Origin of the sequence: Micromonospora sp. AKA38 (assembly GCF_027925725.1) — a bacterium.
In the GTDB taxonomy this organism is placed as follows: Bacteria; Actinomycetota; Actinomycetes; order Mycobacteriales; family Micromonosporaceae; genus Micromonospora.
This window is the reverse complement of record NZ_BNEI01000002.1, coordinates 230,072-286,989: the sequence shown is the minus strand read 5'-3', so window position 1 is coordinate 286,989 and position 56,918 is coordinate 230,072. Positions and strand designations below refer to the sequence as shown.

At 71.4% G+C, this 56,918-nt stretch carries 52 protein-coding genes (2 of these 52 running past the window's edge); 25 read left to right on the top strand and 27 right to left on the bottom strand.

Features of this window, described 5'->3' with window-relative positions; genetic code table 11:
* The 6 genes from TPA0908_RS04815 to TPA0908_RS04790 form a co-directional block, all read left to right on the top strand.
* On the top strand, positions 1 to 779 hold the 3' portion of the coding sequence (locus TPA0908_RS04815) for a lysine N(6)-hydroxylase/L-ornithine N(5)-oxygenase family protein (RefSeq protein WP_281935038.1). It extends 481 nt beyond the left edge of the window; 779 of the gene's 1,260 nt are visible here — the last part of the coding sequence; the start codon falls outside the window, past its left edge; the stop codon is at positions 777 to 779.
* Between the two features lie 4 nt (positions 780 to 783).
* Positions 784 to 1,182, top strand: coding sequence for a hypothetical protein (locus TPA0908_RS04810; protein ID WP_281935036.1), 399 nt, complete (start codon positions 784 to 786; stop codon positions 1,180 to 1,182).
* Positions 1,175 to 1,864 (top strand): LysE family translocator, encoded by a 690-nt coding sequence (locus TPA0908_RS04805; RefSeq protein ID WP_281935034.1) that lies wholly within the window; start codon positions 1,175 to 1,177, stop codon positions 1,862 to 1,864. Before TPA0908_RS04810 ends, TPA0908_RS04805 begins: the two co-directional genes overlap by 8 nt.
* A 592-nt stretch (positions 1,865 to 2,456) precedes the next feature.
* A complete protein-coding gene (locus tag TPA0908_RS04800) occupies positions 2,457 to 3,713 on the top strand; it encodes an ABC transporter substrate-binding protein (RefSeq protein WP_281935032.1) in 1,257 nt (418 codons plus the stop codon).
* 71 nt (positions 3,714 to 3,784) lie between these two features.
* A complete protein-coding gene (locus TPA0908_RS04795) occupies positions 3,785 to 4,738 on the top strand; it encodes a carbohydrate ABC transporter permease (RefSeq protein WP_281936241.1) in 954 nt (317 codons plus the stop codon).
* Positions 4,735 to 5,604, top strand: a complete 870-nt coding sequence (locus tag TPA0908_RS04790; protein WP_281935030.1) for a carbohydrate ABC transporter permease — start codon at positions 4,735 to 4,737, stop codon at positions 5,602 to 5,604. Before TPA0908_RS04795 ends, TPA0908_RS04790 begins: the two co-directional genes overlap by 4 nt.
* A gap of 14 nt (positions 5,605 to 5,618) precedes the next feature.
* On the opposite strand, the gene TPA0908_RS04785 is transcribed toward TPA0908_RS04790, so the two are convergent.
* Positions 5,619 to 7,148, bottom strand: a complete 1,530-nt coding sequence (locus tag TPA0908_RS04785; RefSeq protein WP_281935028.1) for a glycoside hydrolase family 43 protein — start codon at positions 7,146 to 7,148, stop codon at positions 5,619 to 5,621.
* A gap of 77 nt (positions 7,149 to 7,225) precedes the next feature.
* Between TPA0908_RS04785 and TPA0908_RS04780 the strand changes: the two genes are divergently transcribed.
* A complete protein-coding gene (locus tag TPA0908_RS04780; RefSeq protein WP_281935027.1) occupies positions 7,226 to 8,893 on the top strand; it encodes a CocE/NonD family hydrolase in 1,668 nt (555 codons plus the stop codon).
* 53 nt (positions 8,894 to 8,946) lie between these two features.
* Positions 8,947 to 10,911, top strand: coding sequence for a right-handed parallel beta-helix repeat-containing protein (locus tag TPA0908_RS04775; RefSeq protein WP_281935026.1), 1,965 nt, complete (start codon positions 8,947 to 8,949; stop codon positions 10,909 to 10,911).
* Positions 10,912 to 10,997: 86 nt separating this feature from the next.
* Here the strand turns inward: TPA0908_RS04775 and TPA0908_RS04770 are convergent, their stop codons facing one another.
* The gene (locus TPA0908_RS04770) at positions 10,998 to 11,912 is read right to left on the bottom strand and encodes an AEC family transporter (protein WP_281935024.1); all 915 of its coding nucleotides are present in this window, start codon (positions 11,910 to 11,912) and stop codon (positions 10,998 to 11,000) included.
* 309 nt (positions 11,913 to 12,221) lie between these two features.
* Here TPA0908_RS04770 and TPA0908_RS04765 point away from each other — a divergent pair, with 309 nt between their 5' ends.
* Positions 12,222 to 12,455, top strand: a complete 234-nt coding sequence (locus TPA0908_RS04765; RefSeq protein ID WP_281935022.1) for a hypothetical protein — start codon at positions 12,222 to 12,224, stop codon at positions 12,453 to 12,455.
* A 150-nt stretch (positions 12,456 to 12,605) separates the two neighbouring features.
* Here TPA0908_RS04765 and TPA0908_RS04760 read toward each other — a convergent pair whose 3' ends face one another.
* Together TPA0908_RS04760 and TPA0908_RS04755 are read right to left on the bottom strand one after the other, a co-directional pair.
* The gene (locus TPA0908_RS04760; RefSeq protein WP_281935019.1) at positions 12,606 to 14,339 is read right to left on the bottom strand and encodes a PQQ-dependent sugar dehydrogenase; all 1,734 of its coding nucleotides are present in this window, start codon (positions 14,337 to 14,339) and stop codon (positions 12,606 to 12,608) included.
* 34 nt (positions 14,340 to 14,373) lie between these two features.
* Positions 14,374 to 15,435, bottom strand: coding sequence for an SMP-30/gluconolactonase/LRE family protein (locus TPA0908_RS04755; RefSeq protein WP_281935017.1), 1,062 nt, complete (start codon positions 15,433 to 15,435; stop codon positions 14,374 to 14,376).
* 320 nt (positions 15,436 to 15,755) lie between these two features.
* Between TPA0908_RS04755 and TPA0908_RS04750 the strand changes: the two genes are divergently transcribed.
* Positions 15,756 to 16,196, top strand: coding sequence for a hypothetical protein (locus TPA0908_RS04750; RefSeq protein WP_281935015.1), 441 nt, complete (start codon positions 15,756 to 15,758; stop codon positions 16,194 to 16,196).
* A complete protein-coding gene (locus tag TPA0908_RS04745; RefSeq protein ID WP_281935013.1) occupies positions 16,193 to 19,489 on the top strand; it encodes a hypothetical protein in 3,297 nt (1,098 codons plus the stop codon). The genes TPA0908_RS04750 and TPA0908_RS04745 overlap by 4 nt, the downstream gene beginning before the upstream one ends.
* A gap of 52 nt (positions 19,490 to 19,541) precedes the next feature.
* Here the strand turns inward: TPA0908_RS04745 and TPA0908_RS04740 are convergent, their stop codons facing one another.
* From TPA0908_RS04740 to TPA0908_RS31755, 5 genes are all read right to left on the bottom strand, one after another.
* Entirely contained in the window at positions 19,542 to 20,591 is a 1,050-nt protein-coding gene (locus tag TPA0908_RS04740; RefSeq protein WP_281935011.1) for a trypsin-like serine peptidase, read from the bottom strand.
* 488 nt (positions 20,592 to 21,079) lie between these two features.
* Positions 21,080 to 21,802 (bottom strand): DUF305 domain-containing protein, encoded by a 723-nt coding sequence (locus TPA0908_RS04735; protein WP_281935009.1) that lies wholly within the window; start codon positions 21,800 to 21,802, stop codon positions 21,080 to 21,082.
* An 85-nt stretch (positions 21,803 to 21,887) separates the two neighbouring features.
* Entirely contained in the window at positions 21,888 to 22,364 is a 477-nt protein-coding gene (locus TPA0908_RS04730; RefSeq protein ID WP_281935007.1) for a hypothetical protein, read from the bottom strand.
* A gap of 16 nt (positions 22,365 to 22,380) precedes the next feature.
* A complete protein-coding gene (locus TPA0908_RS04725) occupies positions 22,381 to 24,462 on the bottom strand; it encodes a tetratricopeptide repeat protein (protein WP_281935005.1) in 2,082 nt (693 codons plus the stop codon).
* Positions 24,411 to 24,818 (bottom strand): helix-turn-helix domain-containing protein, encoded by a 408-nt coding sequence (locus TPA0908_RS31755; RefSeq protein ID WP_374709182.1) that lies wholly within the window; start codon positions 24,816 to 24,818, stop codon positions 24,411 to 24,413. The genes TPA0908_RS04725 and TPA0908_RS31755 overlap by 52 nt, the downstream gene beginning before the upstream one ends.
* 247 nt (positions 24,819 to 25,065) lie before the next feature.
* On the opposite strand from TPA0908_RS31755, the gene TPA0908_RS04720 reads away from it, so the two are divergent.
* A complete protein-coding gene (locus TPA0908_RS04720) occupies positions 25,066 to 26,907 on the top strand; it encodes a DUF4440 domain-containing protein (protein ID WP_281935003.1) in 1,842 nt (613 codons plus the stop codon).
* A 119-nt stretch (positions 26,908 to 27,026) separates the two neighbouring features.
* Here TPA0908_RS04720 and TPA0908_RS04715 read toward each other — a convergent pair whose 3' ends face one another.
* Positions 27,027 to 27,770, bottom strand: a complete 744-nt coding sequence (locus TPA0908_RS04715) for an alpha/beta fold hydrolase (protein WP_281935001.1) — start codon at positions 27,768 to 27,770, stop codon at positions 27,027 to 27,029.
* Positions 27,771 to 27,827: 57 nt separating this feature from the next.
* On the opposite strand from TPA0908_RS04715, the gene TPA0908_RS04710 reads away from it, so the two are divergent.
* A complete protein-coding gene (locus TPA0908_RS04710; RefSeq protein ID WP_281934999.1) occupies positions 27,828 to 28,790 on the top strand; it encodes a helix-turn-helix transcriptional regulator in 963 nt (320 codons plus the stop codon).
* Between the two features lie 77 nt (positions 28,791 to 28,867).
* Here TPA0908_RS04710 and TPA0908_RS04705 read toward each other — a convergent pair whose 3' ends face one another.
* The 4 genes from TPA0908_RS04705 to TPA0908_RS04690 all read right to left on the bottom strand — a co-directional run bounded on the left by TPA0908_RS04705 (position 28,868) and on the right by TPA0908_RS04690 (position 32,115).
* Positions 28,868 to 29,020, bottom strand: coding sequence for a hypothetical protein (locus TPA0908_RS04705; protein ID WP_281934998.1), 153 nt, complete (start codon positions 29,018 to 29,020; stop codon positions 28,868 to 28,870).
* A gap of 45 nt (positions 29,021 to 29,065) precedes the next feature.
* A complete protein-coding gene (locus TPA0908_RS04700) occupies positions 29,066 to 29,635 on the bottom strand; it encodes an AAA family ATPase (RefSeq protein ID WP_281934996.1) in 570 nt (189 codons plus the stop codon).
* Positions 29,636 to 29,648: 13 nt separating this feature from the next.
* Positions 29,649 to 30,560: a class I SAM-dependent methyltransferase gene (locus TPA0908_RS04695; protein ID WP_281934994.1), complete on the bottom strand. Its 912-nt coding sequence runs from the start codon at positions 30,558 to 30,560 to the stop codon at positions 29,649 to 29,651.
* A gap of 142 nt (positions 30,561 to 30,702) precedes the next feature.
* Positions 30,703 to 32,115 carry a hypothetical protein gene (locus tag TPA0908_RS04690; RefSeq protein ID WP_281934992.1) on the bottom strand — a complete coding sequence of 471 codons (1,413 nt, stop codon included), beginning with the start codon at positions 32,113 to 32,115 and terminating at the stop codon, positions 30,703 to 30,705.
* A gap of 533 nt (positions 32,116 to 32,648) precedes the next feature.
* Between TPA0908_RS04690 and TPA0908_RS04685 the strand changes: the two genes are divergently transcribed.
* The 3 genes from TPA0908_RS04685 to TPA0908_RS04675 all read left to right on the top strand — a co-directional run bounded on the left by TPA0908_RS04685 (position 32,649) and on the right by TPA0908_RS04675 (position 34,174).
* A complete protein-coding gene (locus TPA0908_RS04685) occupies positions 32,649 to 32,963 on the top strand; it encodes a hypothetical protein (RefSeq protein WP_281934990.1) in 315 nt (104 codons plus the stop codon).
* Between the two features lie 165 nt (positions 32,964 to 33,128).
* Entirely contained in the window at positions 33,129 to 33,479 is a 351-nt protein-coding gene (locus TPA0908_RS04680) for a hypothetical protein (protein ID WP_281934989.1), read from the top strand.
* Positions 33,480 to 33,604: 125 nt separating this feature from the next.
* Complete coding sequence (locus TPA0908_RS04675; RefSeq protein WP_281934988.1) at positions 33,605 to 34,174, top strand: GNAT family N-acetyltransferase; 570 nt, start codon at positions 33,605 to 33,607, stop codon at positions 34,172 to 34,174.
* Positions 34,175 to 34,363: 189 nt separating this feature from the next.
* Here TPA0908_RS04675 and TPA0908_RS04670 read toward each other — a convergent pair whose 3' ends face one another.
* Complete coding sequence (locus TPA0908_RS04670; protein ID WP_281934987.1) at positions 34,364 to 35,011, bottom strand: XRE family transcriptional regulator; 648 nt, start codon at positions 35,009 to 35,011, stop codon at positions 34,364 to 34,366.
* Between the two features lie 190 nt (positions 35,012 to 35,201).
* Between TPA0908_RS04670 and TPA0908_RS04665 the strand changes: the two genes are divergently transcribed.
* The 3 genes from TPA0908_RS04665 (at position 35,202) to TPA0908_RS04655 (ending at position 37,865) form a co-directional block, all read left to right on the top strand.
* Positions 35,202 to 36,413, top strand: a complete 1,212-nt coding sequence (locus tag TPA0908_RS04665) for a helix-turn-helix domain-containing protein (protein WP_281934986.1) — start codon at positions 35,202 to 35,204, stop codon at positions 36,411 to 36,413.
* Between the two features lie 107 nt (positions 36,414 to 36,520).
* Complete coding sequence (locus TPA0908_RS04660) at positions 36,521 to 36,664, top strand: hypothetical protein (RefSeq protein ID WP_281934984.1); 144 nt, start codon at positions 36,521 to 36,523, stop codon at positions 36,662 to 36,664.
* Positions 36,651 to 37,865, top strand: coding sequence for a helix-turn-helix domain-containing protein (locus TPA0908_RS04655; RefSeq protein ID WP_281934982.1), 1,215 nt, complete (start codon positions 36,651 to 36,653; stop codon positions 37,863 to 37,865). The genes TPA0908_RS04660 and TPA0908_RS04655 overlap by 14 nt, the downstream gene beginning before the upstream one ends.
* On the opposite strand, the gene TPA0908_RS04650 is transcribed toward TPA0908_RS04655, so the two are convergent.
* Positions 37,834 to 38,673, bottom strand: a complete 840-nt coding sequence (locus TPA0908_RS04650) for an SDR family NAD(P)-dependent oxidoreductase (protein ID WP_281934979.1) — start codon at positions 38,671 to 38,673, stop codon at positions 37,834 to 37,836. The two genes, TPA0908_RS04655 and TPA0908_RS04650, sit on opposite strands and share 32 nt — an antisense overlap.
* Before the next feature lie 129 nt (positions 38,674 to 38,802).
* On the opposite strand from TPA0908_RS04650, the gene TPA0908_RS04645 reads away from it, so the two are divergent.
* The 4 genes from TPA0908_RS04645 to TPA0908_RS04630 all read left to right on the top strand — a co-directional run bounded on the left by TPA0908_RS04645 (position 38,803) and on the right by TPA0908_RS04630 (position 42,223).
* Positions 38,803 to 39,279 (top strand): winged helix-turn-helix transcriptional regulator, encoded by a 477-nt coding sequence (locus TPA0908_RS04645; protein WP_281934977.1) that lies wholly within the window; start codon positions 38,803 to 38,805, stop codon positions 39,277 to 39,279.
* Positions 39,280 to 39,395: 116 nt separating this feature from the next.
* On the top strand, positions 39,396 to 40,652 hold the full coding sequence (locus TPA0908_RS04640; protein ID WP_281934975.1) for a COG1361 family protein: 1,257 nt from the start codon (positions 39,396 to 39,398) through the stop codon (positions 40,650 to 40,652).
* A 100-nt stretch (positions 40,653 to 40,752) separates the two neighbouring features.
* Complete coding sequence (locus TPA0908_RS04635; RefSeq protein ID WP_281934973.1) at positions 40,753 to 41,463, top strand: hypothetical protein; 711 nt, start codon at positions 40,753 to 40,755, stop codon at positions 41,461 to 41,463.
* Between the two features lie 157 nt (positions 41,464 to 41,620).
* Entirely contained in the window at positions 41,621 to 42,223 is a 603-nt protein-coding gene (locus TPA0908_RS04630) for a hypothetical protein (protein ID WP_281934971.1), read from the top strand.
* Between the two features lie 15 nt (positions 42,224 to 42,238).
* Here TPA0908_RS04630 and TPA0908_RS04625 read toward each other — a convergent pair whose 3' ends face one another.
* From TPA0908_RS04625 to TPA0908_RS04610, 4 genes are all read right to left on the bottom strand, one after another.
* Positions 42,239 to 43,270, bottom strand: coding sequence for a methyltransferase (locus TPA0908_RS04625; RefSeq protein WP_281934970.1), 1,032 nt, complete (start codon positions 43,268 to 43,270; stop codon positions 42,239 to 42,241).
* The gene (locus TPA0908_RS04620) at positions 43,267 to 44,442 is read right to left on the bottom strand and encodes an aminotransferase class V-fold PLP-dependent enzyme (protein ID WP_281934968.1); all 1,176 of its coding nucleotides are present in this window, start codon (positions 44,440 to 44,442) and stop codon (positions 43,267 to 43,269) included. The genes TPA0908_RS04625 and TPA0908_RS04620 overlap by 4 nt, the downstream gene beginning before the upstream one ends.
* Positions 44,439 to 45,707: a tryptophan 2,3-dioxygenase family protein gene (locus TPA0908_RS04615; RefSeq protein ID WP_308447811.1), complete on the bottom strand. Its 1,269-nt coding sequence runs from the start codon at positions 45,705 to 45,707 to the stop codon at positions 44,439 to 44,441. Before TPA0908_RS04615 ends, TPA0908_RS04620 begins: the two co-directional genes overlap by 4 nt.
* Positions 45,708 to 45,776: 69 nt before the next feature.
* On the bottom strand, positions 45,777 to 46,481 hold the full coding sequence (locus TPA0908_RS04610) for a tryptophan 2,3-dioxygenase family protein (RefSeq protein WP_281934964.1): 705 nt from the start codon (positions 46,479 to 46,481) through the stop codon (positions 45,777 to 45,779).
* 409 nt (positions 46,482 to 46,890) lie between these two features.
* On the opposite strand from TPA0908_RS04610, the gene zwf reads away from it, so the two are divergent.
* The gene (gene zwf, locus TPA0908_RS04605; RefSeq protein WP_281934962.1) at positions 46,891 to 48,384 is read left to right on the top strand and encodes a glucose-6-phosphate dehydrogenase; all 1,494 of its coding nucleotides are present in this window, start codon (positions 46,891 to 46,893) and stop codon (positions 48,382 to 48,384) included.
* A gap of 109 nt (positions 48,385 to 48,493) precedes the next feature.
* On the opposite strand, the gene TPA0908_RS04600 is transcribed toward zwf, so the two are convergent.
* The 4 genes from TPA0908_RS04600 to TPA0908_RS04585 all read right to left on the bottom strand — a co-directional run bounded on the left by TPA0908_RS04600 (position 48,494) and on the right by TPA0908_RS04585 (position 53,614).
* Positions 48,494 to 51,037 carry a tetratricopeptide repeat protein gene (locus tag TPA0908_RS04600; RefSeq protein ID WP_281934960.1) on the bottom strand — a complete coding sequence of 848 codons (2,544 nt, stop codon included), beginning with the start codon at positions 51,035 to 51,037 and terminating at the stop codon, positions 48,494 to 48,496.
* Between the two features lie 106 nt (positions 51,038 to 51,143).
* Positions 51,144 to 51,974, bottom strand: coding sequence for a M23 family metallopeptidase (locus TPA0908_RS04595; RefSeq protein ID WP_281934959.1), 831 nt, complete (start codon positions 51,972 to 51,974; stop codon positions 51,144 to 51,146).
* A gap of 78 nt (positions 51,975 to 52,052) precedes the next feature.
* Positions 52,053 to 52,421: a hypothetical protein gene (locus TPA0908_RS04590; protein WP_281934958.1), complete on the bottom strand. Its 369-nt coding sequence runs from the start codon at positions 52,419 to 52,421 to the stop codon at positions 52,053 to 52,055.
* Positions 52,406 to 53,614 carry a cellulose binding domain-containing protein gene (locus tag TPA0908_RS04585; RefSeq protein WP_281934957.1) on the bottom strand — a complete coding sequence of 403 codons (1,209 nt, stop codon included), beginning with the start codon at positions 53,612 to 53,614 and terminating at the stop codon, positions 52,406 to 52,408. The genes TPA0908_RS04590 and TPA0908_RS04585 overlap by 16 nt, the downstream gene beginning before the upstream one ends.
* Before the next feature lie 578 nt (positions 53,615 to 54,192).
* On the opposite strand from TPA0908_RS04585, the gene TPA0908_RS04580 reads away from it, so the two are divergent.
* Complete coding sequence (locus TPA0908_RS04580; RefSeq protein ID WP_281934956.1) at positions 54,193 to 54,474, top strand: effector-associated domain 2-containing protein; 282 nt, start codon at positions 54,193 to 54,195, stop codon at positions 54,472 to 54,474.
* A gap of 202 nt (positions 54,475 to 54,676) precedes the next feature.
* On the opposite strand, the gene TPA0908_RS04575 is transcribed toward TPA0908_RS04580, so the two are convergent.
* The 3 genes from TPA0908_RS04575 to TPA0908_RS04565 form a co-directional block, all read right to left on the bottom strand.
* Positions 54,677 to 55,207, bottom strand: coding sequence for a hypothetical protein (locus TPA0908_RS04575; protein ID WP_281934954.1), 531 nt, complete (start codon positions 55,205 to 55,207; stop codon positions 54,677 to 54,679).
* Between the two features lie 156 nt (positions 55,208 to 55,363).
* Positions 55,364 to 56,029, bottom strand: a complete 666-nt coding sequence (locus TPA0908_RS04570) for a response regulator (protein ID WP_281934952.1) — start codon at positions 56,027 to 56,029, stop codon at positions 55,364 to 55,366.
* 13 nt (positions 56,030 to 56,042) lie between these two features.
* Positions 56,043 to 56,918 carry the 3' portion of a sensor histidine kinase gene (locus TPA0908_RS04565; protein ID WP_281934951.1) on the bottom strand. It continues 357 nt past the right edge of the window, so only the last 876 of its 1,233 coding nucleotides appear in the window; its start codon lies off the right edge, out of view; its stop codon occupies positions 56,043 to 56,045.

Sequence of the window (56,918 nt, the reverse complement as noted above, 5' to 3'; positions counted from 1 at the left end):
ATCCCCGGCACGTCTTCGTCGCCGACGAGTTGCACCACCGCCTGTCGACCGTGGCCGACGAGCCGGACGTGCCGTGGATCGTGATGGGCAGCGGGCAGACCAGCGCGGAGTGCGTGGCGGCGCTGTTGGCCCGCGGGGTCCGGGACATCCGCTGGATCGGCCGGCGGTCGTGGTTCGCGCCGCTGGAGGACTCTCCCTCGGCCAACGACCTGTACCGGCCGGCCTACCAGGAGGCGTTCCTCAACCTCTCCCGGGACGTGCGGGAACGCCTGGTCTCCGGGCAGATCCTCACCAGCGACGGCATCTCCCCGGGCACGTTGCGCGGTATCTACCAGCACAACTACGAGGAGCGGCTTCGGACGGGCCGGTTCCCGGTGACCATCATGCCGAGCCGCACCGTCACCGCGGCCCGGCAGCTCGACGGGGAGATCGAGCTGGAGTGCCTCACCGCCGGCAGCGGCGAGGAGCGGCACCGGGCGGTGCACCTGGTGGTCGCCGCGGGGCGGCAGCAGGCCCCGCTGCCCTTCGACGAGGAGTTGACCGCGCTGGTCGACGTCGACGAGCGGGGTCAGCCCGTCATCGAGTCGGACTACTCGATCCGGTGGAAGCACGCCGACCAGCACAAGATCTTCGTGCTGAACCGGGGGCGTTACGTGCAGGGACTTGTCGACTCCAACCTGAGCATCCTGCCGGTGCGCAGCGCCATGGTGCTCAACTCGATCGCCGGCCGGGTGGTCTGCCCGTTCCGCGACGAGTTCCTCAGCACCCGGTGGGCGTGACCCGATGGCCTCCTTCGACTACGACGGCCGGGTCTTCGTCGCCGCCGACCAGGCCGGCACCGACCACGGCACGACCGGCGACGCCGGGCCGCTGACCGGGCACTACCACCAGCGCGGCGACCTGGTCTGGGCCGAGATCACCGGCGGCGCGGTGCGGCACGGCTCGCTGGCCGGGACCTGCGACGCCGAGGGGGTGGTGCGCTTCGCCTACCTGGAGGTGCTCACCGACGGCACCATCGTCGTCGGCGAGTGCGTCTCCCGTCCCGAGCGGCTGCCGGACGGGCGGATCCGCCTGCGCGAGCAGTGGCGCCGGCACGGGCCGCGCCGGGACAGCGGCGTGTCGGTCATCGAGGAGGCCGTCCCGGCCCTCGTCGCACAGGAAGAGATCCACCAACATGTCTGACATCCAGCTCGTCAGCTTCGTCGCCGCGAGCATCCTGATCATCGTCGTGCCCGGGGTGGACTTCGCCCTGGTCACCCGGCAGACCGTGCGGTACGGGCGGCGAGCCGGGTTCGTGGTGCTGGCCGGGCTCTTCGTGGCCGCCCTGGTGCACGCCACGCTCGCCACGGCCGGGCTCTCGGCGCTGCTGGTGTCCTCGCCGCGGCTGTACACCGTGCTGCGCATCGCCGGTGCCCTCTACCTGCTCTACCTGGGGGGCAGCATTCTCTGGGCCACCCGGCCCCGACGCCCCGTGCCGGCCGCGCAGCCGGTCCCGGTGGGCGCCGGCGGGGGCGGCGAGACCCCGAGCGCGCCGCCCGAGCCGGCCCCGGCGGCCGACGAGCCGCACGTGGCCCGTCGCTCGTTCGTCATGGGCATCACCAGCCAGCTGCTGAACGTCAAGGTGGTCATCTTCTACGTCTCGTTCGTCCCGCAGTTCGTCACGTCCGGCGACGGCGCGGCGGCCCGCACGGCGGTGCTCGCCGCGACGTTCATCGGCCTCGCGGTGCTCTGGTGGGCGTGCTACATCCTGCTCATCGACCGGTTGCACGCCTGGTTGACCCGCCCGGCGGTGCTCCTGGTCATCGAGCGGCTGACCGGAGTGATCCTGATCGTCCTCGCCGTGCGGATCGCGCTGACCCGGTGAGCACGGCGGTGGCCGGCACCCCGCCTCCGGGGTGCCGGCCACCGCCGCCTGCCCCGCCCGGGGAGCGCGTCGGCGCCGGCGGGGTTCCAGCCGCCGTGGGCCACGGCGATGCGCTCGGCCCCGGCGACCGACCGCTGTTCCCGGCACCGGCCCAGGGCCTGCGACAAGCGACTGCGCGCCTGCCCAGCGTCTGGTGCAGCCGCCCCATCCGCTCCGGGACCCTGACGGCGCAGCGGCGTCTTCCAGGTCGAGCAGGAGGGGCGGCGGCTCCTCGTGGTGACTTTCTTCGCGCCGAGTCGCGTTACCTCCTCCGAAACTTTCGGCGCTGTGCCGGTCGGGATGCTGGCCTGCCGTCCGGCGCTCCTGCTGGCAGCGAGGTCATTGACGGATGACCGGGGCACTGAGTAGCCTCAGCGAACGAATCATCAGATGTAAATATCTCGATAATTTTCCGAGGCGACGACATGGCCACGGCTGACCGTCGGTGAGCCGTCCGTCGGCTTCCGCCCGCGTGCCCGCTGGTGGGAACCCGTCGCCCTGACCCGCCGCGGTCACCCGACCACCGCCGCTCACGATCACCGATGGAGGGCCGTTGAAACGCGTCCGGAGCACCGCAGCCGTCATCGCCACCCTCGCGCTCCTCCTCGCCGGCTGTGGGGGATCAGACGGCACGTCCGACTCGAAGACCTTCGAGTTCTGGTCGTTCGCCAACATCAACCAGAAGGCCGACGTCGACGTCTACACCAAGGCGCACCCGGACGTGCGGGTCAAGCTCACCGAGGTGGGCAGCACGACCGAGACCGCGCAGGCGCTGACCGCCGCGCTGGCCGGTGGCAAGGTGCCCGACCTGGTGCTGATCCAGGCCGACGACCTGCCGAAGTTCATGCAGTCCCCGGACAACTTCGTCGACCTCACCACGCTGGGCGCGGGCGACATCAAGGGCAACTACCTCGACTGGGTGATGGCGCAGTCGACGACCAAGGACGGCAAGATCATCGGTGTGCCGACCGACGTCGGCGGCCTGGCGGTCGCCTACCGGACCGACCTGTTCAAGGCAGCCGGCCTGCCCACCGACCGGGACGAGGTCGCCAAGCTCTGGCCGACGTGGGACAAGTTCATCGACGTCGGCAGGAAGTACGTCCAGCAGACCGGGAAGCCGTTCGTGGACAACACGCCGACAAGCGTCTTCTTCCAGGCGGTCAACCAGGGCAGCCAGCGCTACTACAGCGCCGACCGCAAGCTGGACTACGACAACGAGCAGGTCAAGTCGGCGTTCGACGTGACGCTGAAGGCCTTCGGCGCGGGCATCTCCGCCAAGCAGGGGTCGTTCTCGTCCGGCTGGACCGCGGCCATGAAGAAGGGCGACTACGCGGTGGTGTGCTCACCGTCCTGGATGCTCAGCCAGATGAAGACGAACGCCCCCGAGACGAACGGCAAGTGGGACATCGCCACCATTCCCGGTGGCTCGGGGAACTGGGGTGGCAGCTTCCTCGCCATCCCCAAGCGCGCCAAGAACGCGAAGGCGGCCTGGAACTACATCTCCGAGATGCAGTCGCCGAAGGGGCAACTGGACCACTTCCTGATGCAGGGGTCGCTGCCCACCACGCCGTCGGTCTACACGGACCCGCAGTTGGTCGGCAAGACCGACCCGTTCTTCAGCAACGCGCCGATCGGCAAGATCTACACCCAGTCGGTGGTGGGGATCAAGCCCTTCTACTTCGGTCCGCAGGACGGCCCCGTCGGCACCGAGTTCCTCAACACGCTCACCAGCGTCGAGCAGGGCAAGGTGAACCCGGCCAACGCCTGGAACACCGCGCTGACAAACGTCAAGAACGCCGTACGCGAATGACGGAGGACTGACGCGCGGCGGCCGGGTACCGCCCGGCTGCCGCCCATCGGGAAGGTGACGCCTTGACCACCATGCTCACCCCGGCCACGGCCGTACCGGACGTCCGGCGGCCCGGTCGCAAGCGGCGGATCCGGCAGGGCGTACGGGAGTCCCTGGCGCCGTACGCGTACATCTCGCCGTTCTTCGTGCTCTTCCTGATCTTTGGCCTCTTCCCGTTGCTGTTCACCTTCTACATCTCCCTGTTCGACTGGGACCCCATCGGCGAGCACCGTTTCGTGGGGTTGGACAACTTCTCCGAACTCCTGCACGACCCGCGCTTCTGGGGGGCGCTGCGGAACACGTTCAGCATCTGGGTGCTGTCGACGGTGCCGCAGTTGCTCCTGGCGCTCGGCCTGGCCCACCTGCTCAACCACGCACGGCTGCGGCTGGCCGCGTTGTTCCGGATGTCGGTGCTCGTTCCCTACGTCACCTCGGTGGCGGCCACGACCATCGTCTTCGCCCAGATGTTCGACCGCGACTACGGCATGATCAACTGGTTCCTCGGGTTGCTGGGCTTCGACCACATCGACTTCACGGCGTCGCTGTGGGGCAGCCACATCATGATCGCCACGATGATCGCCTGGCGCTGGACCGGTTACAACACGCTGCTGTACCTCGCCGCGCTCCAGGCGGTCCCCCGGGAACTGTACGAGGCCGCCGCCGCCGACGGTGCGAACGGCTGGAAACAGTTCCTGCACATCAGCATCCCCTCGTTGCGGCCGATCATCGCGTTCACCGTCGTGACGTCGACCATCGGCGGGTTGCAGGTCTTCACCGAGCCGCTGCTGGCCAACCCGGTGGGCGGACTCACGTGCGGAGCGGCACGGCAGTGCCAGACCGTCACCCTCTACCTCTACGAGCAGTCCTTCGGGCAGTTCCACTTCGGCTACGGCGCGGCGGTCGGCGTCGCGCTCTTCGTCATCGTGGTGGCCTTCTCCGGACTCAACTATCTGTTGGCCACCCGCATCCGTTCGGAGCGCCCATGAAGCCCGTACCCTCGACCGCCGCGCCCGGGCGGGCCAGGCGGCGCTCGGCCAACCGCGTCCCGCTCCCGGTGTACGCGCTGCTCACCCTCACCGCGCTCGGCAGCGTCTTTCCGCTCTACTGGATGTTCGTGGTGGCGACGACGGACTCCGCCACCGCGACGACGCTGCCGCCGACGATCACGCCCGGCGGCAACTTCCTGCACCTGGCGGAGTTGGTCCTCACCATCGTGCCGTTCGTGCAGTCCCTGCTCAACAGCCTCGTCGTCGCCGGCACGATCGCCGTGGGCCAGGCGCTGCTCTGCGCGTTGGCCGGCTTCGCCTTCGCCAAGCTGTCCTTCCCCGGCCGCAACACGCTGTTCCTCATCGTCGTGCTGACCATGACGGTGCCGGCGCAGCTGGCCGTGGTGCCGCAGTACCTGATCATCTCCCAGCTCAACTGGGTCGACAGTCTTCAGGCGGTGATCGTTCCCGGGTTGGTCAGCGCGTTCGGCATCTTCTGGATGCGCCAGCACATCGGCAGCACCATCGACGACGAGCTGATGCAGGCGGCGCGGGTGGACGGCGCGACCACCTGGCAGATCTTCTGGCGGGTAGCCTTCCCGTTGGTCCGCCCGGCGGCGTACGTGCTGGGGCTGTTCACGTTCGTCTACGCGTGGAACGACTTCCTGTGGCCGTTCATCGTCCTGAAGTCACCGGAGAACTACACCGTCCAGATCGCCATCAAGGCACTGCAACAGAACCGCGACATCGACCTGGGCCTGGCCATGTCCGGCTCCTTCCTGGCCACCCTCCCGCTGCTGGTGCTGTTCGTCTTCGTCGGACGACGTCTGGTGCAGGGCATCATGGAAGGCGCCTTCAAGGGGTGAGCGTGCCGGTCCCGTCATCCGGTCGGCCGGTAGTCGAACCAGTCGAACCCGGCGGTTCCCTCGGTGACGTACATGCCGATGACCCGTCCGGTGAAGCCGGAGGCGACTTCGGTGGACAGGTAGCGCCCGTCCAGCTCCGCCAGGTACGCCCAGCCGTCTCCGGTCTCGACCTCGAACCTGATCGTGTCACTGCCGGCGGCCACGACGCCCACGTGGCCCGCCCGCGCGAGATCGTCGGACGAGGTGACCGTCGGCGGCAGCACGTCGGTGCTCCGGATGCTCAGTGCCACGGTCACCGCCCCCGCCGGCACCTGACACTCCCCGAACACCTGGCGGAACGGCCCGACCCGGCCGATGACCCGAGCCCGGCCCCGCGCGAGTTCCAGGTCGTAGTGGTGGGCCTCGTCGATCCTGATCGTCAGGCCGGACCGGCCGGAGCCGGGATCGACGCGGGCGCTGACCCGGCAGTCATGGTGCTGCTGGCGACGGCCGACGATGACGGCGCCGCTCCGGTCGAGGCTGTCGCCGGTCGCGTGCAGGGTCAGCCAGCCGGGCCGCTCGGTCAACGACCAGGCCGAGGCGGGCCGCTCACGGGGGGAGATCCACTGTGCGCCCAGCCGCTCGTCGTCGAAGTCGTCCCGGTCGTCCCACCCGGTCGTCCCCGCCGAGCCGGTCCCGCACCGGACGGGTTCGACCACCGGCCACCCGTCGACCCAGCGCACCGGCACCAGGAACGTCTCCCGCCCGAGTACGTGGTAGGGCGGCCAGTGCCCCTTGGCCCGGATGCCCAGCAGGACCATCCACCAGCTGCCGTCCGCGGCCTCGACCATGTCGGCGTGCCCGGTCGCCTGCACCGGCTGGTCGGTACCGCGATGCGTCAGGATCGGATTGGCCGGCCCGGGCTGGAACGGCCCGCGCGGCGAGCGCGCGCGGGCGACGCTCACCGCGTGGCCGGTGTGCGTACCGCCCTCCGAGACGAGCAGGTACCACCAGTCACCGATCCGGTACAGGTGCGGCGCCTCCGGGTACTGGCCACCCGTTCCCGACCACATCGGCACCGGCCCCTCGAAGACCTCTCCGGTACCCGGGTCGATCCGGTACGACTCGACCCCGGACACCGTCAGCCAGCAGTTGCCGTCGTCGTCCCACGCCAGCGACGGGTCCACGTGCGGCAGGTCCAGGTAGACCGGATCCGACCACGGGCCGGCGGGATCGGTCGCGGTGACGATCAGGTGTCGACCGAGCGTGACGTTCGTCGTGACGACCCAGAACCGGTCGTCGTGGTAGCGGATCGTCGGCGCGTAGATGCCCCGCGAGGCCAGCGTGTCGGGGGGCAGCCGAAGCTGACCGGCGCGGTCGAGCACGTTGCCGATCTGGCGCCAACTGAACAGGTCCCGACTGTGGAAGATCGGCACACCGGGCGAGTACTCGAAGCTCGAACACACGAGGTAGTAGTCGTCACCGGCGCGGCAGATGCTCGGATCGGGCCAGAAACCCGGGAGGATCGGGTTGCGGTAGCTGGGGGACTCACCGTGGGCGGACACGGCATGAGTGTCGATGTCGTGAGGCGTCTCGGCAAGCCGGTCGTGTCGTCGATCACCGCCAGCACCGAGGCCGAGTGATGACGAGCCTCCGCCGCCGACTGTCCGGCCGGCTCCGGCGCGCCCGTCGCCACGCGGCCACCGAGCCGCCGTACGCCCTCACCGTGCGGCGCGGGCTGCGCGTGCCGATGGACGACGGTGTCGAGCTGCGCGCCGACCTCTACCTGCCGCTCGGCACGGTCGAACCGCCGTTGCCCACTGTCGTCGTCCGCTCGCCGTACGGCCGGCACGGCTCCCTCACCCACGCGCCGGCGCTGGCGGGCGAGGGGTTCACGGTTCTGGTGCAGAGCTGCCGCGGTACGGGCGGCTCCGGTGGCAGCTTCCGGCCGCAGCTCGACGAGCAGCGCGACGGCATGGCCACCCACCGATGGGTACGCCGCCAGCCCTGGTTCACCGGCACGGTCGCGACGTACGGGGAGAGCTACCTCGGCTACGTCCAGTGGGCCGTGGCGGGACGGATGTGCCGGGACGATCCGGGGAACGCGCCGGACGCCCTGTGCCTGAACGTCACGATGGCCGACCTCGGCGCGGTCACCTGGAACAACGGCGCCTTCTCGCTGGGCGGCTCGCTCGGCTGGTCGCGCCGGATGGCGCTGCGGGGCATGCGTGGCGCGCTGGTCCGGGCGCGACTCGCGTGGCGGCCGGACCGGAAGCTGGCCGAAGCCTTCGACGTCCTGCCCCTGTCCCGCGCCGACACCGTCGTGGCCGGCCACCCGATCGGCTGGTACCAGGACTGGCTGGCCCACGAGAGCCTCTCCGACGACTACTGGACCCGGCAGTCGCACACCGCGTCGGTGCCCGACGTCACCGCACCCGTGTACATGGCCACCGGCTGGTACGACATCTTCCTTCCCTGGCAGTTGCGCAACTACGCCCAACTCGCCGCGGCCGGTCGCCCGCCACGGCTCACCATCGGCCCGTGGGGCCACCGCGGCGACCGGAGTCCGTTCCTCACCGAGTCGATCGCGTTCCTCAAGGAACACTTCGCCGGCGTGCCCGCGGCCCGGCCGGCGCCCGTGCGCGCCTTCCTCACCGGCGCGGAACAGTGGCGTGACCTACCCGCGTGGCCGCCGCCGGGCACCGTCGTGCAGCGGTGGCACCTGCATCCGTCCGGGCTGCTCGACGCGGCCGTACCCGCCGGGGGCAGCACCCGCTACACCTACGATCCGGACCGGCCCACACCCGCGCTCGGTGGTCCCGGCCCGGCCCCCGGCCCGGTCGACAACAGCGCCCACGAACGCCGTGCGGACGTGGTCGTCTTCCGTGGTCCACCGCTGGCGGACGCTGTCGTCCTCGCCGGGGAGCCGATCGCCCACGTGCGGTTCCGCTCGACGGCGGCCAGCGCGGACGTGTTCGTCCGGATCTGCGACGTGCACCCCGACGGCCGCTCGATGAGCGTGTGCGACGGCATCCGCCGCCTCGGCGGCGTCGGCACCTCGGCCACCGACCCGCGGCCCGACGAGGACGGTTTCGTCGAGCTGGCGGTGCCGCTGTGGCCGGCGTTCCACCGCTTCGCCGCTGGCCACCGCGTCGCCGTGCAGGTCAGCTCCGGAGCGCATCCGCGCTACGCCCGCAATCCCGGCAGCGGCGAACCCGCCGCCACCGCGACCACGACGGTACGGGCGCGGCAGGAGATCTCGCACGACGGCGCCCACCCGTCCCGGCTCGACCTGCCGGTGTGGACGTGACCGGGCGCGAACGTGTCGACAGCTACGTGACCAACGTCAGGAGGATTCCCCGGATGACATCCGTATTCCATGTGGCGACCACCGGTTCGGATCACGCCGACGGCTGCGCCGAGCGGCCGTTCCGGACGATCAACCGGGCGGCCGGCGTCGCGCAGCCCGGTGACACCGTGGTGGTGCACGCGGGGGAGTACCGCGAGTGGGTGAAGCCACGCCACGGCGGTCTCAGCGACTCCCGCCGCATCACCTACCAGGCCGCGCCCGGCGAGCACGTGGTGATCAAGGGATCGGAGCGTGTCACGGGCTGGGAACCGCTCGGCGGGACGGTGTGGCGGGCGGTCGTCGACAACGCGCTGTTCGGCGCGTTCAACCCGTTCGCCGAGGAGGTGGCCGGCGACTGGATCGTGTACGGCAAGGGTGCGCCACGCCGGCACCTCGGCGACGTCTATCTGAACGGCGTGAGCTTCTTCGAGGTGGCGAGCCGGGCGGAGGTCGACGCTCCGCCCCGGCGCACCGAGGTCGTCGACGACTGGACCAGGGTGACCCGTCCGGTCGGCGATCCGGACCAGACCCAGCTCGTCTGGTACGCCGAGGTCGGCGAGCGGACGACGATCTGGGCCAACTTCCAGGGCGCCGACCCGAACACGGAGCTGGTCGAGATCAACGTACGCCGCAGCGTCTTCCACCCGGAACAGCCGCACCTGGACTACCTCACGGTCCGTGGCTTCGAGCTGGCGCACGCGGCCAGCCCGTGGGCGCCGCCGACCGCCGACCAGCCGGGCCTGATCGGACCCAACTGGGCGAAAGGATGGGTCATCGAGGACAACGTGATCCATGACGCCAAGTGCGCGGCGATCTCGATCGGGAAGGAGGGGTCGACCGGGCAGAACCACTCCGCTCTGCGTGGCGACAAGCCGGGCTACCAGTACCAGGTGGAGTCGGTCTTCGCGGCCCGCCAGATCGGGTGGGACCGCGAGCACATCGGCTCGCACGTGATCCGCCGCAACACGATCTACGACTGCGGCCAGAACGCCATAGTCGGTCACCTCGGGTGCGCGTTCTCCACGATCGAGGACAACCACATCTACCGCATCGGCGTGAAGCGCGAGTTCTACGGGTACGAGATCGCCGGCATCAAGCTGCACGCCGCCATCGACGTGGTGATCCGGCACAACCGGATCCACGACTGCTCGCTCGGCACCTGGCTGGACTGGCAGGCGCAGGGCACCCGGCTGTCCCGCAACGTCTACCACGACAACTGCCGGGACCTCTTCGTCGAGGTCAGCCACGGTCCCTACCTGGTCGAGCACAACATCTTCGGCTCGCCCGCCTCGCTGGAGCTGTTCAGTCAGGGAGGCGCGTTCGTCCAGAACCTGATCTGTGGCACCGTGCGGCTGGAGCCGGTGTTGGACCGCGCCACGCCCTACCACCGCCCGCACAGCACCCAGGTCGCCGGGTACGCGGTGATCTACGGCGGCGACGACAGGTACGTCGGGAACCTCTTCCTGGGCGGCGACCCGGGCGCCGCCTACGGGGCGGGCGCGGAGGGCGAGGGGCCACCGCTGGCCGGCACCGCCGGATACGACGGCCATCCCGCGTCGTTCGAGGAGTACCTGGCCCGCCTCGCCGACCAGCCGCCGAGCGACCAGCAGAAGTACCTCGACGTGAAGCAACCGGTGTACGCCCGCGCGAACGCCTACACCGCGGGCGCCCGGCCGTTCGAGGGTGAGCGCGAGCCGTGGGTGCTGGGCGCCGCGACAGCGACAGTTGTCGACGAGGACGACGCGCTCTGGCTCGTCACGGATCTCCCCGAGGCGTTCGACGAGGCCCGGGTCGGTGTGGTCACCGGCCGGGAGCTGGCACGGGTCCGGTGCGCCGACGCGGAGTTCGAGGAGGTCGACGGCAGCCCCGCCGTCATGGACATCGACCTGTCGGGCGCACCCCGGCAACCTGGACGAGACGGCGCCGTCGGCCCGCTCGCGCGCCTTCGGTCCGGGCCGCGCCGAATACGCCTCTTCTGACCACGGCGGCCCCCGGGTCGCGCGGTGCCGGTCCGCGCCCGGTCCGCCGGGCCTGCTCGTGGACCTGGGGTGCGCCGGCTGACGGCCTATCCGAGCAGTGCCACCGCCGCGGCCAGGGTGGCCAGCGACAGCGTCGTGGTCATCACCACCGCCCGGTTGGCCACCGTCTCGCCGACGCCGTACTCCTGGGCGATGATGAACGTGTTCTGCGCGGTCGGCAGGCCCGCGCACACCACCACGGCGAGCAACTGCGGCGCAGACAGGTGCAGGGCCAGCCCGGCCGCGTACGCGATGACCGGCTGTGCGACGAGCTTCAGCGCGGTGATCGCGGCCAGCGCGGCCGGCTCGGCCCCTGACGGCGATGCCCGGTGCAGCGACGCGCCGAGCGCGACCAGGGCGGTCGGAACCGCGGCGCCCGCCAGCAGGGTGAGCGACGCGTCGGCCACCGACGGCAGGCGCAGGCCGGCAGCCGAGCACCCGACACCGAGCAGCGACGCCAGGATCACCGGGTTGCGCACCGGTAGGGAGGCGATCCGGCGGATCCGTACCCGCCCGGCCGGGTTGCGGTGCCGGTCCAGGGCGACCAGGACCATCGGCGTCACCACCAACACCTGCCACAGCACCACCTCCGCCAGGAACGACACGGTGCCGAGAACCTGCGTGGCGATCGGGATGCCGAGGTTCGCCGAGTTCACGTACCCGGCGGCCATGCCCCAGACCGGCCGCTCGCCGCGCCCGCGACCGAACAGCCGGCTCGCGCCGAGCCACCCGGCCCCGACGACCGCGGCCGTGCTCACCCCGAAAGCGAGCAGCGAGCGACCGGCGAAGCCGGACAGCGGCATGCGGGACAGCGTCAGGAACAGGGCGGACGGCATCGCGAGGTGGAACACGAACCGGCCGAGCACCGACGCCGCCGCCTCACCCAGCAGGCCCTGTCGACAAGCCAGGTAGCCGACCGCGGTGAGGATCCAGATCGGTACGAACGCCGAGATCAAGGTCATGCAAGGGTCCTGTCCGCTTGCGGGCCTCGTCGGGCGCCCGCGTCGGGCCCGCATCCGCTTCCCTCACCGGCCCGGTGGCTCCGCCTCTCCAGTGCCGGGACGACGCCGCCCCGGGGCGAGTCCGGACGTAGCCGTGCCGTTCGACTGTCGGGTACGGCTGCCGGTTCGCCGCCGCGTGCCGCCGGGCGACGGCGGTGGCGCCCGGCAACCAGTCCGGCTGGTGGCCGGGGAGGCCGAAGCCAAATGACATGACGGCACGGTAGTCCGCTCCGGATAATCCTCGACGGGTCGTGACGCGCCCGCCTCGCCATGCTGATCGACGACCCGGAGGCGGAGGAGGTGCGGGCCCTGTCCGCTCGGATGCGTGCCGCCTGGTCGTCGTTCGCCGCGCACGCAGACCCGGGCTGGCCCGCGTACGAGAGGGATCACCGGCTCGTCCAGTGCTTCGACGCGTCGTCCACCGTCACCGCCTATCCGGAGGAGTCCTCCCGCCTGATCTGGGAGAACCACACCTTCTCCGCGCTGCCGTTGATCGGCCGGTGACGGTTCGACATCAGAGCGAGATCCGGTTGGGCAAGCCGGCAGGCGGCCCGGTGGGCCCGGTGGATCGGATGCTGCGGGGACCGTTCGGAGGGTGCCCGCGCGACGCGGGCACCCTCCGAGGGCTGGCGGTGCCGGGTTCCCGGCTCGCCCTCAGCTCGTGGGGCCGGACGCCGCCCCACCGAGGGTCACCTTGAGGATCTTCTCGTTGCTGTTGTTCGGAGTGCTGTCCTTGTCCCCGCCGGTGCTCGTGGTCAGCCACAGGTTGCCGTCGAGGGTCGGTTCGACGGTGCGCAGCCGGAAGTACGTCCCGACGAAGTACTGCTGGACGTTGGTGAGCGTGTTGCCGCTGATCTCCGCACGGTACATCCGGTTGCCACGCAGGCAGGCGATGTAGAGCACGTCCCGGACGATCGCGATGCCGCTGCACGAGGCCTCGGCCACCGGGTACGTCCGGACCGGGGCCCTGAAGTTCGGGTTGGCGCAGTCGCCGGAGGTGCCCTCGCAGGCGGGCCAGCCGTAGTTGCCGCCCTTGACGATGATGTTGGTCTCGTCCATGACGTTGTTGCCGAACTCCTGCTCGAAGAGCCGGCCCTGGGAGTCGAAGGCGAGTCCCTGCGGGTTGCGGTGGCCGTAGCTCCAGACGTAGTTGCCGAAGGGGTTGTCCGCCGGCACGGTGCCGTCGGGGTTGAGCCGCAGCACCTTGCCGCCCAGGTTGTTGGTGTCCTGGGCCACGTCCGGGTCCTGTCCGTCGCCGGCGGCGGCGTAGAGCTTGCCGTCGGGGCCGAACCGCAGCCGGCCGCCGTTGTGGTACTTGTTGCGCGGGATTCCCGTGACGAGCACCTGCTCGGTGTTGGCTTGCAGCGTGCCGTCGTAGCGGATGCGCACGATCCGGTTGTCGGTCGTGGTGGTGTGGTAGATGTACAGCCAGTGGTCGGTGGTGAAGGTGGCCGAGACGGCCAGCCCGAGCACGCCGCCCTCGCCGTTGGTGCCGGCCACGTTCGGCACGCTGCCGATGCTGTGCTTGTCGGTGCCGTCCGGGTTCATGGCGACGATGTCGAACAGGTCGCGCCGGCCGTAGAGGACCGTGCCGTCGGGCAGTTGCACCAGGCCCCAGGGCAGGTCCCTCTCGGTGGTGACCGCCGTGGCGCCGCAGATCGGGCTCGTGCAGCCCGAGCCGGTGTGCGCGGTGACCGCGGCGCTCGCCCCCGAGACATTGCCCTGGGCGTCCCGGGCGGTCACCGTGTACCGGTAGTCGGTGTCGGGCGTCAGCCCGGTGTCGGTGAACGTGGTCGCCGGCGGGTTGCCGGCGGTGCCGGTGGTGGAGCCGACCGCCGTACCGTTGCGCAGGATGGTGTAGCCGGTGACCGCGACGTTGTCGGTGGAGGCCGACCAGGTGAGGGTCACGTCCGTGCCGTTGACCGTCGTGGCCGGGTTGGTCGGCGTGCTGGGCGGAGACGTGTCCTGCTGGCAGAACGGCGGGGTGACCGAGAGCGTGGAGCTGGCCTGCGAGACGTTGCCGGCGGCGTCGCGGGCGTTGACGTACCAGCCCCAGGTGACACCCTGCACGACGCTGAGCGTGGCGGTCAGCGTCCGTCCCGAGACCGAGGTGACGAGCTGGCCGTCGTGGTAGATGTCGTAGAAGGCGACGCCGACGTTGTCCCGGGAGGCGTACCAGGAGAGCGTGACGGACTGGCAGGTGAGCCGGGTGCTACGCAGGCCGGTCGGCCGGGTGGGTGGGCTGGTGTCGGCGGCGAGCCGGGCCGCCGGCCGGCTCCCGGTCGCCGGCGCGGCCGGCGCGGCGTTGGCGGGTACGCCGGTCAGGACGGTGCCGGCGCAGATCAGCAGGGCGAGCGGGACGCGGTGTCGGAGCTTCCGAGGACTCATCCGCACGGGTGCTCCTCCTTTCCGGGGTTCTTGGTCAGTACGGGTAGCCGGGGACGTTGAGTCGCACGCTGTACAGGCCGGAGTCGTTCGTTCGGCCGGAGGTGACGTAGAGGGTCTGCCGGTCGGGTCCGCCGAACGCCACGTTGGTGGTGCCGGCGCCGCCGGAGCGGATCGTGCCGAGCTGCGCGCCGGCGGGCGAGTAGACGTGGATCAGCCCGTCCGAGCCGGAGGCCCAGTACACGTTGCCGGCGCAGTCGACGGTGACCCCATCGGGACCGCCGAGGTAGTTCACGAAGACGCTGCGGGCGCCGGTGCTGCCGTCGGGCTGGACGACGTACTTGTAGATCTTGTTCTCCGAGTAGGCGCCCACGTAGAGCGTGCTGCCGTCCGGGGAGAGCGCGATGCCGTTGGGTTGCCGCAGCCGGTCGTCCACGAGCGACACCTGGCCGCCGGAGACGCGGAAGACGCTGGTACGTCCGCTCATCTGGTCCGGTCGGTTGCCGCGCTGGAAGTTGGGGTCGGTGAAGTAGACGACGCCGTCGGAACGGACCGTGACGTCGTTGGGTGAGTTGAACGCCCGGCCCTGGTAGTCGGCGGCGACGGTGCTGCGGGCCTGGTCGCTCAGCCGGTATGCGGAGACGTTCCGCTGGTCGTGGGTGGCGGCGATGATCTGCTGGGTGTCGGGGCTGAGCGCCAGGCCGTTGCTGCCGGCGTTGGCGATGAAGGTGTCGAAGGTCGCCGGCGGGGTGAACCGGCGGATCGTGGAGGGCTGCACGTTGTTCGGCCCGGTGCCTGCGGCCATGTCGGACATCAGCAGGTAGCCGCCGTCGGCGATCCAGACCGGTCCTTCGAGGAACGAGAACCCGCCCTGGATCTTGGTCGCGGACACGGAGCTGGCCGGCAGGGGCGGGCCGTACCCGGTGCCGCCCGGGCAGACTCCGGGGGGCGCGCCGGGTGGACCGGCGAGCGGGTTCGTGTGAGCGTTCACATCAGTGGCGCGCCGAGGTGCCGGGGGTGCGGCACCGGCGGGGCCTGGTGCGGTGGTGAGGGCGAGGCACAGGCCGGTGAGTGCGGCGATGGTTGGACGCCAGGTCATCGGGTACTCCCATCGGGATCGGTGAATGCGAGGCCCGTGGGTTCCGGTGGGATGGCCTCGGTCACCAGTGCTTTCTATTGATGAACATCGATGTTCACGTGACGCAGCTTAGGCGAGAAAGCAGCGCCCCGCATCAGTTCGCCACGATCACCTTCGGCGCATGCCCCGAAGGCGTCCGATGATCTGGCCGGGTCGGTGGGGGCGGCAGAATTGGTGCAGGCGGTCGCTACGGGCATCGACTGGCGAGAACCCCTCACAGTGGTGTCGTGGCGAAGGTCGGGCCAGTTCGAGATGTGATCGTGGGTGGGAAAGGGGTTTCCATGGCACTCGCACAGCGACGGATCGGCTCCGCAGGGCTACTGGTGGTAGTCACCGCGTTGGCCGGGGTGGCGACGAATGTGGTGACCGACAGCGGCGGTTGGGCGTGGGGCGTCGCTCTGGGTGTCGCAGTGGCGTCCGCCGCCGGACTGCAGATGTGGCTCACCTCAGGTGAACGCGATGCGAACGAGCCGTCCGAGGTGTCCGAGGTGTCCGAGCCTGCCAGCGGACCGGTGGTGGCGTCCGGCCCGGCCGCGGTGTCGGTCGGCGGTTCGCTGACCCGCGGCGCTCGTATCGTCACCAACGGTACCGGTCCGGCGGCGCCACCGGAATCGACGGCGCACGACGGCACCACCGCGCGTGGGCCTGGCGCGGTGGCGATCGGCCGCGATGCCTCCGGCGAGATTCAGGCAACCGGCAAGATCATCGATGAGGGGTCGTGACCGAACCAGCGCGTATCGCCAACGCGTCCGGTGCCGGTTCGGTCGCCGTCGCCGGAGATGTCGTCAACAGCACCATCACCACCTACGCGACGACCGTTCCCGAGCTGCCGATCGAGGTCGCCTTTCTCGACCCCGACCCGATATTCGCCGATCTGGAGACCGACCGATTTGTCGGGCGGGAGTGGCTGGTCGTCGAACTCGATGACTTCCTGCGGCGCCATGCCTGCGGCTACTTCTGGCTCGAGGCCGATGCCGGGGTAGGTAAGTCGGCGCTGGCAGCCCGGCTTGTGTCGGACCGAGGCTGGCTGTGTCACTTCGCGCGGCAGAGTTCCGGCCGTAGCGCCGTGGCGCGGCAGAACCTGGCCGCGCAGGTACTCCGGCGGTTTCCGCACACCGGCCTCGCGGCAGCCGGCATCGTCCCGGCCTGGGCGACGACACCGGAGGGCTTCGGTGTGTTCCTGGCCTCGGCCGCGAGCCGCCTGGCCGCCACCGGTGAGCGGATCGTCCTGGTGATCGACGGACTCGACGAACTGGACGGGGAAGCCCACCAGCTCCCGCTGGGACTGCCCGCGGTGTTACCTGAAGGCGTCTTCGTCATCGGCACCTACCGCACGGGATATCCACCCGCCGTTGCCGACAGCGCGCACACCACTGTGACCATCGCGGCTCAGGACGAGCGCAACCGTGCCGACCTGCGAACCTTCCTTGACCGAGCGGTGCGGGAGCCACCGCTTCGGCACGCCCTCGACGCCGCCGGTGTGGACCGTCAGCAGTTCATCGACCGCCTCACCGTCGCCTGCCAGGGCATCTGGATATATCTGCGCTACCTGCTGGCCGAGATCAAACTCGGGCTGCGTGGCTTCGACAATATCGATGATCTGCCCGGCACTCTGTGGGATTACTATCTGCGTCAGATTCACCATTGGCGGGCAGGACGCGACTGGGAGCACCGTCTCCCGATCCTCGGCCTGCTCACCGCCGTCGACGAGCCGATCACCGCCCAGGCCGTCGCGGATCTGACGGACGGCGAGGTGACTACCGTCCGGCGGTTCTGCGACGGCCCACTCCGCCCGTTCCTCACTGTTGCCGGCCGGCCCCGTGCCTACCGCATCTATCACGTCAGCCTCCGCCAGTTCCTGAACGGGCGCCTGCCCACCGGTCCCACGCCGGACGACCGGGAGGTCGTGGCGGCGGAGTTGACCGACGCAGTCCGGCAGGCGCACAGCCGCTGTGCCGACGCCTGTCAGGTGGCACCGGTCTCGTTCGGTGACGGCTATGTGGCCCGGCATCTGGTCCGGCACCTGGCAGCGTCCGGCCGGATGTCCGAAGTCCACGACCTTCTCGCCCGCGGCAGCACCGATGCTGATGGCCGGCCTGCCAATCTCTGGTACGCCACGCACCTGGCAGCGGCGTCCGGCGACACCTACCTTCTCGACGTGGGCACGGCGCTGGCCGATGCCGTCCGGGCCGTCGACACCGCGCTCGCCGCCGGCCAGCCGCCGCAGCGCCTGCCCGAGGAACTGCGCTACCGGCTCATCCAGGTCAGCGTGCACGACATCGCCAACCGCATCCCCGCCGCTCTGCCCGGCGCGCTCGTCGGCGAGGGTCTGTGGGAACTGTCCCGGGCGGCCATGCTGGTGCGCTGGATGACGCAGCCGACCGACCGCGCCCGCGCCCTCGCCGGGCTCTGCCCGTACGTCCCGGAGCCTGACCGTCCCAGCCTGGTCGCCGAGGCCCTGGTGTCGGCGAATGCCATCCCGGTGACCTACGCGAACGCCTGGGACATCGCGGCGGCGCTGGGCCAGATCGCCGCGGTCGCACCACCCGCGCTGCTGGACCGCGTCTGGGAGGCCGCGTGCCGGATCAGGGACCACGACTTCGGTCCCTGGGTACGTGCCGTCGTCCTGCCGCATCTGCCACTGCCCGAGCGCCGGACGGCCACCGCAGAGGCGCTCGGCAGCGACTTCGGCTATCTCGGCGCCCTGATACCGATCCTCGTGGAGACTGCCCCGGACCCGGCGCGACTACTACGCCCATGGCTCAACCTGGCCGAACTGTCGATCGACGCGTTACGCGAACTGAAGGAGCTTCTGCCGTCCGCGGCACGGCGCGAGGTGTTGGCGGCGTATCACCGCACGGGAAACCTCTCCGAGCCGGCCCGGAGCACGGCGCGCGCCACGCTGACCGTCCTGTTGAACGAGAATGAGCGTTCCCAACGGTGCCGAAAATTGCTGACGGCGTACGGGAATGAGGAAGCAAGCCTCAAGATCGCGCCGGATCTGCTCCGGCTGGTGCCACCCGCCCTGCACCCGGCGTTGTTCGATCGGATCCGCAGCGACCGGGGGAGCATGGATATCACCGAAGCCGTGGAAGAGGACATGGCCATGGCGTCCGGGCACACCGCGGACTGGAACGACGTCATGGCCCGCCAGCAGATACTTGCCGAACGCCTGGTCTGCGTCGCGGACCTGCTGCCGGACGACATCCTCGACGAGGCGGTCAGCCGGGTCGCCGCCTCGGCCCGCGGGGGGTCCCATCACTTCCCGCTGCCCCTGCCCCGTTTCGCGCAGGCTGCGGCGGTCCTGCCGGACCGGCATCTGCCGGTCCTGATCGCTTCGGCTGGCCCGGTTGAGCTAGCCGTACTCGCGTCGGCCGTACCGGAGAAACATCTCGATGCCGTGCTGCGGCAGGCGCATGACCATCCGGCTGTGGCGGCGGCTGTCGTTCCCCGGATCACCGACCCGGTGCGGCGCCGGACACTGCTGTCCGACGCGATCAACCGGGTGATGGAACCGCAGAAGCCCAGCCCGGTCTCGCTGGCCGCGTTCCGGAACTCGCCGCCGCCCACGACCGACACCCCCCAGCCGTCCAGCTACGACGAACCGGCCCTCGCCGCCATCGCCCGGCTGATCGACGAAGCACCCGGACTGGACGCCGGAAACATCCTTGACCGGGCCGCCATGCTTGCCCGCAAGCGATGGTGGCTCAGGCCCTCCGCCGTGGCGGCGGTCGGGCCCAGACTACGGCCAGAGGCGCTTGAGGAAGCCATGCGACAGTTCCAGCCGGACGAGCAGACGAACGTCGCGCCGGTGATGGTCGGGCTGGCCGCAGCCGCACCCGGCGTCGGCGACTCCGAACTGCTCGCGTTTCTGCGCCGGATGCTGCCGGAGAACAACCGGGCCACGTTCATGGAAATGCTCGACGTCGCGGCATCGCGGCTGGCCCGGATAGCCGGCCCGGCCCACGCGACCACCTGTGCCACCGCGATCGAGGAGTGTTTTGCCTGGTGGTGACGGCACCCCGCCGGGCGCGTGACGACGCACCCGGCGGGCAGTTCCGGCAGGATCAGGAAGAGATGTTGCGAACGGTGTTGTAGAGGCCGGCCACCTGGTTGCCGTAGTACGGCGAGTACATGTACTGCGGAAGGTTGTTGTACTTGAAGTCGTTGTGTCCGTTGATGAGGCCCCAGTTGCCGTCGAACGCCATGAGCCAGGGACCACCCGAGGAGCCACCGGTCATGTAGTTCGTCATGTAGATGGTGCCGCCGCCACCGTCGTAGGTCGGGCCGTTCTCGGCCCAGAGGGTCTGCCCGTTGAACGGGGAGGCCTGCGGATATCCGAAGGCGTAGTCGTACTGGCCGAGCGCCTGGTTCCAGGCGATGCCCTGGCCACCGAGGTAGTCGGTGATCCGCCAGCCGTTGACCCGTCCGATGACCGCCGAGCCGACGTCGTTGGCGAAGTCGCCGTTGTTGTTGTACCAGGCGCTGGTGGTCCAGAGCCCCGTGGCGTACCAGTAGCCGTACGGCGCCGAGCCGTTGACGTAGTTCGGGACGAAGGCCCAGTTCGTGGCCCACTGGAGGTTGCCGGTCATGCAGTGCCCGGCGCTCCACACCGAGGACTTGCCCTCGGTGTTCACGACCGCGGCCGAGCAGACGTAGTTGAGGCCGCTGAGCGTGAAGAAGACCTTGCCGGTGGTCCGGGCGGTCGGGTGTCCGACCGGGTAGGCCGGGTCGTAGGCGTTGGTGCCCATCTCGGGCAGGTCAGCTCGGGGCTTGGTCGCGGGCGGAGCCGGCGCCACACTGCCCGCCGCGCCCTGCGGACGGCTCGCAGCACCGGTGACCTGGCCGGGGCGGGCGTTCTTCACCGCCGGGATCTCGCTTTCCGGCAGCGCCGCACGCATCCGATCCGGGGTCCAGTAGGCGGCCAGCGCGGCGGCGCGGGCGTCGACGCCGGTGCCGTGGGCGGTGCGGGCGACCTCGGGGCTCAGTTGCGCGACCACGCCGACGACGCCCTTGTGGGACGTGTCGGGCTTCGCCTGGGCGGTGCCCGCGGTGGTGAGCGTCACCGCGGACAACGCGGTGACCAGCGCGAGGCTGCTCAGCAGTCTCCGGGACATTCTCCCTGCCTCTCCGGGTGGGGTGTGGGGGAGATAGAAAGATACGACGGAGAAGCGGAGAAGCAGTCATCAAAATGCGTCGGATGTCATCTGGAGAAAGACCTCGCCAAGCGAGCAAACATTGACCTGCTTGACTGAGACGGGTGAAGCGGTGTTACTCCCGACATTACGCCAAGCAGACAGTGGGAATTAATATCGATGTCATCAATTTTTATCAGAGTCGGCCTCGGTCGGCGCTTGGCTGACGTCATGGTAGATCACTTATGCGCTTGATCCAACCGCCACCTCGGCTTGTGAAGTGCGGCGGCACCCGTGGCAGTTATCGCATTGATGCAGGTCATCCAAAATGGATCAGGAGGCGGACGGCTGATGACCCACTGCCACAACCCGTACCACGCCGAGACCGGCACGATGATCAACCTCGGGTACCTGGCCTGAACCGGCGCGGTGACCGGGCGTCCACGCGGACCCGGCCACCGCGCTCCCGGTCAGATCCGGGCCAGGATGGACTTCATCGTGTCGATCTCGGCCCGCTGGCTGGTGCTGATCCGCTCGGCGAGGGCCTTCGCGTCACTGTTGGCGCCCTGGGCGGCCTCGGTCCGGGCCATCGTGATCGCGCCCTCGTGGTGGGCGATCATCATGGTGAGGAACCGCTTGTCGAAGTCCCGCCCCGAGGCCGCCGCCAGCCGGGCCATGTCGACGTCGGACATCATCCCCGGCATGCCGTGATCCATCCCCGGCATCCCGGAGCTGGTCGGGCTGGCGCTGTCACCGTGGCCCATGCCCGGCATGCCGCTGTTGCCATGATCCGCGCCGGGCATGCCACTGCCAGGGGTGGCGCTGCCGCTTCCGGTCGGCACGGGCGCGCCCCAGGCGCGCAGCCAGCCGCTCATCGTGGCGATCTCCGGTGCCTGGGCGTCCTTGATCTGGGCGGCGAGCTGCTTGACCTGCGGGTCGGCGGCCCGGGTGGCGGCCAGGTCGGCCATGGCCACGGCTTGCTGGTGGTGCGGGATCATCATCTGCGCGAACATCACGTCCGCCGCGTTGTGCGCCGAGGCGGACGCGGCGTCGGACGCGGCGGTGGCGGTGGGCGTGCTGTGGCCGCCGCCGGCCGCACTGTGGTCGTCGCTGCCGCAGCCGGTCAGGACGACGGCGGCGGTGGTGAGGCTGACGCCGGCCACGAGGGCACGACGCAGGATGCTACGGGTCATGACGAGGTAAGCCTTTCGGAGTCGGTGAACGTGCGTGGAAGCGATCGCGCGGACACCCCCTGGGGATGTCGCGGCGGAGTCGCTCCTATACCCGCAGCACCGACACCGCGGCGACGCGTTGACCCAGCCGGGGTGCCGTGGGCGGTCCCCGGGAGGCGGCCGGAGACAACCAGCGCAGACGGCCGGGCGCGGAAACCGTCCGTGTCACCAACAGCGCCGCGGCGAGCGCCAGCGCCGTCCCGAACGCGCCGATCACCGCGAGGCACACGGCCCAGCCCGGCAGGTGTCCCGGCGTACCGTCCGGCGCGGCGGCCAGCCTGGGGCACCCGTCGCCGGCGCACCCGCTCGGGACGGCGCCGCTCATCGCGGCAGCGCCGCTCGTCAGGTCCGCTGCCGGTGCCGTCGCCGGATGCGCGCCCGGGCGCATGCCGTGCCCGGCGTGGCCGCCGGGCATCGCCAACTGGTGACCCAGGCTGTGTATCGCCGCGAGCCCGATCAGGGTGGCGGCCAGCAGCAGGAAGCGGACGACCCATCCGCCCCGCGTCGCCGACACACCGGTCACGGCCATCACGCTACCGTCACCCGGTCTCGCGTACCGGCTTCGAGGCGCTCGTCCACCGGGCGAGTCGTTCGCGGGCCCTGACGATGTCGGGATGGCTCCTCTCGAGCACCGTGAGCCGGTCGGTGAGCACCCTCTTCAACAACGCCACCGCGAGGTGCGGATTCCCCTGCTCGCCGTACAGTTCGGCAAGTGACGCCTCAGTGGTGAGGGTGTCCGGGTGGTGCGTGCCGAGGGCTTCCCGACAGTCCTTGACGAGCTGCTGCATGTCGCGCAGTGCCCGGGCGGAGTCACCGGCGGCGGCACGCCATCGGGCCAGTCGGTACCGGGTCGCGAGCGTGTCGCGATGCTGGGCGCCGAGTACGCGACGACGGTCGTCGAGCAGCGATTCGAATGCCGCCGCGGCGGCTGCCGGCTCACCCGCTTCCCCGAGCCAGTGGGCGAGATGGTGTCGGGTGTCAAGCGTGTCCGTGTGGTCGTCGCCGAGAATGCGGACGCGATCCATCAGGACCGACCGGAGTGCCGCGACGGCGCCGCGCGGATCGCCTGCGTAGCCGAGCCATCCGGCCAGGCTGTTGCGGTTGTTGAGGGTGTCCGGGTCGTCCGGGCCCAGAATCCGGATTCGATCGGCCAGCAGTGCGCTGAGTTCCGCGACCGCTCGCTGCGGCGCACCCGCGCGCCCGTGCCAGCCGGCTGCGTGGTGGCGCGCGTTGAGTGTCTGTCGGTGGCGTGGCCCCAGTGCCCGTTGGCAGTCCGCGACGAGCCGCTGGGCCGCAGCGGCGGCGTTGCTGGGTGCCCCGGCTTCGCCGCGCCAGAACGCAAGGTCGCCACGGGCGGCGAGCGTGTCCGGATGGTCTTCGCCGAGGAGTCGCGACGCCGTCTCGTTCAGCCATTGCGCGAGTCGTACGGCCGCCGCCACGTGACCGGCTCGACCGAGGCTGGTGGTTGCCCGGAACAGCAGCGGGTGCACGCCGTCGCGGACGAGTTGGTCACCGGCGTGCCGGTGGAGTGCGAGCGCGTTGGAGTGCAGAATTTCTTCCGGTATGTCGTTGCCGCCGGTGTCGAGCCAGATGGCGTTGAGCGCGTCTGCCGCCGCACGGAGTGCGTGTCGCCGCCGAGAACTGCCGAGGCCGTCCCGGGTGGCCCGCTGGACCAGGGCGTGCACCCTGACCACAGCCGCCGAGTCGTCGACGGTCACCAGGTTCAATCGGTGCAGGCTGCCCAGCGCGTCGGAGGCGTCGCCGGTTCGGAGTTCGGCGGTCGGTCGCCGCCGGGCGAGGTAGGCGCGGACGGCTGCGTACTCGAAGAGCACGACCGGGATGCCGTTGGGATCCAGCCAGGCGGCCGTGTCCAGTAGGGGACGCGCCAGGCCCTTCGGGCGCAGACGGTCGGCGAGCCGGACCGACAGTGACCAGGTCGCGCTGACGGCGGCGTGATAGTCGTCCGGCAGGGCGTCGGGCTCGGGCAGGAGGTCGGCGAGTTTCGCGAGCCTGGCGGTGAGGCGCCGTCGGTACTCCTGGCAGGTCAGTCCGCGATCCTGGATGTAGGCGGCGGCCTGACCCATCGCCACCGGCAGGTGTCCAAGGTCGTTGGCCAGTTGGGCCGCTCCGTGCATGCGCTGTGGAGCGGTGGCGAACTTCTTGGTGAGGTACGCCATCGATTCGGCCGGGGTGAAGGGTTGCACGGTGATGAACCGACGGCCCTCGTGGGCCAGGGCGGCGTCGTGACGCCTCGTCGTGACCAGAGTTCGACCGTGGGCGGTGTTCGGCGGCCAGAGATCGGCGATGTCGCCGGGAGCCGCCAGATCGTCGAGGACCACGAGCCATCGCCGGTCGGTGCTGGCGGCCCAGGCCAGGAACCTGCGGGCCGCCTCGGTGTCGTCCATCTGGTCGGCGCCGGTGGCGAACTGGGCGGCTTGCGCGTAGGCCGCGACGATGCCGTGGCGGTGGGCGGCATTGGCCCAGACCAGCATGTCCAGGGCGCCTCGGGTCCACAGGTCGAGGGCGTGGGCGACGGCCATCTGGGTCTTGCCCACACCGCCCAGCCCGGTCAGGACCGACGTCGGTTCGGAGTTGGTCGTACCCGGGTGGTCAGCGGCCAACTCGCTGCTGATCGGCCGGCGCTGCCAGCAGTCGGCGGCGTGGGGTACGACACCGATGCGACACGGCCAGTGCGGCTCCCCGGTGCGGTGGACCCGGGTACGGGTCGGGGCGGCCGGGGCACCGGCGAGTCCCGCATCCGCTCCGCGTAGGTGCGCGCGGCATTGACGTCGTATTCGGTTCCACCGAGTGCCTCGGCGATGGCGGCTGCCGCGTCGGGGCTCGGCCGCTTCCGGCCGCGGAGGACCTCACTGAGGAAACCGACCGAGTATCCGGACCGGGCGGCGACCGCCCGCAGTGAGGGGACGGCCCCGCGACCGGATGTCTCAGCGGGGGCGCGGAGGCGCTGCCAGAGCACCAGAATCTCGGCCTCCCACGCCTCCGACACCCCGCCATTGTCCAGCTCTGCGTAGTCGACAACAACGCTCCGTGTCGGTACTCCCTGCTGGTGCGCCGTTCACCGTTCGCTCATGATCGCTCGTTGGTCCGCCGTCACCGCAGCTCAAGCCCCCTGCTGGGGCGACCGTGTTCGCTGTCCACACCGTTGACGAGCCCCGGTGCCGACGCTTGGCGAAACACCCGTACGAGCTAGAAGGGAAACTCGGATGAGACCTCAACTGATCGGCCGCCGGGTGGCGGTGGTCAACCTGGTGGCGTCGCTGATCGCCATGGCGAGCGCGCTCGCTCCCGCCTCCGCCTCCGCCGCCACCGACGGCGACCTGTGGTGGCCCTCGAACGGAACGGTGACCGGCACGTGCGGCGAGCCCCGTCCGACCCACACCCACAAGGGGACGGACATCGCCCGCAGCCCCTCCACCGAGGTGTACGCCGCCTACGACGGCACCGTCCGGTGGAACGCCGTCGGCGCCGACCCCGCCGGCTACGGCAACTATCTCGACGTCGTCCACGCCAACGGCTGGTCGACCCGCTACGCGCACCTGCGGGAGACGCCCACGGCTCCGCTGGTTCCCAACGGCGCGACGGTGAGCCGCGGGCAGCTCATCGGGCACACCGCGGTCAACGGTGACTCCACCGGGCTGCACGTCCACTTCGAGATCCTCAAGAACGGCGCCTTCCAGTGCTCGGCCAACGCGGGCCGGGGCACGGTGATCACCGCGAAGACCCGGACCTCGATCAACATCGGTGCGACCTCCGGCGCGGAACCGGTCACCAACGGCGCCGGCGTGCACATCACCGGCCCGAACTCCTACACCGACGTGTCAAGCACCAGCCAGGTCTACGCCTGGAACGGCGGCTACTTCGGCGGTTCGCCGACCGGCTACTCCGGGCGCTTCACCGATGCGAAGGTGACGTCGGACGGGGCAGGTTACTGGCTGCTCACGTCGATCGGGCAGATCTACGCCTACGGCAACGCGCCGTACAAGGGCGGCAGCCCCACGGGATACAGCGGGGAGATCGTGGCCATGGCCGCGACGCCGGACAACCAGGGCTACGTCATGCTGAGCGCGACGGGACAGGTCTACGCCTACGGCACGCCGTACCGGGGCGGCAGCCCGGGCGGCTACTCGGGGAGCTTCGTCGACATCGAGATGACCCCGGACGGCGGCGGCTACTGGTTGCTCACCTCGATGGGGCAGGTCTACGCCTACGGCAACGCCGCCTACCTCGGCGGCTCGCCCACCGGGTTCAGCCGGGCAATCGTCGCCATGTCGCGGACGAGCGACGGCCTCGGCTACGTCCTCGTGAGCAAGGCCGGACAGATCTACGCGTACGGCAACGCCCAGTACCAGGGCGGCTCACCGGCCGGCATCACCGGAGAGATCGCCGACGTCAGCTACCGAACCGACGGCCAGCCCGGCTACGTGATGGTCTCCACCACCGGGCAGCACTACGCCTACAACACGCCTTCCTCGGTAACCCCACCGGAGCGAGCGGCGTCTTCTAGCAGGGGCAGCCGAGTCGGCCGGTCGCTGCCGAGGCGACCGGCCGACTCAGCGACTGCGGGAGGCGGCGTCGCATCGCCGGGCGCGCGGCCGGACCCCTCCGCCTCGATCCCGCTCGGCACGGCGACCGCGGTTCTGCCGCGAGCGAACCCGCTTGTCCCGCGGTCGTGCGCTGGAGAGGATCGACGGATGGATCTCCATACTGCGGAACGGCAGCTCCAAGCCGCGCAGCGCGCCGGTGACGTCGAGGCCCTCGACGCGCTTCTGCACCCCCGGGTCGTGGGTGCCGGGCCGGACGGCTCGGTCTTCACGAAGCAGGACGACCTGGAGAGTCACCGCTCGGGGGCGCTGCGCATCACCCGCCTGGTGGAGGAGTCGCTCGACGTCCAGGAAGACGCCGAGACGGGGGTGACCCGCATGGTCGCCGCGGTGGATGCCGTCCAGGGCGGTGCCGTCGTGTCCGCGCGGTTGCGCTACACCCGGCTGTGGGTGCGTGCGGACGGCAACTGGCGGGTGTTGGCCGCCACCTTCGCCCCGGTCTAGAACCTCGGAAGTCAACCCGCTGGGCCGCCACGCACGGCGTCTGCGGCCTCTTGCTGCCCCGCCTCGATTGCGCGCCGGCGCCCGGTTGACCTCGGTGCTGGTCGCCCGGGCGCCGCGGGCTATGCCGTCGGTCTGGCCTGGTGCAGGATCCGGGCCAGCTCGGCCGGTCGGCTGAGCATCGGCCAGTGCCACGTCGGCAGTTCCTCGTACCGCCACGAGTCGCCGCCCATGTGCCGACACAGCGGCACGGTGGCGGCCATCCCGCGTGCCTGCTCGACGGTGAAGCTCGACAGCACGCCGAGGCGGGGCAGCTTCTCCCACGCCCCGGTGAGCCGCACCGGGCTGGTGGCGGTCGCCCACGGTTGGGCCGTCGACCGCTCGCCGAGCAGCGCGACGACCGATTCATCCACATCTGCTGCGCCCGCCGCCAGGTCGGCCCAGGGCGGGGGTGGCAGCCGCCAGCCGTCACCGTGCTCGGCCATCACCGCCGCGTTGCGTGCACGCTCCCGGGGTGGGTTGAAGTCGTCGTTCGTCGCCCCGTCGGGCAGGGGGCCGGTGTCGACGAAGACCAGTTGGGCGATCCGGTCGGTCATGCGGTCGGCGGCGGCGGTCGTCACGACCGCGCCGGCGTAGCTGTGCCCGACGAGGACCACGTCGTGGAGGTCCTCGTAGCGCAGCAGGTTGACCACGTCGGTGACGTGGACGTCGAGATCGGTGTCCGGGCGGGCCAGGTGGGCGCGCTCGCCCATGCCGGTCAGGCTCAGCGGGTACACCTCGTGGCCGTGCCCACGCAGCGCGGCGGTGACCGGGCGCCAGGCCCACGCGCCGAGCCAGAACCCGGGAACCAGTACGAATGTCGTCATGCGGTGCACGCTACGATCAATACCGGACAGATTCCGCCCGGATAAGGAGTCAGATTTTTGGCCCGGCCCACCGCGCGTGTCCTGGCGTTGCTGGAGATCCTCCAGGCCGGCGGCGGCTTCACCGTCGCTGACCTGGCCGGTCGGCTGGGCGTCGACGAGCGCACGGTCCGCCGCTACGCCGCGCACCTCGCCGACCTCGGCATCCCGGTCGAGGCCCGGCGCGGTCGCTACGGCGGGTACCGGCTCGCGCCCGGATACAAGCTGCCGCCACTCATGCTCACCGACGAGGAGGCGGTCGCGGTCATGCTCGGGCTCGTCGCCGCGACCCGGGCGGGGCTGGTCACCGCCGAAGGCGCGGCCGCCGAGAGCGCGACCGCGAAGATCCGCCGGGTACTGCCGGCCGTCCTCGCCCGGCGGATCGACTCGCTGTTGGACACCGTGGACTTCACCGCACCGGTCCGGAAGTCCGCCCCGCCCGGCATCGAGGTGCTGCTGGTGCTCGCCGAAGCGGCCCGACACCAGCAACCGGTGAGCATCACCTACACCACCTGGCGCGGCCGGGCCGGCGAGCGACAGCTCGACCCGTACGGGCTGGTCTTCCACGCGGGCCGGTGGTACGTCACCGGTCACGACCACGACCGCCGGGCCGTCCGCACGTTCCGGCTCGACCGCATCGGGACGGCCCGCCCCGCCCAGGGCCGGTTCGACATCCCGGCCGGCTTCGACCCCACCACGCGGGTACTTGCCGGTCTGGCGGCCGTGCCGTACGCGCACGACATGTCCGTGGTGCTGCACACCAGCCTGGCGCAGGCGCAGCGACGGATCCCACCGTCGGTCGGCACGCTCACCGAGGTGCCCGACGGCGTACGCCTCACCACCCGGGTCGAACGGCTCGACGGTGCGGCACAGATGCTCGCCGGGCTCGGCTGGTCCTTCACGATCGACCGGCCGGACACACTCAGGGACGAGGTGCGGGCGCTGGCAGCCCGACTGCTCACCGACGCCGACGCCGGAGGGTGAACGGCTCCGGAGGCGAAGCGCCGATTCCCAGGTCAGCGCGTCCGGGTCCGCCGCGAAGGCGCGCGTACCGCGGAAGCTCACCAGCGGCGGCTGCCGGGCCGACGGCCGGCGCCGGTCGCGGCGGGCCGGCCGACCGGTGCCGTCGGTGGGGTGCCCGACGCGCAGTGCACCAGGTGCGTGGTCGGGGCCGCGGCGGTCGCGCCGGTCGTCCGGCGGAGCGTGGCCTCCACGAGATCCTCGCCGAGGCTACGGGAGGTCTCGTCACTCGGGGCGGCTCAGAAGGGTCGACCGGTAGGTCCGTGATCGATGGCTGCGGTGTGCCGTTGGATGAACCTGACGCGTGAGGCGACGTCGCTTCTGGGCAGGGTGTGGAGTTCGTAGCCGTGTTGGGTGTAGGCGGCGACCACCGCGTCATGGGTACGCACGGCTTCGGCGAAGTCTTGGTCTCGTTCGCTGTCGGTGGTGTAGATCCGCGGCCAGGGCGGGGCGACGAACACACGCTGGTGATAGCGGAACAGCCGTGCTGCGGCTGTCACGTGCGCGGGGACGGGCTGGCCGAGTAGGAGGTGGTAGCCGACGAGGTCCGGGATGCCGCGGTCGAAGAAGACGGGGCCGGGATGCCGACTGGCTTGGCGGTAGGAGCGGATCTCCCAGCTGAGCATGACCTCGGCGAACAGTCGTGAGTCCCCGGTGTGCAGCGCCTGGCCGCCGATCGAGAGCTGGTCCTGGATGATCTGTCGCCCCGCTTCGTCGACGCAGGCGTGACCGGCACGCCGCAAGCTGTCGATCAGCGTGGTCTTGCCGGCTCCGGGGCCGCCGGTAATGACGATGTACCTGCTGCTCACGTCGTCCCCTCTGCTAGGTGCCCACTCCCGGTGCTGCTCGACGCCGTGCCGTCGCCGGGGCTGGACGTCGGGCGCGGAGGAACGCCGTCGCCATCGTGCGCCGGGTGGGCGTGCCGGCCGCGACCAGGGCGGTCATGTACGTGTCGAGACGCGCGCGCTCGTCGTCGGTCAGGGCGGCGGCGATCGCTTCGCCGTACGTGGGGACCAGGGGGTTGGGCGCCACGCGCTTGAGTGCCTCCCAGTCCTCGATCGGGTCGGCGGGCACGTCGACCCGGGCCCGGTAGTCCAGTTCCACCGCCTCGAAGCCGGCGGCCGTCGCCCAGTCGACCAGGTCACGTTCGTCGAAGTCCATCATGGGTCGCGTGGTTTCCCCGCTCCGGTAGACGTCGCCGACCTTGGCGACCAGGTCGTGCACGGGCGAGTTGCCGGTGCCGAACGGATCATCCAGCCGGAGCCGTTCCGCGAAGCGGTTGATGGGCTCGAACAGGGAGATCCGTCCGCCCGGCCGCAGGACCCGGAGGAACTCCGCGAAGGCGGCGGCCTTGCGGTCGGAGTAGATGAGCACCGACCGGGTGGTCACGACGTCGACGGAGGCGTCAGCGATTCCGGTGAGGTCGTGGGCCGGCGCGACCACGAAGCTGCACCGCACGTCACCGCCGGCGGTGCGCCGGCACTCGTCGAGCACGTCGGGCGACACATCGCTGAAGATGACGTGACCGGCCGGGCCGAGTCGATCCAGCGCGCCGAACCCGATCAGCCCGGTCCCGCAGCCCACGTCGAGCACCACGTCGTCGGCCGCCAGGGCGGCTCCGTCCAGGACGCCGTCACGGAACGCCGCCAGATCCCGCGCGTGGCGGGCGCGCAGCCCCGCGCTGTCGCCGTCCCGGCGGGTCAGGAGCCACTGTGCCCACTTGTCCGGCGCCACCGGGTCAGCGTAACCGGCCGCCCGGCTCCGGGGCCCTGGAGCGGGCCGTCCCGCGGAACCGCGCCCGGCTTCGGTGGGGCCGCGACCGGTGGTCTCGTCGGTCCGGCAGAGCGGATCGTCGGCACCGCCGGGCTACCGTCGTTCAGCGGCGGGCCGCGGCGAGGAGTTGCGGCGGCAGTCGGGTCCACCAATCCGCGATCGCCTGGGCCTGCGGTGGGTACGGCCGGCCCGTCGAGCCGGCCTCGACCTCGCGCAACAGGTCCCGGTGGCCGTCGGTGGCCATGCCGTAGGTCAGGGCCCGCAGGATGCCGTCATCCAGCGTTGACGGCGCTCGCCTTGCCTGCTGCCGTTGGGCGGCCAGGACGCGCTGCCATCGTCCGGCGTCCATCCGCGCCCGCCAGTGGGGGGTGGCGCTGGCGGCGGCATGCCGTAGGGGTGGCGGCGCCGCCGGGTCGACCAGCAGCCCGTAGACCAGCTCCCGGTGATCCGGGGTCTTCAGGAGAGTCAGCATCCGCAGCGTCGAGGCGACCAACCCCGGGCCCCAGTCCTTCAGACGTCCCTGCATCTCCCCGAGGGCGGCTGAGGCCAATGGCCAGCGGTACGGGGTGGCGGCCACCAGCATGACGGAGTAGAGCCTCAGATCGGCGTTGGGGCTGTGCATCGCCTCTGCGATCAGGGCGGGAAACACGTCGTCGGCCTCGGGAGGCTCGACGGGCAGCAGACCCCGGGCCCGACGGACCAGGTTGTCGACCAGGACTCCCGGGTCGGCGGGGACGCCCTGCGGGAGGGCCGGGCCGCCGTCGTGGTGGAGGGCGGCCAGTTGGGCTCGCAGGCCGTTCTCGTGCGGTAGGAGGCGGGCCATCCCGGTGAGAAGTTCGCCGCTGAGTGCCTGCACCGCCGGATCAGGCCCGGAACCGGCCAGCAGACCCCGAGCAGCGGCGGTGAGCCGCCGCCATTCCGGCGCTGTCCGAAAGTGGCCGGCGCGAAGCTTGCGTATCGCGGCCAACAGGGCGCCCTGATGTGCCAACTCGTTGTGCGGATTGTCGAGCTGGTCGAGGACGTAGCGGTTCGCGCGCCGATCCGCGGTGGCGTCCAGCAGGGACAGCGGAGTGATGAACACCGGGACGGCCCGATCGTCGACCATGGCCGTGCAGGTCCGGACCGCCGCGGGGCCTCCGTCCGGATGTCCCAGCAACCGGCTCATCGCCTCCTGTCGCAGCAGCCACTCCCGACCCTCGGCGATGACAAGTTCACCGAGCAGGTGGTGGCACATCTCGTCCCAGAGCGTGGGCGGGTGCAGCACCAGGCCGGGACGGCGCCCGATCTCCGCGGTCAGCTCGTCCCAGGCAGCGCCGGTCATCGCGTACGGCACGCGGGCCTGAGCAAGCAGGTCGTGCCACCGCCTCGAAACAGAGGCCTCCGTGACCCGCACGTCACCCTCGTAACGGCGCGCCCCGGTGTCGTCGAGGTCACCGTAGAAGCGGTGCACGGCGTCGCTGACCGTGGTGAGGGTCAGCTCGGGCAGCCCCAGGAGGCGTTCGTAGCAACGGAGCACGGTCCGGTTGACCGGCAGGTCACCGCGTTCCCAGCGGGTGATCTGCGAGGGGGCCAGGTCGCGCCCGGAGTCCGCGGCGAACGCCGGGCGAACTCTCGTCCCGAGCGCAGCCTCTGATCTGCCCCCAGAAGCCGGTTGGCTCGCAGCATCCAGCCGATCCGTCGCCGAGGCGCGAGGGGAAGCATGTCCCCAAGGTGCCGGGGTGGTCACTCGTTGTCAACATCGCGTCGCGGTGCGCACGTGCGGGTGCGGCCGTTGCACGGCTGTCTTCGCGCGCAACGGTCCGGAGTGGAGAGCCGGGCGTGGGCGAAGCTTCGACGGAGGGCAGCCGCCGACGCACCAGGAAAGCCGGGTGGACGGTGAGGCGGCACGACGAGGAGGAGAAGCAGATGTTCCGGATCAAGCGCCACGACAGAGACGTATCCCGGGGCGGGCGGGCCGGCGACAGGAGCGATACCGCTGCCGGAGCGACCGCACGGCGCCGAAGCCGTGTCCCGGCGCGGCTCGCCGCGGTCGTCGCGGTTGGTGCCACGGTGCTCAGCCTGACCGCTGCTCCGGCCCATGCCAGCTGGCACGCCGCCAACGTCGGCGGCAGCGGCGTCAACGTCCGTGACTGCTACCACCCGACGAAGCCGCCCTGGCCGGGCACCTCATGCAGGCTTCAGGCCACGCTGGCGCCCGGCACCGCCGTGCACGTCGTCTGCCAGTACGTCGGCGAACTGGTCAACGGGGACACCATCTGGGACTACATCGTGTATCCGGGCGGCGAGGGCTACGCCGCCGACTACTACATCGACACCCACACCACCTGGTATCGGATGCCGTGGGTCGACGAGTGCGACTACTGAGTTCTCGCGGGCGACGCGGCACGGGCAGCCGGGCCCGGTGAGCACCTGACGGGGCCCGGCACCCCAACTCAGACGCAGCGGAGGTCCTGCCCGGTCGGACAATGGACTCGAAAGTGCCGGCTCGATGAGGCGTAGCAGGTCGTGCTCCGGGGAATCCTGACGACCATGGCGTCGTACTCGGTGAACAACTCGGCCGTCGCCCGCGCTCGGCGGCTCATCGAAGCCCGGCAGTACGTTCTCGACAGCGACTGGGGTGCCGTGCAACCCCGGGCGAGCGACGAGAACGCCTACCTCGACGGGCACTCGTGGACCGAGTACGGCGAGTGGTTCCTCGCCTGCACGGACGGGGCGAGCGAGGAGACGAAGGGGCGCTACGCCTTCGCCTACGGCGACTTCCGTCGGGTCCACCGCTCCGGGCTCATCGCCTGTGTCTACCGCGCCTCCGAGTGGCGCCACAAGGATGTCGAGCTGGCTGCGCACGAGCTGCTGCAACTGCTCGACCGCACCGCCGGCTGACCGCCCTTCCCGACCTCGCCGCCGGCTGCGCCGTGTACTGCGGTGACCCCGGCCCCGGCGTGGTCACCGCGCGGAATCGCTGCGCGGGGCAGCGGGCGGTTCGGGCCGTCACTACGGTGCGGAGGATGGACAGCTCCCATCCGCCGGTGGTCGGCGTCGTGCACGAGGCGCCCGGTTCGACCGTACGACTGCGTCCGGTGGCCGAGGACGATCTGGCGATGCTGCGCCGGTTCGCGGTCGAACCCGGGCTGATCGGGCTCGACTGGGCCGGCTTCCGGGACGCGGCCGCCCCGGGCCGCCGCTTCGCCGAGGACGGCTATCTCGGCGAGCAGGTCGGCGGCCTGATCGTCCAGGTCGATCCCCCGGACGTTCCGGCGGGTTACCTCAGCTACCAGCAGCGCCAGGGCGGCGGGCGGGCGCCGTACTGGGAGATCGGCATCGTGCTGCTGCCCGAGTGGCGCGGCCGGGGTCTCGGCTGGCGGGCCCAGGCGCTGCTCTGCGACTACCTGTTCAGCCACACCCCGGCGCAGCGCATCCAGGCCGGCACCCATGCCGAGAACACCGCCGAGCAGCGGTCGCTGGAGAAGGCCGGTTTCCAGCTGGAGGGGGTCCTGCGGGCCTGCGAGTTCCGGGCCGGCGCCTGGCGGGACGGATGGCTCTACAGCCGGTTGCGCGACGACCCGTCACCGCTGTGACCGGATGACTCGGCGTCCCCCGGGCCGGGGCCGAGCCGGGTCAGAGCTGCGCCACCTGGACCGTCGCTGGCAGAGACCCGTGTCGATCTCGCAGGGTAGGTGCGCTTTCCATGGTCCTTGTGCTCGGCGGTGAATGCCAGACGGATCATCGGGCGGTGGACGGTGTGGGCTGGACCCCACGGAGCCACGCTACATCGCTCGCGTGTTGTAGCGATCGAGCGTCGCCTTGGATGTCGACGCGTCCTGGAAGACAAGCTCCCATGGGCCGGTGTTGACGTCCATGTCCTTGCCGAAGCCGATCCACTTCCCGGCCATCCGTCGGCCGGTGGGCTCGGCGATGAGTTGGATTGCCCCGTGGTATCTGGCACCCCGGTAGTAGCCGGTGGGGTCGGTCTGCTCGACCCAGGTGCCGGTGACGACGGCACCGTCGACGCTCAGGTCGAGCGAGAGCGACGATGACGCCGAGCCGGGCAGGCTGCGCGCGGTCAGCCTGTCGGCGTGCTGGAGCAGCACGACGAAGTGTTGTCCGGCGAAGGAGTCTCCCCGCCCACTGGAGTAGAACTGGTAGCGGCTGAGCCGCACGCCCTCGTACGACCGGTGGGCCGAGGTGGGCTTGGCCGTCGGTGTGGGCGTGGCCAGGTCGGACACGGGAGAGGTCAGATCGTGGCCGCCGTGCTCGTCGTCGGTGACGTGCCCGTTGGGCACTGCGGCGAAGCCCAGGAGCGAGATGGGTAGCCCGGTGACGACTTCCAGCGCGCGGGCGTAGTCGCCCTGGCTCATCCGCAATTCGGTGCGGACGGCGCGCAACGCGGTGTTGGAGACGGCCACGACCACCACGGTAGTGCTATGTCGCCGTAATGTCGCCGACCGTCCGGCTGGCTTGTTCTCCTGTGCCGTCGCGGGCGCTGACAGTCCGCTGAATGATCTGGCTGGAGTGTGGGACTGATGAGGTGACCGGAGGACCGGTAGCGTGGACTGACGCGGCCGGTGGGCCGGTGGTGCGTTCCGCGCTACGAGGAGGTCCGGGATGGATTCCTTGCCGGAGTTGACGTTCGGGCAGCGACTGAAGGTCTACCGGGAGCGGTCCGGGAAGACGAGGGCGGTGCTCGGCGGGCTGGTGGGGCGCAGCGCCGAGTGGGTCAAGGCGGTCGAGACGGATCGGATCCTGCCGCCGCGGGTGCACATGCTGGACCGCATGGCGCGTGCTCTCAAGGTCGACGTGTCTGCCCTGGTCGGGGAGTTGAGCGACCGGTCGGCCGTGGTGAACGGGCCGGAACATCCGGCGTTGGCGTCGGTGCGGGACGCGGTGAACCGCTTCTCGCTCTCCGCCGACGCGCCTCCCGAGCCATTGTCCAGCCTCAGAACGCGACTCGACGCGGCATGGCGGGCACGTCATCAGGCGTCGGATCATCGGACGGTGCTGGGCGGTCTGCTACCGGGGCTGCTGCGGGACGTGCAACGCGCCGCCCTGGGGTACGAGGGCGGCGAGCGCCGGCAGTCACAGGCCCTGTTGGCGGAGACGCTCGGGCTGGCCCAGATGTTCCTCGCCTACCAACCCGCCGCCGAATTGCTGTGGCGTGTCGCCGACCGGGCGATGGTGGCGGCACAGGAGTCCGGGGAACCGGAGGCGGTGGCGTGCGCGGGGTGGTTCCTGTGCCAGGTGCACCGGGACGCGGGGGATTGGGACACCGCGATGGCGGTGACCCTGGACGTTCTGTCGGTCCTGGAGCCGCACACAGCCGACGCGAACGCCAATCTGTTGGCGTTGTGGGGTGCGGTGAACTTCGAGGCCGCCTACACCGCCGCGCGCGCCGGTGAGGAGGGTCGGGCCTGGCGGTTCTGGGACCGCGCCGACCGGGTGGCGCATCGACTGCCGCCGGACTTCTACCAGCCGCAGACGTCGTTCTCGCGGGTCGTCATGGGCGCTCACGCGGTCACGGTGTCGGTGGAGTTGCAGAAGTCCGGTGAGGCGGTGCGGCAGGCACGCCGCCACGACGCGGCGGCAATTCCGTCGAGGCCCCGCCGGGCGCGTCACCTCATCGAGGTCGCGCGGGCGCACCACGGCAAGAACGACATGGAAGCGGCAGTAGGTTTCCTCGGACGGGCGTACCAGTCGGCGCCGGAGACGATCCGCTTCAACGGGTACGCCCGTCAGATCACGCTGGACCTCCTCGACGGCCCACGGTCCACCCGGGAGGAGGCCCGTGACCTCGCGATGAAGGTCGGGCTCGTCGCGTGATCCAGGGGGTATGAAACCTACCCTTTCCGGCATGTAGCCTTCCGTAGCTTTTCCGTCACCTAGTGCGGCGGAGGTGGGGAATGTCGGGTAAGGGCGACGATTCTGCGGTGAGCCGGGGCGAGCAGATCCAGGCGGTCGAGCGGGAGGCGGCGAAGCGTCGGCTGTTGGCCGAGGCGGAGGCGGCTCGCATTCCGGTGGAGGAGACCACCCGGGCCGTACCGGATCGGCGGTGGCGTCGTGGGCAGCGTTGAGCTGTCGCCGGTCGGACGGCGGGTGGCGTACTGGCGGGGTCGGCGGAAGCTGTCGCAGCAGGTGTTCGCCGACCGGCTCGGCAAGTCGAAGAGTTGGGTGGGCAAGGTCGAACGCGGCGTCCGGTCGCTGGACAAGCTCTCGACGCTCCAGGAGATCGCCCGCGTGCTTCGTGTCGACGCCGCCGCTCTGGTCGGCCAGGACCTCGCACCGGTCGCGGTGGCGAGTCGCGGTGATGGCGTCGGGCGGATCAGGGCGGCGCTGTCTCGCTACGAGATCCCGTTGGGCAGGTCGGGAGGTGGACCGGTGGTGCCGGTGGACCGGATGTCGCGGGATGTGGGGTACGCGTGGACGACGTTCCAGCACGCCCGCTACCCACAGTTGGTCGACCTCGTGCCGGGCTTGCTCACCCATGCACAACGCACCCACGCCGAGGTCCCGGTGGCGGGTCGGGTGCCGCTCGTCGAGGCGTACCGGATCACCGCTTCTCTGTTGCTCAAGCTCGGCGACGCCGAGCTGGCGTGGTTGGCGGGGGATCGGGCGATGCTCGCCGCCACGGGTGACCGGGAGTTGGTGGCCGCCGCAGCCGTGCAGCTCGGGCAGGTGTTACGCGCGCTCGGTCGGGTGCGGGAGGCGAAGGCGGTGCTGCTCGGTGCCGCGTACCGGATCGCCCCGCCCGTGCTGGACCACGGCGCACCGGCGGAGCTGTCCCTGTGTGGGACCCTGCTCGTCCAGGCCGGCCTGGCGGCGGCGCAGGACGGGAACGAGGCCGCCGCCGGCGAACTGCTCGACGAGGCCGACGGCATGGCGCAGCGGGTCGGTGACGGGTGCGACCATCACCGCACCGGGTTCGGTCCCACCGCCGTCGACCTGGCTCGCGCCGCCGCAGCCGTCGAAGCCGGGGAGGCTCGTGCGGCGGTCGTCCGACATGAGCGGGCCGTCGCGCGGCCCGGTTGGCGGTGGCTGCCCGCCGAGCACCGTGCCGCGCATCTGCTCGACGTGGCCCGCGCCTACCTGCATGCCGGAGATGCCGGCAACGCGGCTCGCCTGGTGACCGAGGTCGAGCGCACCGCACCGGCCGAGATCACGCACCGGCCCGTCGCCCGGGACATCGTCGCCGAGATTGCCCGCGACCCCGGCGCCCCGACCACGATCGCGAAGCTGAGGAGGCTCAGCGGCGGTGCTTGGTCATGCCGGCCATGACCCCACCCATGACGCGGACGCGGGCCCGGCGCGGCAGCGGGGCGAGGCTGTCCTTGAGGATGCGGGAGAGCAGTCCGGGAAAGGCGGTGGGCCGGCGGCCGAGCGCGTCGAGCGACCGTTGCGCCACGTCCTCGGGGGTCAGGGTCCTGCCCATGCGCATGCCGGCGGTGTCGGCGAAGCCGCTGGCGACCGGGCCCGGCGCGGAGGCGAGCACGTCGACCCCGTGGGGTCTGAGTTCGGCGTGCAGCCCTTCCGCCAGCGTCTGGACGTAGGCCTTGGTGGCGGCGTAGTTCGCCGCGTTGGGCGCGCCCTGGAAGCTGACGATGGAGCTGAGCAGGATGATCCCACCGCGGCCCCGGTCCGCGAACCGTCGTCCGAACAGCCAGCTCAGGGCCAACGTCGCGGCGCAGTTGACCTGGAGCATCTCCAGTTCGCGGGGCAGTTCGGCGGCGACGAACGGGCCGGAGGTGCCGAAGCCGGCGGCGGCGACGCAGAGACCGATGTCGGCGCCGGCGGTCGCGGCGGCGAGCGCGTCGAGGCTCTCCGGCCGGGCCAGGTCCAGCGGCAGCACCTGCGCGTCGATGCCGTGCCGCGTGGTGAGGTCGGCGGCCAGCTCCCGCAGCTCGGGCTCGCGGCGGGCCACCAGCACCAGATCGAGACCGCGTTCGGCGAGGCGGTGGGCGATCTCCCGGCCGATGCCGGAGGAGGCGCCGGTGACCAGGGCGGTGGGACCGTACCGTTCGAGGAACCGCTGGTGGGCGCGGCTGCGGGAGGCGGCAGGGGTGGGGTGGGTCTCGGATGTGGTCATGGCGGAGGTCGCCCTTCCGGCAGAGGTGGCTCGCCGGATGCCGGGCACCGAGCGAGTAGCATCACGCGACTCACCGTAGGATCGGTGGGTCGCTTCACGCAACTCACTGGGTGTAGGGTTGGCCGCCTCATGCTGGGCCAGGACTACGCGCATCAGACCTGCTCGCTCGCCCGCAGCCTGGAGGTGGTCGGCGAGCGCTGGACCATGCTCGTCCTCCGGGACGTCCTGGTCGGCCGGCGTCGCTTCGACGAACTCGTCGCCAGCCTCGGCGTCACCCGGACCGTGCTCACCCAGCGGCTCCGCCTCCTCGTCGCCGAGGGCGTCCTGGAACGCCGCGCCTACCAGCAGCGACCCGAGCGTTTCGAGTACCACCTCACCGCCAAGGGCCGGGAGTTGACCCCGGTCGTCGCCCAGCTGATGTGGTGGGGCGACCGCCACTATCCCGAGCCGGCCGGTCCGCCCCGGCTGCTGGTGCACGACGGCTGCGGAGGGCCGGTACGGGCCGCCTACCGCTGCGGCGCCTGCCACGCCGAACTCCACCCCGATCAGGTCGCCACCCGGCCCGGCCCGGGTGCGCCCGCGGCCGACGCGAACCGCCCGGACTGACCCGGCGAGGCGACATGGAGAGGGCCTCGGGCCGCCGCGCGTGCGGGGCACTGGTGGAAGCCGATTGTCGATAGTGTTCTCAGCCACACTGTCCGCACGTCCGGAAGGGTTGTGCCATGAGCTGTGGTCGTCGGCGGCTGTCGCGAACTGCCGCCGCGCTGTTCCTCCTCGCCGGGGTGGCTGTCCCCGCCGGTCCCGCCGAGGCGGCGAAGAAGGGTCCGGACCTCGCGGTCGACGCGTCCGGGACGAGGATCACGCGGGGGGTCGAGAAGAAGGTCGTCCACCTGAAGATCAGCAACCGGGGGGACGAGACCCCGAGCAGTGTCGTCGTCAGAGTCCGCCAGCCGTCGGAGGGCCTCCCGGAGCCCCTGCCGGTCGCCCTGATCTGGCATTCGGGTGGGGTGGGCGAGTGCGACGGTGATTTCGGGGGGTTCTACTGCGAACTGTTGCCGGAGCTGATCCCGGGGCCGGGCGAGACCGTCGACGTTCCCGTCGACGCCAGGCTCTTCGGCGCGGCGGGGCCCTACCGGGGCAGGTTCGAAGTCACGGTCACCATCAGCCCGGAGAAGGACGCGAATCCGGCCGACAACACCGGATGGTTCCCGCTGGAGCTGGTCGACCAGCCCAGCGCCGACCTCTCGGTGGTCGCCCGGGACGTGAAGGAGTCCGTGCGGATCGGCGCCGGCGGCACGCCCGAGCACACCGGCACGCTGAACCCCGGTGAGACGGGCGCGGTGTGGCACACCATCGCCAACCAGGGCCGGAAGGCCGTCAGCGGAGTGCGGGTCACGCTGCGCCTGCCCGAGGGGGTCACCTTCACCAGGCCGCCGACCCAGTGCGTGCTCGGCGACGCCGGGCGGTCGGCGGTCTGCACCTACCAGGGCCTCACCCTCGTGCCGGCCGTCGAGGACACCGATCCGAACGACACGGTCTACTCGGCGGTCGAGCTGTACAACCTGGTGACGACCTCGGCGTCCGCCACCGCGCCGGCGACGTTGCCGGGCGGAACCGTGCGGGTGGAGGGCCTCGCCGAGCGGCCGACGAACGACCGCGCCAAGGCCGCGCAAGCCGAACTGCCCGCGAACGCCGTCGCCGCCCGGGTGGCCGACGTGGACCGCAGCGACAATCGGGACGGGTTCGCCGTGGTGCTGGCCGCCAAGAGCGGCGGCGGTGACGGCGGTGACGGTGACGGCGGTGACGGCGGTGGTGGCGTCGGCGGCGGTGACGGCGGGTTGCCCGTCACCGGGCCGCAGGCCGGACTGATCGGCGGCATCGGCGTCGCGGCGCTGGCGGCCGGAGGCGTGTTGTTCCTCGCTGCCCGGCGTCGCCGGCTGACCCTGGTCGTCCCCGACGACGAGCGACCGGCGGCCTGATCCCCGGAGGGGCATGCCGCGGGGGCGCCGTACGGAACCGGTGGGGTGGCACCGGTTCCGTACGGTGCGGGCACCATCTCAGAGAGGACACCGCCCGCCGATGCGCCGGACCCTGCCGATCGTCGTCGCCCTCACCCTGCTCGGATTCTCCACCGGGTGTGCCGGCGACTCCGGCCCCGTCTCCACCGCCACCACCACCGTCACCGCGACTGCCGCAGCCCCGGCCGACGAGGTGACACCGGACGCCACCTCGTCCGCGCCGACCGCCGACAGCCCCACGTCGGCCGCGTCCGCGCCGGCGAAGCCGGCGAGCGACCCGCAACCGGCCCCGCCGAAGGCCGTCCCGGCGCTGACCTGCGGTCAACTCGCCGGCGCCGACCTGGGCAGCCCGAAGGCGCCGTTCTACGATCACACCGACCACATTCCGCTGCTCGACGGCATCTGGAACGGTGAGGACGGCACCGGCGTGGCACTCCAGAAGCCCTGTGCGGTCGGTGATCTGGACGGCGACAAGGCCGCCGACGCCGCCCGCGCGGTGGTGGTGCGCACCGGCGGGACCGGCCAGTTCTGGAGTGTCGTCTTCTGGCACAACGCGGCCGGGAAGCCGGCCTACCGCACGGTGGTCGACCTCGGCGACCGGACCCCGGTCACCTCGATCGGGATCACCGGGCAGAAGGCCACCGTGGTCTGGCTGACCCGGTCCGACGACGCGAGCATGGCCGAGCTCAACACGAGGCGGACCACCGTCTACCGACTCTCCGGCGTCACGGTCACCGAGCTGAGCCACACCGACACCCCGTACACCCCCTGAGCCGTGCCGTCCCGGGTGGACCAGCCCCGCGGGGCCGGTCCACCCGGGACGGTGTCGACGCCGGGGGCGCAGCCGTCGGCACCGGTCACGCAGACTTGATCGAGCGGTCACGAACGGTTGTAGTATCGACGTCCGTCCACTCTTTCAGGAGGCGTGTGTGACGAGGTATGCGCGTTCGCTGATGGCGACGACGATGCTCGGCCTTTCCGTCCTGGCCGCGCCGGCCCCTGCCGGCGCGACCGCCCGGGTCGACCTGAGCGCCCAGGCCGCGGCTTCCGGCTGTACGACGTGGGTGGAGTGGGTGCAGGAGGGCGGCAACAGCTACTACTACGGCCGGGGCAACGTGCAGTGCACCAGCGGCCGATACAAGGTCAAGCTCCGGTGCCGCAACCTCCAGACCGGGGTGGGGTACGTCGTCTACGGCGGGTACGCGGTGAACGCGCCCGGCACCGCCACCACGACCTGCTACAGCGGCAACGTCGCCGAGGGCGTGTACCCCGTCGACGATCCACTGCCGACGACCGGCGTCACCGGTTGCGTCTCCTGGGCGGAGTGGGTCCACGAGGGCAGCAACCACTACTACGGCCGTGGCACCGCCCAGTGCGACACCGGCGTCTACCGGGTCCAGATCCAGTGCCGCAACGCGCAGACCGGCCAGCGGTACGTCGTCTCCGGCCCGGCCGTGACCGCCCCCGCCATCTCCACCGCGACCTGCTACCAGGGCAACGTCGCGGATGTCGTCTCCGGTGTGCCGGCGTGAGGTGGGACGGGCCCGTCAACCGGCCGTGGACGGTTTGTACGCGATGATCAGCTCCCAGGTGCCGGGCAGCACCGCCGTTCGTGCGAAGCCGATCTCGGTGAGCAGCGTGGTGTAGAAGTCGGTCTCGCGGAGCCGGCTGACGCAGGTGTCCACACCGATGAGGAAGTAGCTCCAGAAGAACTGCATGGCCAGGCGGTCCGGGGTGCGGAACTCCTCGCTGACCACGATCAGCCCACCCGGCTCCAGGGCGGCGTACGCCTGCTCCAGCAGGCGGCGGGCGACGTCGTCGGGCCAGTCGTGCAGGACGCGCACGAAGGACAGCGCGTCGTAGCCGGGCGGCAGCGGTTCGGCCAGGAAGTCGCCGCCGACGAAGCCGAGCCGGTCCGGATGGCCGCGGGCGACGCGGGTGGCCGCGACGAGGGGCGCCACGGCGGGCAGGTTGTAGACGTCGGCCCGCAGGTGGGGCGCGCTGTCCAGGATGTGCGCGGCGAGCGTGCCGTCGCCGCCGCCGACGTCCAGCAGGCGGCGACGGTCCGACCAGAGCGCGTCGGCGTGCCGCCCGACGCTCTCCAGCACCGGGCCGAGCCCGACGGCCATGCTGCGCTCGAACTCGGCGGTCTGGGCGTCGGTCCGGGGCGGCCAGGCGAAGTCGTCGTCGCCGATGCTGACCTCGCCGCGCAGGCTCTCGGTGAGCCGGCCGTGCAGCAGCCGCCACGGGTAACGGTCGCGGTCCCGTTCGACCGCGTCCGGACCGACCACCGCGGCGACCGCGTCCCGCAACCCGGGCAGGGCCCGGTAGGTGGTGTCGCCGATGTCGTCGCCGGACGCCTCCCGGGTCAGCAGGCCGAGACTCTCCAGACAGTCGAGGAACTTGTACAGCCGCAACGGGCGCATCCGGAACTGCGTGGCGAGCGCGTCGAGGCGGGCCGGGCCGGGCTCCAGCGCGTCGAGCAGCCCGGTGTTGAACGCGGTCGCCAGCACGTCCATGGCCTTCGGGCCGTTCGCGAGCAGGCTCATCAGCGCCCGTGGGGAGAGGGCGACGGTCATCGGGGCAGCTCCTTCGTCAGCGCGTCCATGAACGCGTCGACCTCGTCGAGGGTGTTGTAGACGTGCGGTCCGATCCGCAGGTAGCCGCGCCAGCTACCGATCAGCCCCTGGGCGGCCAGCCGGCGCTTGACCGCCTCGCCGTCGGGGACGTCCAGGCAGACCACGCCGCCGCGACGCTCGGGCGAGGTGGGGCTGACCACGCGGATCCCGGCCGCCGCGGCCCGGTCCAGGACCCGCCCGGTGAGGACCAGGGAGTGCGCCCGGACCGCGTCGGCGCCGATGCCCGCCAGCAGGTCGAGGCCGACCTGCGAGATCAGGGCGGTGAGCGGGTACGGCGTGCCGCCGGCGAACCGCTGCGCGCCGGCCGCCCATCCGTCGGACGGCTGGAACGTCAACGCCCGGTCCCCGGCCTGCCAGCCGGTGGCCGCCGGTTCCAGCGTCGAGGCCAGTTCCGGCCGGACGTAGAGGAAGGCGGTGCCGACACCGCAGAGCCACTTGTGCGCGCCGCCGAGCACGATGTCGACGCCGAGGGCGGTGACGTCCAGCGGCACCACCCCGACGGTCTGGAAGGCGTCGACGACGACGAGCGCGCCGACGTCGTGCGCGCGGGCGACCAGGCGGGCCAGGTCGACCGTGGCGCCGGAGGTGAAGCTGGCGTGCGACACGCACACCAGCAGCGTCCGTTCGTCGAGACGGGCTTCCAGGGCGTCCTGGTCGAGGTGGGGTCCGCCGTCGCCGACCACGTCGAGCCGGGCGCCGTAGCGGCGGAACGCCCGGAAGATGAACGGGACCGTCGGGTACTCCAGGTCGGTGGTGACGACGCGGTCGCGGGGTGGGCGGTAGTCGAAGCAGGAGGCCACCCGGGCCAGCAGCGTGCTGAGGTTCCCGTCGGTGACCACGCTGCCCGGTGGCGCGCCGAGCAGGCGGGCCACCGAGTGGGCGTACCGGTCGAGGCCGACGTGCCAGCCCTGCCAGACGTCGTCGCGCCAGGTGCGCAGCGTCTCCCAGTAGTCGCGCAGCACGGTCTCCGCCCCGGCCGGCACCGCGCCGGTGGAGTTGCTGTTCAGGTACACACAGGTGCGCAGCACCGGGAACTCGGCCCGCAGCGCGGCGTGCGTGGCCTCGTCGAGGCACTGTGGCGGGCTGCCGGGTCCCGATTCGGGTGGGCTCATGCGCGCTGCCCTCCCACCGGTTCGAACGGGCCGGGCCGGCGGTCGACGGACGTGAACACCGGCACGTCCCGGACCGCCGCCAGGTAGGGTGTGCCCTCGGTGTAGCCGGTGCCGGAACGCTGCCCGAGCATCCGGGTGGCGATGCGGTGGTGGGTGCGCCGCCACCGGAGCAGGGCGGCGGCGAACTCCTCCATCCGCCGCGCCACCAGCCGCCGGTCCGGGCCGTCGAGTCGACCGTCGCGCACGGCCGCGCGGTACGCCTCGTCGATCGTCGCCCGGCCGGCCCGGACCCGCGCCCGCACCTCCGGAACCGACCGGTACGCCACCGAGTCCAGCCGGCCCTGGAGCGGGGTCCGGCAGAGCGACTCCACCCGCTTGTAGGAGCGGGACTGGATGGCGCTGGCTCCCTCGGTGTACTGCCGGAACGTCCGGAACGACTCCGGCTGCATGGTCGCCAGCAGCGAGAACAGCGGACCGGCGTCGTCGAGCAGGTCGCGGGCGTACGCCAGTCGGTCGGCGGCGGGGGTGGGCCGGAGGTCGGCAAGCGCGGCGACGGTGGCGTCGAGTTCGTCGACGAGTGCGGCGAACAGGCACTCGTAGGCCTGCAGCACCCGGATGAACAGGTACTCGTCGTGTGTCACGTGCACCGGCAGCATGCTCAACCGCAGCGACAGGTCCGACGGGGGATCGAGGGTGGCGGCGACGGTGTGCAGTGCGGCTGCGGCATCAGCCGGTGCGGTGTCGTCGGGCCACGTCGGGTGGCCGAGGCGCCGCAGCGCGGGAGCGGCGGCCCGGGTGCCGAGCCGGCAGCGCTTGGCCACCACCGCCCACGCGGGACGCCGGAGCGGGAACAGGTCGGCCGCGCCCCGGGCGGCGGTGACCTCGAACGTCACCGCGTCGGCGACCAGCCTGGCGAACAGCCGGTCCCGGTCGCGCCGCGTGGTGGTGTCGTCGCCTCCGGTCGCGACCGGTTCGTCCTCGCCGGTCGGCAACCGCAGCAGACGCAGCGCCAGATAACTGCGGTAGTCGTATCGCCCGTCCCACTTGTCGAGAGTGGCGTCGAGGAAGTCGGCCAGGAGCCCGGGCGCCGTACCGCTCCCGGTCCGCTCGGGGGCGGCGAGGCGTTGCCGCGCTCCGTCGAGCAGTTCGAGTAGTCGCGGCTCGACGAAGTGTTTGCCGACCCGGTGGAATTCTCGCAGCACCGCCGCGTAGGGAAAAGTGTGGGGGTCCGTCGTTCCGGACAACCAGTTGGTCAATTCGCGCACGGGCAGCCCTTCGGGGTGAGGACGACTGTCACGCAGGTGCACCGGAGACCCTGCGTCGGACGCGGGCCGTCAGAGCGGGTCGGTCCCGGGGCTGCCACCGGGGGTGTGGAGTCGGGCCTGCCACAGGTCCGGGAAGAACCGGTGCTCGACGAGCCGGGCGAGCACCGTCGCCGAACTGTTCGGCGCGCCCGCCGGAGCATGGCCCCCGACCCGCAGCGCCACCTGGTAGTGCCGGAACCGCCACAACGCCACCCGCTCGTCCCACTCCACCATCGTCTCGGCGAGCCGGCCTGTCGGATCCGTGCGGTCTCCTGGTCGCAGGTCCACCGCGGTGGACCCGTGCGCGGCAAGGTGGTCGGCGAAGGCACGGTCGAGCTTCCGGCTGGCCGCCTGGACGTGCCGCCAGCCCGGCGACTCGGCGCCGGATCCGTTGCCCAGCGCGGGCTGCATCGCCTGGAAGTCCGCGGGGGACAAGTGGTCCAGCATCTCCAACTGGTCGGTGACCAGGCGTACGGCGAGGGTGGCCCGGGCCAGCAGTGCCGCTGCCCCGGCCAGGTCGCCGACGGCCACCCGTGCGGTCGTCTCGGTCACCTCGGCGGCGGCCAGCTTGAACCACAGCTCGCTGGACTGGTGCACCACCTGGAACAGCAACTCATCGCGGTGAATGACCTCGTCCGGGTTTCGTTGCAGTCCGAGCAGCACGTCGGTGCGCATGTAACGCGCGTAGTCGGTGGTGCCGGACCCGGGTAGGACGGGCGACTTGTCGCGCTTCAAGGATGGCCCTCCACTCGGCGTCGGCACGCCGGGGGTGGCGGTGCGGCGGAGCCATTATGCAATGACGACAGACGATGCGCCAGCATTCGGTCAACTTCGATTCGACCACTTCGCTGACCGATGGATCAGGCGGTTTCTGCTCGAAATTGGTGGCCAGCGTGTTTCTTTTTCGTTAACCCGGTGGAGGGCGTGCGGGTGTGCGGCCGGACGTCGGGGCGGGGCCACGGCGACGCACCGAACCCGCCACCGAGCCGCCGGCCCCTCAGGACGGCATGCGACGCTCAGGTTCCTCGACCAAGGGAGCAACGTCGCGTGGCCCCGGCACGACCGCATCAGTCGCACAATCTCAGGCATGGCAGCGCGGCACCACCCGACCCCGACACCCCTAGTGCCCGGAGGAACGCAGACCATGGACCACGCATCTCAGCTCATCCAGGAGCGGAGTGCCCCGCCGGCCACGCTGGTGATCTTCGGCGCCTCCGGTGATCTGACCCGACGCAAGCTGCTGCCCGCAGTCGAGAGCCTGGCTCGACACGAGCGGCTTCCGGACCAGTTCGCGCTGGTCGGCGTCGCGCGTACGCCGATGACCGACGAGCAGTTCGCCGAGAGCGCCCTCGGCGGGCGCGAACTCGCCGACAAGCGCCAGCTCCGAGGCGGCGTACGCTACGTGGCCGGCGGCTACGACGACCCGGCGACCTACAAGCGGCTCGTCGAGACCCTCGACGAGCTGGACGCGCAGCGGGGTACGTCCGGCAACCGGCTCTTCTACCTGTCGACCCCGGCCGGCGCCTTCGAGCCGGTGATCAACGGGCTGGCCGGGGTCGGGCTCAACCGGCCACGTGAGGGCTCCTTCTCCCGCCTGGTCATCGAGAAGCCGTACGGGCGCGACCTGGTCACGGCCCGGGAGCTGGACGCCGTCGTGCACAGCGCGTTCGACGAGCACCAGGTCTTCCGGATCGACCACTACCTGGGCAAGGACACCGTCCAGAACGTGCTGGCGCTGCGCTTCGCGAACTCGATCTTCCAGCCGATCTGGGATCGCTCCTGGGTCGACCACGTGCAGATCACCGTCGCGGAGACCCTTGGCGTCGGCACCCGTGGCGGCTTCTACGAGGAGGCCGGCGCGATGCGGGACATCGTGCAGAACCACGTGCTCCAGGTCCTCGCGCTGGCCCTGATGGAGCCGCCCGCCTCGTTCGAGGCCGAGGGCCTGCGCAACGAGAAGGTGAAGCTGCTGCAGGCGATCCGGCTCCCCACCGACCGGGACATCGCCGAGGCCGCGGTCCGCGGGCAGTACACCCGGGGCGGCACCCGCGAGGAACTGATGGCCGGCTACCGCGAGGAGGCAGGCGTCGACCCGCTGTCGCGGACCGAGACCTATGCCGCGCTGCGGCTCAACGTGGACAACTGGCGGTGGGCGGGGGTGCCGTTCTACGTGCGCACCGGCAAGCGCCTGCCGGCCCGGCTCACCGAGGTGGCGTTGCAGTTCCAGCGCCCGCCGCACCTGCCGATCCCGACCGACCAGCTCACCGGCCTCGAAGCTGACGCGCTGATCCTGCGGATCCAGCCGAACGAGGGCATCTCGCTGCGCTTCGGCGCGAAGGTTCCGGGCCACTCGTTCCGGGTCCGCACCGCCACCATGGAGTTCTCGTACGACCAGACGTTCGTCGAGGAGTCCCCGGAGGCGTACGAGCGGCTGCTCCTGGACGCGTTGATCGGTGACGCGTCGCTCTTCATCCGCAGCGACGAGGTGCAGCAGTGCTGGCGGATCGTCGATCCGATCATCGAGAACTGGGAGAAGGACGACACGCCGATCCCCACCTACGAGGCCGCCTCCTGGGGGCCGACCGACGCCGACCGGCTCATCGGCCGGCACGGCCGCAGATGGCGCAACTCCGCATAGCTCCGCGCTGACGGACGGGCGGCCAGCCACGCCCCGGCCGCATCCCTCGATCGGGCGGGGCCGGGGTGGGACGTGCACGTCCCGGCCCGCGCGGTGGCGGGCGCGGGGCCTACGGCCCGTCGTCCTGGGAAGCATCGGTGGTGGGGTCGCCGGCTCGCTCCCGCCATCCGGCGAGGTTGTGGCGGGTGTTCACGGTGTCGGGATGGTCCGCTCCCAGGACCCGGAACCGGTCGGTGAGGAGCTGCTCGTACGCGGCGACGGCGCCGGTGGGATCGCCCGCCACTCCCCGCCAGTGGGCGAGGTTGTGCCGGGTCGTCAGGGTGTGCGGGTGGTCGGGTCCCAGCACCCGGAGCCGGTCGGTGAGGAGCTGCCGGTAGGCGGTGACGGCACCGGCGGGGTCGCCGGCCTCTCCCCGCCACCGGGCGAGGTTGTGGCGGGTGATCAGCGTGGCGGGGTGGTCGGGTCCCAGCACCCGGAGCTGGTCGGTGAGGAGCTGCCGGTAGGCGGTGACGGCGCCGGTGGCGTCGCCGGCCTCTCCCCGCCGCCCGGCGAGGTCGTTGCGGGTGATCAGGGTGTCGGGGTGGTCGGGCCCCAGCACCCGGAGTTGGTCGGTGAGGAGTTGTTCGAAGGCGGCGACGGCGCCGGCGATGTCTCCGGACTTCCCCCTCCAGTAGGAGAGATTGCCGCGGGTGGCCAGGGTGTCGGGGTGGTCGGGCCCCAGCACCCGCAGATAGTCGGTGAGGAGCTGTTCGAAGGCGGCGACGACGCCGGTGGTGTCGCCGGCTTCCACCCGCCAGCGGGTGAGGTGGCCGCGGGTGGCCAGGGTGTGCGGGTGGTCGGGTCCCCGGACCCGGAGCTGGTCGGTGAGGAGCTGTTCGTAGGCGGCGACGGCGCCGGTGGGGTCGCCGGCTTCTCCTCGCCAGTAGGCGAGGTTGTGGCGGATGTCCAGGGTGTGGGGGTGGTCGGGTCCCCGGACCCGCAGGCAGTCGGTGAGGAGCTGTTCGAAGGCGGCCACGGCGCCGGTGGGGTCGCCGGCTTCTCCCCGCCAGTAGGCGAGGTTGTGGCGGGTGGTCAGGGTGTCGCCGTGGTCGGGGCCCAGGACCCGCAGGCAGTCGGTGAGGAGCTGTTCGAGGGCGGTGGCGGCGGCGGTGACCTGGCCCGTGTCGCCGAGGCTTCGGATGCTGCGGAACAGCAGTCCGTGGGGGGCGGGGAGCAGCAGGCTGTCCCCGCTGCCGGCCCGCAGGGTGGTGGTGTTCGCGCGCAGGGTCTGCGTGTACTTGGGATCCCGGTCGATGTCCGGCCAGAGGGCGAGCAGCCCGTCCGCGGCGGCGCGGGCCGCGGCGCCCAGCCGGGCCGGGTCGCCGTGGTCGCGGGTGGCGCGTTGCACCAGGGCATGCACGCGTACGCCGGCGGTGGCGGCGTCCTGGGTGACGAGGTTGAGTCGATGCAGGTTACGCATGGCGTCGGTCACCATCGGTGCTGCCACGTCCTGGCCGGTCACCGCGCCGAGGTGCGCGACGACCGCGTCGGTGGTGAAGACCGCCTCCGGGATCCCGTTGGGATCGAGCAGCGCGGCCAGGTCCAGTACCGGTCGGGCCAACCCCCGGGGCGGGTGGTTGTCGGCGGCGTCCAGGGACAACAGCCAGGTGGCCGCGACCGTGGCCCGGTGGTCGTCGGGCAGGGCGTCGTCGGGCGGCGCGAGATCGGCCAGGCGCTGACCGGCCAGTCGGTCCCGGTAGGCCGCCGCGTCGATGCCACGATCGCGGATGAACGCCGCGGCCTGCGCGACCGCCAGCGGCAGATAGCCGAGGTCGGCGGCCAACGCCTCGACATCGCCCTGTTGGTCGCCGGTGGTGCCGGTGGCCCGGGTGAGATAGTCGACGGCCTCGGCGGGGGTGAACAGGTCGACCGGCACCAGGACGCGACCGTCGGTGTGCAGGACCGGATCCCGACGGCGGGTGGTGACCACGGTACGGCCGTCACGGTTGGCCGGCGGCCACCAACCGGCGGCATCGCCGGGCGCGTCGAGGTTGTCCAACACGACCAGCCACCGCCGGTCGGTGCGCTCCAACCAGACCAGCAACCGCCCCGCCGCTGTCTCCGGCTCCAGATCGGCGGTCGCCACACCGACAGCACGCGCCGCCTCCGCGTAGGCGGCGATGATCGCGTCACGACTGGACGCCGTGACCCAGACCAACACGTCCAGCTCACCATTGGTGTCGAGGTGACGAGCGAACTGGCCGGCCAACTGCGTCTTGCCGACACCACCCATCCCCGACAGCACCTGTGTCAACACCGCGGTCCGCCCGGTCCGGGCCGCCCGCATCAGATCGACGCGGGCCTCGCGGTCCTGGAACCAGGCGGCCTGCTGCGGCACCCGACCGATCCGGACCACCCCACCCACCCGGGCCGACCCCGCGGCACGTGCCCCACGAGCGTCGAGACGGTCGAAGACCAACGACGCCAGCGCGAACACCGCGCCCGCGATCCCGGCGATCCAGCCGGCCTGTTCGGTGCCCGTCCACCCCGGGCGGGGCGACCACCAACCGGCCGGCAACCACCAGGCCGACACGGCCACCAGCGCACAACCGACAGCCACCACCGCGAGCACGACCACGCGCCGCCGCAGCCGACGCCGGAACACCCGAGTCACCCCACCATCATCGACGGTGACCACAACGCCCTCACGGTGGCCCGGTACGGCCCGGCGGGGAGCGCCGTTCCTTCCCGGGCCGGTTGGCGTGACCCGCCGGGTGGCGTCAGCCGATGCCGTCGACGGCGGCCCGGAGCGCGTTGATCGACGGGTCCCAGGTGAAGTTCAGCACGGGCAGGCCGGACGCGGCGGCGTTGCTGTCGCCGCCGAGGACCACCGCCCGCGGCTTGCCGGAGCCCTGCGGGACCACGAGGTACCAGTTGCCTCTCACATTCGCGATGAACACTTCGTCTGCCTCCTGGTCCGGCGGGTTGGGGTTGCCCCCGTCTCCGACGTGGTTCTCGAAATCCGTGGTGGCGCCGAAATTCGTCGGGCTGCCGGTGTTCAGCCAGAGACTCGTGTGCACGTGCGGCCCGACACCCTGGTCGCTGCCGTTCGCCGACGCGCCGGAGTAGGCGATCGTCTGGCCCCGCGACACGCGTTGCCCGGTGGAGACGGCGATCCTCGACAGGTGCAGGTGTCGGGTGTAGTTGCCGTCGTCGTGGGCCATCCCCACGACGCGTCCGGTCGCGGTGGAGGTGTCGGTCTTCACGAGGCGGATCGTGCCGTTCGCCGCGGCCACGACCGGAGTGCCGGTGGCCACCGCGTAGTCGGTGCCCGGCTCGGCCGAGGGCGGGGTCCGGTTCCGGTGGTCCTGCCAGGAACTGGAGATCCGGACGTTCCCGCAGGGCCGCTGATAGCTGCCCGCGGCCCGGGCGGCGCCGGGCAGCAGCGCGAAGGCGGCCGACACCCCGGACGCGGCCAGCGCGGCGCCGGTGAGGAACCCCCGCCTCGAGAGCCCTCGCAGGTAGGCGATGCCGTCGAGATCCTCCGGTCGCGGCGCGTCGTGGCCGGCGTCCCGAGGCGGGCCGGAACGAGGCTCCCCACTGAGGATCATCAATGCAACCTAAGGCTGCCCCCGGCGAAGGGCAAGGGCTTCGCGGCGCGCGCCGGCCGGCGAGCCCCCGCCGACCGCTCAGCCTGGACGGCGTCCCCACGCCGAGATCAGTGGCGCGAGGGTGAGGTCGAGTTCGCCGGCCTCGACGGCGGCCAGGTGGGCGTCGATCTCGACGTCGTCGGCCAGCCCCGCGGCGAGCAGTTCGCCACGGACCATGCGCACCGTCGCGGCCTCCAGCCGGTCGCAGGCCACGCCGCCGATCGGGAAGCAACCGGCGGCCGTCACGTCGACCAGGCCCGCCGCCCGCAACGCCCGCGGCAGCGTACGGCCGAAGCGCAGATCGGCGCCGCGGCGGGTCCGCGACGATGTCGTGCCGGCGCACCTCGTACCGGTCCGGGCGTGGCTCCGGACCGGTACGGCGTCGTCGGGCGTCAGCTTCCGACGCACGTGGCGGTGGCTCCCCCGCCGGTTCCGCTGCCCTGGAACCCGAAGCTGGTGGACTGGCCGGCGGCCAGTTGTCCGTTGTAGCTCTGGTTCGCGACGGTGACCGTCCCGCTGGCGCCGTTGGCGACGCCGTTCCACAGCGAGGTGATCGATGCTCCGCCGGCCAGGGTGAGCGTCACCCGCCAGCCGGTGAGGGCGGTGCTACCGGCGGTGACGTTGACGCTGGCGACGAATCCGCTGCTCCACTGGTCCTGGACGGAGTAGACCGCGGTGCAGACGGGGGTCCCACCGCCGGGCGGGGGAGTGGTGGGCGGGGGTTCGGTGGGGGGCGGGCTGGTGGGCGGCGGGCCGTCGTCGAGCGTCAGGTTCTTCTGCTGGACGGTCCACGGGCTGTGGCACAGGCCGCAGTCGGCGCCGACGAAGTTGCGCCCGGCGGTGGTGTCACCCTTGAGGCGCCACTTGAGGTAGAGCACGGCCACCCGGCCGAACTCGCCGCCGTTGGGCTGGTCGTAGGTGCCGCCGTGCCCGACGTTGAGATTGCCCATGAACGCGGGCAGCCCGGCCGGCAGCTTGCCCCAGTCGTCCATGGCATTCGGGTAGGCGATGTCGCTGGGCCCGCCGACGAAGTAGGCGATCGGCTTGGTCAACCGCCTGAGCTGGTAGTCATCGGCATCGTTCAACAGACCGCTGCTGAAGATGCCGGTCGTGGTGACCCTCGGGTCGGCGGAGACGGCGTACGCCTCCAGCCCGCCACAGGAAAAACCGGCGACCGCGATCTTCGACGTATCGAGCCGGTTGTAGTACTTGCTGCCCGATCGGGAGTTCTCCGCGACGGCCCAGTCGATGGACTGGGTGAGCAGCTGGGAGGTGGTGGAGCCGGACCCGTTCGGCGCCCCGCTGGCGATGGCGAGGAAGCCGTGGGAGGCGATCTCGCGGAGGAAGTTGCCCTGGGAGAGGCCGTTGGCCGAGCAGCCGCCGTTGCCCCACACGAGGATGGGAAGGCGTTCGGACGGGAGCGTCTGGGGCCGGAAGATGGTGTGGTTGGCCAGGGTGGTCGAGGTCTCGTAGTCGGCGGGATAGGGGCCGGAACCACCCACCGCGGCGTCGGCCGGTGTCCCGCCGAGCACCATGACCACCGCGGTGACGGGAAGGACGACGGCCGCAAGCCCCGCCCAGATCTTCGATGTCCGTCTCATGCGTACTCCCGCGGATGTCGCCACGGCACTGCCTGTGGTGGCCGGTGGCGGTTGGCCGCTCGCGCCTCGACCGACCTGGGTCATCCAGATGCGCGCGGGCGGGAACGGGATGCGGTCACTGTCACAGCGGCAGCGATAAGTGTCAATATGATGCCCGACTGTCGGGACTCGCGCGCCGTGAGTCGCGGGTGGCCATGGCGTAGCCGGTGGTGGTGACGCCCAGGGCCACTCCCCAGCCGAGGAACACCAGCGGCGTTGCGGCCACCGCCCACCCGTCCCGTAGGTCCGCCTGCCACGTACGCCCAGTGGCGGGTCCACTGCCCGCCCAGACCCCCGCCTAGGGCGCGAAACTGCAGGAGACGCCAGCTCCGCTCGACGGCGAGAAGTTGAGCGATCGTGTCCACGTCTCCGCCGCCGGAGGAGAGCGCGTTGACGTGCTGCTCGTCGAGTCGGGCCCTGGAACGCCATCTGACGGAGGCTCTCGCGGTGACCGGGGTTCCGGCACCGCGACCCGCCGGCGACCGGCTGCCCCCGGCGCCGCTGTCGGCCCGTGTGACCGCGACCGGTACCGCGTGCTGGTGGATCGGTTGCTCGCCGTCCCGCGGACGACCGAGCCGGCCTTCCGCGAACAGATCTACGATCTCCTGCCGCCGGTGATCGTGCACCAGCTACGGCGCGACACCGCTGCCCGGGTGGAGCTGTTCTCCCTGGTGCGGAGTTTCGAGCACTGCCGGCACCTGGCGCCGGGGAACTTCCTCGCCTCCGCCCTGGAGACGCTCGTCGGCGACCATCCGACGGCCGCCGACGTGATCGAGGCGCTGACGGACGCGGGTCTGCACCAGCCGTCGGAGCGCCGATGAGCGGGAGCGTGGACCCGCCGGTGGTGCCGGTCGGAGTTTCACCGCACCGGCGGAAGGGCCGGGGACGGGAACGGCCCGGGGGTGGGGTTGACGGCCCGCTCCCGCAAGGCGCTGCGCCCTCACGGAGGTCCGGTGAGGGCGCAGCGTCGAGAAGCAGGCCCCGGCCCCGCCCTCGACAGGGGCGGGGCCGGGGCGTGGCGGTTCAGTTCCAGATCAGGTTGTATGGACCATTCCACTTCGTCCAGGTTCCGTTGCTGTTCCGGGTCTTGAGGTAGCCCCAACCGTCGCTTCCCACGCAGGCGATGGTGAATTGCCGACCGTTCACTTCCCACATGTCGACGGAGTGGTGCCCCGGCTTGATGCACGTGCCGCCCAGGGAAACCCAGCCGCTGACCCCCGAACTGGACTGCCACCGCGAGTAGACCTGCTTGTTGGTCCCGATCACGAAGACCTGGTGGTAGCCGTTGGGAAGCGTGTGGTTGTACTGGCTCTGACAGTAGAAGGACCCGCCCCAGTTGGTGTAGTGGCACCAACCGTTGGAACTCTGGTAGGTGGTCCCCGGGCCCGACGCCTGGACCTCGACGGTCGTCGTGGCGGCGACTCGGGCGGGCTGGGTGAGCTGGACGGGCTCAGCCTGGGCCGGCGACGACAGGGTCGTCGCCCCGACCAACGCCACTCCCGCCGCCAACAATCCCATGAGCATTCCGGAACGCCGGAAACCGACAGCCTTCATGGCTCCTCCAACCTCTCGGTAATTCGCGGACGCGGTGCGCGACCGCCGTGTCACCGAAAGTACGCAGAGCCGATGCCGGTCGCGTCGTACGGCGAAATGAGGTTTGCGGTCAACCTGGGCGGTACTCCCGCCCGGTGTCCTGCCTCCTCAGGGTCATCACCCCGGTTCGCGCCGTGGCGCGACCAGTCCGCACTCGTACGCGATCACCACGGCTTGGGCGCGGCTGCGCAGGTTGAGCTTGGTCATGGTCCGGTTCAGGTGCGTCTTGACCGTCGCCTCGCTGAGCACGAGGTCGTCGGCGATCTCGGTGTTGGTCATCCCCTTGGCGACCAGCCGGAGCACCTCGGTCTCCCGGGCTGTCAGCGGGCACAGGTCCGACGGTGGCTCCGGACCGACCGGCCCGCCCCGGGTGTACGTCTCGATGAGGCGCCGGGTCACCGTGGGCGCGAACATGTGTTCCCCCTCGGCGACGGCCTGGATCGCGGCGAGCAGCCGGTGCGGTGGGGTCTCCTTGAGCAGGAAGCCGCTGGCCCCGACGCGAAGCGCCGCGTAGACGTACTCGTCCAGGTCGAAGGTGGTGAGGATGAGGACGCGGGGCGGGGACCCGGCGGCCGCCGCGAGGATCTGCTCGGTGGCCCGAACGCCGTCGAGCCCCGGCATCCGGATGTCCATCAGGACGACGTCCGGCCGGCCGGCCCGGGCCTGCTCCACCGCCTCGTGACCGTCGGCCGCCTGGCCCACCACCTCGAACCCGGGAGCGGCGTTGATGAGCGCCGCGAGGCCGGCGCGGATGAGCACCTGGTCGTCGACGACGCATGGCATGCCCTTCCCGCCGTCACCCGTCCCGGTCGGCCGGTGCACGGCGCTGGTCTCCCATTGTCCCCGGGACGGGCATCGTCAGGACGACCTCGAAGCCGCCGCCGGGGCGCGGGCCCGCGGCGAGCGACCCGCCGTACAGCTTGGCGCGCTCCCGCATCCCGAGCAGACCGTGGCCGGCGGACGTGGCGGCCCCCGTCGCCGTGGCCGCCCGCCGGCCGTCGTCGGACACCCGCGCGACAAACCGGTCGCTGTCGTAGCGCAGGTCGATCGTCGACGACGCCGGGGCGGCGTGCTTGAGGACGTTGGTCAGGCCCTCCTGGACGACCCGGTACGCGCAGAGGTCGGCGCCGGGCGGCAGCGGTCGGGGCCGCCCGGTGACGGTGACCGTGATCGGGACCCCGGCCGCCCGCATCCGGTTCACCAGGTCGTCGAGCTGGGCCAGGCCCGGGGCCGGCGCGTACGCCCCGGCGTCCGCCGGTTTGTCGTCCGGGCTCAGCCGCAGCACGGTCAGCAGCCGGCGCAGCTCCTCCAGCGCCTCCCCGCTGGTGTCCAGGACGGTGGCCAGCGCACGGTCGGCGGTGTCGGGATCGGAGGAGAGCACGTAGCGGGCGAGACCCGCCTGCACCGAGACGACCGACAGGTGGTGGGCCACCACGTCGTGCAGCTCCCGGGCCAGGCGCAACCGTTCCTCGACCACCGCACGGTGGGCGCGTTGCTCCTGCTCGTGCCGCAGTTGGATGGTCAACCCGGCGAGCTGCCGGTTCCGGACGGCCAACTGCCGGGCGCCGTGGCCGACCCAGAGGACCACGGCACTCCACACCACCCCCTGCACGGCGGCGATCAGCGGCGACTCCGGTCCGGCGTACGTCCAGACGGCCACGGTCAGCCCGGC

Coding starts and splice junctions, on each gene's coding strand:
- TPA0908_RS04810 (WP_281935036.1), top strand. CDS start 784: ATGGCCTCCTTCGACTACGACGGCCGGGTCTTCGTCGCCGCCGACCAG.
- TPA0908_RS04805 (WP_281935034.1), top strand. CDS start 1,175: ATGTCTGACATCCAGCTCGTCAGCTTCGTCGCCGCGAGCATCCTGATC.
- TPA0908_RS04795 (WP_281936241.1), top strand. CDS start 3,785: ATGCTCACCCCGGCCACGGCCGTACCGGACGTCCGGCGGCCCGGTCGC.
- TPA0908_RS04790 (WP_281935030.1), top strand. CDS start 4,735: ATGAAGCCCGTACCCTCGACCGCCGCGCCCGGGCGGGCCAGGCGGCGC.
- TPA0908_RS04780 (WP_281935027.1), top strand. CDS start 7,226: ATGACGAGCCTCCGCCGCCGACTGTCCGGCCGGCTCCGGCGCGCCCGT.
- TPA0908_RS04775 (WP_281935026.1), top strand. CDS start 8,947: ATGACATCCGTATTCCATGTGGCGACCACCGGTTCGGATCACGCCGAC.
- TPA0908_RS04770 (WP_281935024.1), bottom strand. CDS start 11,912: ATGACCTTGATCTCGGCGTTCGTACCGATCTGGATCCTCACCGCGGTC.
- TPA0908_RS04765 (WP_281935022.1), top strand. CDS start 12,222: ATGCTGATCGACGACCCGGAGGCGGAGGAGGTGCGGGCCCTGTCCGCT.
- TPA0908_RS04760 (WP_281935019.1), bottom strand. CDS start 14,339: ATGAGTCCTCGGAAGCTCCGACACCGCGTCCCGCTCGCCCTGCTGATC.
- TPA0908_RS04755 (WP_281935017.1), bottom strand. CDS start 15,435: ATGACCTGGCGTCCAACCATCGCCGCACTCACCGGCCTGTGCCTCGCC.
- TPA0908_RS04750 (WP_281935015.1), top strand. CDS start 15,756: ATGGCACTCGCACAGCGACGGATCGGCTCCGCAGGGCTACTGGTGGTA.
- TPA0908_RS04740 (WP_281935011.1), bottom strand. CDS start 20,591: ATGTCCCGGAGACTGCTGAGCAGCCTCGCGCTGGTCACCGCGTTGTCC.
- TPA0908_RS04735 (WP_281935009.1), bottom strand. CDS start 21,802: ATGACCCGTAGCATCCTGCGTCGTGCCCTCGTGGCCGGCGTCAGCCTC.
- TPA0908_RS04720 (WP_281935003.1), top strand. CDS start 25,066: ATGAGACCTCAACTGATCGGCCGCCGGGTGGCGGTGGTCAACCTGGTG.
- TPA0908_RS04715 (WP_281935001.1), bottom strand. CDS start 27,770: ATGACGACATTCGTACTGGTTCCCGGGTTCTGGCTCGGCGCGTGGGCC.
- TPA0908_RS04680 (WP_281934989.1), top strand. CDS start 33,129: ATGGCGTCGTACTCGGTGAACAACTCGGCCGTCGCCCGCGCTCGGCGG.
- TPA0908_RS04675 (WP_281934988.1), top strand. CDS start 33,605: ATGGACAGCTCCCATCCGCCGGTGGTCGGCGTCGTGCACGAGGCGCCC.
- TPA0908_RS04665 (WP_281934986.1), top strand. CDS start 35,202: ATGGATTCCTTGCCGGAGTTGACGTTCGGGCAGCGACTGAAGGTCTAC.
- TPA0908_RS04650 (WP_281934979.1), bottom strand. CDS start 38,673: ATGACCACATCCGAGACCCACCCCACCCCTGCCGCCTCCCGCAGCCGC.
- TPA0908_RS04645 (WP_281934977.1), top strand. CDS start 38,803: ATGCTGGGCCAGGACTACGCGCATCAGACCTGCTCGCTCGCCCGCAGC.
- TPA0908_RS04640 (WP_281934975.1), top strand. CDS start 39,396: ATGAGCTGTGGTCGTCGGCGGCTGTCGCGAACTGCCGCCGCGCTGTTC.
- TPA0908_RS04635 (WP_281934973.1), top strand. CDS start 40,753: ATGCGCCGGACCCTGCCGATCGTCGTCGCCCTCACCCTGCTCGGATTC.
- TPA0908_RS04625 (WP_281934970.1), bottom strand. CDS start 43,270: ATGACCGTCGCCCTCTCCCCACGGGCGCTGATGAGCCTGCTCGCGAAC.
- TPA0908_RS04620 (WP_281934968.1), bottom strand. CDS start 44,442: ATGAGCCCACCCGAATCGGGACCCGGCAGCCCGCCACAGTGCCTCGAC.
- zwf (WP_281934962.1), top strand. CDS start 46,891: ATGGACCACGCATCTCAGCTCATCCAGGAGCGGAGTGCCCCGCCGGCC.
- TPA0908_RS04595 (WP_281934959.1), bottom strand. CDS start 51,974: ATGATCCTCAGTGGGGAGCCTCGTTCCGGCCCGCCTCGGGACGCCGGC.
- TPA0908_RS04585 (WP_281934957.1), bottom strand. CDS start 53,614: ATGAGACGGACATCGAAGATCTGGGCGGGGCTTGCGGCCGTCGTCCTT.
- TPA0908_RS04575 (WP_281934954.1), bottom strand. CDS start 55,207: ATGAAGGCTGTCGGTTTCCGGCGTTCCGGAATGCTCATGGGATTGTTG.
- TPA0908_RS04570 (WP_281934952.1), bottom strand. CDS start 56,029: ATGCCATGCGTCGTCGACGACCAGGTGCTCATCCGCGCCGGCCTCGCG.